The organism is Mesorhizobium sp. USDA 4775, assembly GCF_054062655.1.
In genome coordinates this window covers 2,217,451-2,275,121 of record NZ_JBSSFM010000001.1, presented here as the reverse complement: position 1 = coordinate 2,275,121, position 57,671 = coordinate 2,217,451, and the positions used below count along the sequence as shown (strand labels likewise).

General features: G+C 61.6%; 46 protein-coding genes and 1 pseudogene (2 of these 47 only partly in view). 13 read left to right on the top strand and 34 right to left on the bottom strand.

The genetic code is table 11. The annotated features are described in order from the left end of the window. The 6 genes from ACVILI_RS10910 to ACVILI_RS10885 all read right to left on the bottom strand — a co-directional run. Positions 1-318: the beginning of a putative B6 ABC transporter permease subunit 1 gene (locus tag ACVILI_RS10910; RefSeq protein WP_019860085.1), read on the bottom strand. The gene continues 618 nt to the left of window position 1, outside the view; only the first 318 of its 936 coding nucleotides appear in the window; it begins with the start codon at positions 316-318; its stop codon lies beyond the left edge, outside the window. Positions 319-321: 3 nt separating this feature from the next. After that, positions 322-1,005: an ABC transporter permease gene (locus tag ACVILI_RS10905; protein WP_457102439.1), complete on the bottom strand. Its 684-nt coding sequence runs from the start codon at positions 1,003-1,005 to the stop codon at positions 322-324. Between the two features lie 93 nt (positions 1,006-1,098). Next, positions 1,099-2,727 carry an IS1634 family transposase gene (locus ACVILI_RS10900; RefSeq protein ID WP_038655116.1) on the bottom strand — a complete coding sequence of 543 codons (1,629 nt, stop codon included), beginning with the start codon at positions 2,725-2,727 and terminating at the stop codon, positions 1,099-1,101. A gap of 140 nt (positions 2,728-2,867) precedes the next feature. Beyond that, positions 2,868-3,308 (bottom strand): hypothetical protein, encoded by a 441-nt coding sequence (locus ACVILI_RS10895; protein ID WP_457102438.1) that lies wholly within the window; start codon positions 3,306-3,308, stop codon positions 2,868-2,870. Continuing rightward, positions 3,305-4,873 carry a putative B6 ABC transporter ATP-binding protein gene (locus tag ACVILI_RS10890; RefSeq protein ID WP_020628974.1) on the bottom strand — a complete coding sequence of 523 codons (1,569 nt, stop codon included), beginning with the start codon at positions 4,871-4,873 and terminating at the stop codon, positions 3,305-3,307. Before ACVILI_RS10890 ends, ACVILI_RS10895 begins: the two co-directional genes overlap by 4 nt. 78 nt (positions 4,874-4,951) lie before the next feature. Further along, positions 4,952-5,926, bottom strand: coding sequence for a BMP family protein (locus ACVILI_RS10885; RefSeq protein ID WP_457102437.1), 975 nt, complete (start codon positions 5,924-5,926; stop codon positions 4,952-4,954). Positions 5,927-6,079: 153 nt separating this feature from the next. Here ACVILI_RS10885 and ACVILI_RS10880 point away from each other — a divergent pair, with 153 nt between their 5' ends. Continuing rightward, positions 6,080-6,505, top strand: a complete 426-nt coding sequence (locus ACVILI_RS10880; RefSeq protein WP_027047190.1) for a hypothetical protein — start codon at positions 6,080-6,082, stop codon at positions 6,503-6,505. Between the two features lie 37 nt (positions 6,506-6,542). Here ACVILI_RS10880 and ACVILI_RS10875 read toward each other — a convergent pair whose 3' ends face one another. The 10 genes from ACVILI_RS10875 to ACVILI_RS10830 form a co-directional block, all read right to left on the bottom strand. After that, the gene (locus tag ACVILI_RS10875; protein WP_027047191.1) at positions 6,543-7,553 is read right to left on the bottom strand and encodes an ABC transporter substrate-binding protein; all 1,011 of its coding nucleotides are present in this window, start codon (positions 7,551-7,553) and stop codon (positions 6,543-6,545) included. Between the two features lie 33 nt (positions 7,554-7,586). Next, positions 7,587-8,414: an ABC transporter permease gene (locus tag ACVILI_RS10870; protein ID WP_038644827.1), complete on the bottom strand. Its 828-nt coding sequence runs from the start codon at positions 8,412-8,414 to the stop codon at positions 7,587-7,589. Next, positions 8,411-9,241: an ABC transporter ATP-binding protein gene (locus ACVILI_RS10865; protein WP_019860092.1), complete on the bottom strand. Its 831-nt coding sequence runs from the start codon at positions 9,239-9,241 to the stop codon at positions 8,411-8,413. Before ACVILI_RS10865 ends, ACVILI_RS10870 begins: the two co-directional genes overlap by 4 nt. A 91-nt stretch (positions 9,242-9,332) precedes the next feature. Then, a complete protein-coding gene (gene fhmpcd1 / locus ACVILI_RS10860; protein WP_019860093.1) occupies positions 9,333-10,262 on the bottom strand; it encodes a 5-formyl-3-hydroxy-2-methylpyridine 4-carboxylate 5-dehydrogenase in 930 nt (309 codons plus the stop codon). Further along, positions 10,259-11,890, bottom strand: coding sequence for a GMC family oxidoreductase (locus ACVILI_RS10855; RefSeq protein WP_038644825.1), 1,632 nt, complete (start codon positions 11,888-11,890; stop codon positions 10,259-10,261). Before ACVILI_RS10855 ends, fhmpcd1 begins: the two co-directional genes overlap by 4 nt. Before the next feature lie 111 nt (positions 11,891-12,001). After that, complete coding sequence (locus ACVILI_RS10850) at positions 12,002-12,658, bottom strand: class II aldolase/adducin family protein (protein ID WP_457102436.1); 657 nt, start codon at positions 12,656-12,658, stop codon at positions 12,002-12,004. Positions 12,659-12,794: 136 nt separating this feature from the next. Then, entirely contained in the window at positions 12,795-13,253 is a 459-nt protein-coding gene (locus ACVILI_RS10845) for a YbhB/YbcL family Raf kinase inhibitor-like protein (RefSeq protein ID WP_019860098.1), read from the bottom strand. A 30-nt stretch (positions 13,254-13,283) separates the two neighbouring features. Further along, a complete protein-coding gene (locus tag ACVILI_RS10840; RefSeq protein WP_019860099.1) occupies positions 13,284-13,874 on the bottom strand; it encodes an amino acid synthesis family protein in 591 nt (196 codons plus the stop codon). 69 nt (positions 13,875-13,943) lie between these two features. Next, a complete protein-coding gene (locus ACVILI_RS10835; RefSeq protein WP_019860100.1) occupies positions 13,944-15,083 on the bottom strand; it encodes an FAD-dependent oxidoreductase in 1,140 nt (379 codons plus the stop codon). 42 nt (positions 15,084-15,125) lie between these two features. Then, on the bottom strand, positions 15,126-15,962 hold the full coding sequence (locus ACVILI_RS10830) for a 2-(acetamidomethylene)succinate hydrolase (protein ID WP_038644823.1): 837 nt from the start codon (positions 15,960-15,962) through the stop codon (positions 15,126-15,128). 181 nt (positions 15,963-16,143) lie between these two features. On the opposite strand from ACVILI_RS10830, the gene ACVILI_RS10825 reads away from it, so the two are divergent. Beyond that, positions 16,144-16,815, top strand: a complete 672-nt coding sequence (locus ACVILI_RS10825; protein WP_010914325.1) for a GntR family transcriptional regulator — start codon at positions 16,144-16,146, stop codon at positions 16,813-16,815. A 131-nt stretch (positions 16,816-16,946) separates the two neighbouring features. Then, the gene (locus tag ACVILI_RS10820) at positions 16,947-18,509 is read left to right on the top strand and encodes a GMC family oxidoreductase (protein WP_051726732.1); all 1,563 of its coding nucleotides are present in this window, start codon (positions 16,947-16,949) and stop codon (positions 18,507-18,509) included. On the opposite strand, the gene ACVILI_RS10815 is transcribed toward ACVILI_RS10820, so the two are convergent. Next, positions 18,506-19,549 carry a bile acid:sodium symporter family protein gene (locus ACVILI_RS10815; protein ID WP_202360589.1) on the bottom strand — a complete coding sequence of 348 codons (1,044 nt, stop codon included), beginning with the start codon at positions 19,547-19,549 and terminating at the stop codon, positions 18,506-18,508. The genes ACVILI_RS10820 and ACVILI_RS10815 overlap by 4 nt on opposite strands. A gap of 48 nt (positions 19,550-19,597) precedes the next feature. Between ACVILI_RS10815 and ACVILI_RS10810 the strand changes: the two genes are divergently transcribed. Next, complete coding sequence (locus ACVILI_RS10810; protein ID WP_019860105.1) at positions 19,598-20,446, top strand: LysR substrate-binding domain-containing protein; 849 nt, start codon at positions 19,598-19,600, stop codon at positions 20,444-20,446. Between the two features lie 177 nt (positions 20,447-20,623). Further along, positions 20,624-21,298: a GntR family transcriptional regulator gene (locus tag ACVILI_RS10805; RefSeq protein WP_019860106.1), complete on the top strand. Its 675-nt coding sequence runs from the start codon at positions 20,624-20,626 to the stop codon at positions 21,296-21,298. Between the two features lie 213 nt (positions 21,299-21,511). On the opposite strand, the gene ACVILI_RS10800 is transcribed toward ACVILI_RS10805, so the two are convergent. Beyond that, on the bottom strand, positions 21,512-21,952 hold the full coding sequence (locus ACVILI_RS10800) for an Lrp/AsnC family transcriptional regulator (RefSeq protein WP_038644816.1): 441 nt from the start codon (positions 21,950-21,952) through the stop codon (positions 21,512-21,514). A gap of 134 nt (positions 21,953-22,086) precedes the next feature. Here ACVILI_RS10800 and rocF point away from each other — a divergent pair, with 134 nt between their 5' ends. Further along, positions 22,087-23,019, top strand: coding sequence for an arginase (gene rocF, locus ACVILI_RS10795; protein WP_019860107.1), 933 nt, complete (start codon positions 22,087-22,089; stop codon positions 23,017-23,019). Between the two features lie 2 nt (positions 23,020-23,021). Continuing rightward, a complete protein-coding gene (locus tag ACVILI_RS10790) occupies positions 23,022-24,077 on the top strand; it encodes an ornithine cyclodeaminase (protein ID WP_038644814.1) in 1,056 nt (351 codons plus the stop codon). 103 nt (positions 24,078-24,180) lie between these two features. Here the strand turns inward: ACVILI_RS10790 and glmS are convergent, their stop codons facing one another. After that, positions 24,181-26,004: a glutamine--fructose-6-phosphate transaminase (isomerizing) gene (gene glmS, locus ACVILI_RS10785; RefSeq protein ID WP_064986347.1), complete on the bottom strand. Its 1,824-nt coding sequence runs from the start codon at positions 26,002-26,004 to the stop codon at positions 24,181-24,183. A 573-nt stretch (positions 26,005-26,577) separates the two neighbouring features. Here glmS and ACVILI_RS10780 point away from each other — a divergent pair. Next, positions 26,578-28,131 (top strand): hypothetical protein, encoded by a 1,554-nt coding sequence (locus tag ACVILI_RS10780; RefSeq protein ID WP_457102435.1) that lies wholly within the window; start codon positions 26,578-26,580, stop codon positions 28,129-28,131. A gap of 53 nt (positions 28,132-28,184) precedes the next feature. Here ACVILI_RS10780 and ACVILI_RS10775 read toward each other — a convergent pair whose 3' ends face one another. From ACVILI_RS10775 to ACVILI_RS10735, 9 genes and pseudogenes are all read right to left on the bottom strand, one after another. Further along, entirely contained in the window at positions 28,185-29,528 is a 1,344-nt protein-coding gene (locus ACVILI_RS10775; protein ID WP_019860110.1) for an HlyD family type I secretion periplasmic adaptor subunit, read from the bottom strand. Positions 29,529-29,554: 26 nt separating this feature from the next. Then, positions 29,555-31,309 (bottom strand): type I secretion system permease/ATPase, encoded by a 1,755-nt coding sequence (locus tag ACVILI_RS10770; protein ID WP_038644812.1) that lies wholly within the window; start codon positions 31,307-31,309, stop codon positions 29,555-29,557. A gap of 349 nt (positions 31,310-31,658) precedes the next feature. Next, the gene (locus ACVILI_RS10765; protein WP_038644810.1) at positions 31,659-32,420 is read right to left on the bottom strand and encodes a class I SAM-dependent methyltransferase; all 762 of its coding nucleotides are present in this window, start codon (positions 32,418-32,420) and stop codon (positions 31,659-31,661) included. A 237-nt stretch (positions 32,421-32,657) separates the two neighbouring features. After that, positions 32,658-33,917: a polysaccharide biosynthesis/export family protein gene (locus ACVILI_RS10760; RefSeq protein ID WP_038644808.1), complete on the bottom strand. Its 1,260-nt coding sequence runs from the start codon at positions 33,915-33,917 to the stop codon at positions 32,658-32,660. Further along, positions 33,904-35,336: pseudogene (locus tag ACVILI_RS10755) on the bottom strand (hypothetical protein). Before ACVILI_RS10755 ends, ACVILI_RS10760 begins: the two are co-directional and overlap by 14 nt. Next, complete coding sequence (locus tag ACVILI_RS10750; protein WP_019860115.1) at positions 35,333-36,337, bottom strand: NAD-dependent epimerase/dehydratase family protein; 1,005 nt, start codon at positions 36,335-36,337, stop codon at positions 35,333-35,335. Before ACVILI_RS10750 ends, ACVILI_RS10755 begins: the two are co-directional and overlap by 4 nt. 46 nt (positions 36,338-36,383) lie before the next feature. Further along, positions 36,384-37,058 (bottom strand): sugar transferase, encoded by a 675-nt coding sequence (locus ACVILI_RS10745; RefSeq protein WP_027047197.1) that lies wholly within the window; start codon positions 37,056-37,058, stop codon positions 36,384-36,386. Further along, positions 37,055-38,191 carry a DegT/DnrJ/EryC1/StrS family aminotransferase gene (locus ACVILI_RS10740; protein ID WP_038644803.1) on the bottom strand — a complete coding sequence of 379 codons (1,137 nt, stop codon included), beginning with the start codon at positions 38,189-38,191 and terminating at the stop codon, positions 37,055-37,057. Before ACVILI_RS10740 ends, ACVILI_RS10745 begins: the two co-directional genes overlap by 4 nt. A 50-nt stretch (positions 38,192-38,241) precedes the next feature. Further along, positions 38,242-38,964 carry a nucleotidyltransferase family protein gene (locus tag ACVILI_RS10735; protein ID WP_019860119.1) on the bottom strand — a complete coding sequence of 241 codons (723 nt, stop codon included), beginning with the start codon at positions 38,962-38,964 and terminating at the stop codon, positions 38,242-38,244. A 623-nt stretch (positions 38,965-39,587) separates the two neighbouring features. Here ACVILI_RS10735 and ACVILI_RS10730 point away from each other — a divergent pair. After that, on the top strand, positions 39,588-40,265 hold the full coding sequence (locus ACVILI_RS10730; protein WP_019860122.1) for a LuxR C-terminal-related transcriptional regulator: 678 nt from the start codon (positions 39,588-39,590) through the stop codon (positions 40,263-40,265). Positions 40,266-40,403: 138 nt separating this feature from the next. Here the strand turns inward: ACVILI_RS10730 and ACVILI_RS10725 are convergent, their stop codons facing one another. Continuing rightward, positions 40,404-42,146 (bottom strand): sensor histidine kinase, encoded by a 1,743-nt coding sequence (locus ACVILI_RS10725; protein ID WP_038644798.1) that lies wholly within the window; start codon positions 42,144-42,146, stop codon positions 40,404-40,406. Between the two features lie 289 nt (positions 42,147-42,435). Between ACVILI_RS10725 and ACVILI_RS10720 the strand changes: the two genes are divergently transcribed. Beyond that, positions 42,436-43,113 (top strand): helix-turn-helix transcriptional regulator, encoded by a 678-nt coding sequence (locus ACVILI_RS10720; protein ID WP_019860125.1) that lies wholly within the window; start codon positions 42,436-42,438, stop codon positions 43,111-43,113. 258 nt (positions 43,114-43,371) lie between these two features. Further along, positions 43,372-44,433, top strand: a complete 1,062-nt coding sequence (locus ACVILI_RS10715) for an NAD-dependent epimerase/dehydratase family protein (RefSeq protein ID WP_038652178.1) — start codon at positions 43,372-43,374, stop codon at positions 44,431-44,433. 274 nt (positions 44,434-44,707) lie between these two features. Here the strand turns inward: ACVILI_RS10715 and ACVILI_RS10710 are convergent, their stop codons facing one another. The 5 genes from ACVILI_RS10710 to ACVILI_RS10690 form a co-directional block, all read right to left on the bottom strand. Next, complete coding sequence (locus ACVILI_RS10710; RefSeq protein ID WP_051726731.1) at positions 44,708-46,942, bottom strand: oligosaccharide flippase family protein; 2,235 nt, start codon at positions 46,940-46,942, stop codon at positions 44,708-44,710. Between the two features lie 76 nt (positions 46,943-47,018). Continuing rightward, positions 47,019-49,223, bottom strand: a complete 2,205-nt coding sequence (locus ACVILI_RS10705) for a GumC family protein (protein ID WP_019860128.1) — start codon at positions 49,221-49,223, stop codon at positions 47,019-47,021. A gap of 1 nt (position 49,224) precedes the next feature. Then, complete coding sequence (gene asnB, locus ACVILI_RS10700) at positions 49,225-51,222, bottom strand: asparagine synthase (glutamine-hydrolyzing) (RefSeq protein ID WP_038644795.1); 1,998 nt, start codon at positions 51,220-51,222, stop codon at positions 49,225-49,227. 1 nt (position 51,223) lies between these two features. Then, complete coding sequence (locus ACVILI_RS10695) at positions 51,224-52,483, bottom strand: O-antigen ligase family protein (RefSeq protein WP_038644793.1); 1,260 nt, start codon at positions 52,481-52,483, stop codon at positions 51,224-51,226. Continuing rightward, positions 52,480-53,703: a glycosyltransferase gene (locus ACVILI_RS10690; RefSeq protein WP_038644791.1), complete on the bottom strand. Its 1,224-nt coding sequence runs from the start codon at positions 53,701-53,703 to the stop codon at positions 52,480-52,482. The genes ACVILI_RS10695 and ACVILI_RS10690 overlap by 4 nt, the downstream gene beginning before the upstream one ends. A gap of 294 nt (positions 53,704-53,997) precedes the next feature. Here ACVILI_RS10690 and ACVILI_RS10685 point away from each other — a divergent pair, with 294 nt between their 5' ends. Further along, positions 53,998-56,769, top strand: a complete 2,772-nt coding sequence (locus ACVILI_RS10685; protein WP_240565083.1) for an AMP-binding protein — start codon at positions 53,998-54,000, stop codon at positions 56,767-56,769. Positions 56,770-57,072: 303 nt separating this feature from the next. Beyond that, positions 57,073-57,671, top strand: the start of a protein-coding gene (locus tag ACVILI_RS10680) for a calcium-binding protein (RefSeq protein ID WP_240565085.1). Its footprint extends 889 nt past the window's final position; only the first 599 of its 1,488 coding nucleotides appear in the window; the start codon lies at positions 57,073-57,075; the stop codon falls past the right edge of the window.

Genomic DNA, 57,671 nt, shown 5'->3' with positions numbered 1-57,671 from the left:
TTCGAGACCGAGCGTCAACGCGATGCCGATGACGATCTGGTTCAGCCCGATGCGCACGCACAGCAGCGCCATGATCATCGCCACGGCGACACCGCCGGCGGCACCGGTAAGGAACCCCAGCCACAGCGACCCGGAATAGAAGGCGCCGACAAAGCCGAGATAGGCGCCGGCCAGCATCATGCCTTCGATGCCGATGTTGAGCACGCCGGCTTTTTCCGACATCTGCTCGCCGAGGCCGGCCAGCAGCAGCGGGATGGCGGCGGTGACGGCGCCGAACAGCAGCGCGCTGAGAAAGACTTCGCTGAAGAGCCCGGTCATGCCCTAAGCCTTTCTCGACTGGTTGTAGCGATGGTCGACATATTCGGCGAGCGCGAGCACGATCAGCACGATGGAGACCAGCACCAGCGTGAAATGGTTGGGCACGCCAAGCCGCCGCGCCGCGCTTTCGCCGCCGATCGACAGCACCGAAAGCAGGAACACGAAACCGATAGCGGCAAAGCCGTTCATGCGGGCGAGGAACACGGCTGGAATGACGGCAAGCCCGTAAGCGGGATTCCAGTCGGCGCGGACATTGCCCTGGACGCCGATGATGTCGACAGCGCCGGCAAGGCCGGCCAGCCCGGCCGAAATGGCGAAGACGGTGACGGTTAGGCCAGACACGCCGAGCCCCGCGTGGACCGCGGCGCGCGGATTGGCGCCGACGATCCGCAATTTCAGCCCGAACGCCGTGCGCGTCATCACCAGATGCACGATGATGATTGCCGCCAGGCCGAGCAGCAGGCCGCTGGTGATGGTCGTTTCGAACAGGCGCGGCAGCCTGTCGTCCACCGGCAGCGTACGCGTCTGCGGCACGGTCGTGCTGGGGTCGCGAAACATGAGCTTGACCAGCACATTTGCGAGCGAGGTGCCCAGGAACGTCATCATCAGCGTGGTGATGATCTCGTTGACGCCCTGATAGGCACGCAGCAGAGCTGGGATCAGCGACCAGATCATCGCCACCGCCATGGCCCGACTTAAACACCGCCTGTGAGAATATGTCATTAAGTCAGCATGTTAGGCGCGCGCCGGCGCGTGTTACCACTACATCTGGGGGGGATCTCAGGCGAGTTGTTCGTCGAGGTTGTGTGGCAGAGCGATGCCAGCTGCCTTGAAGACGTTGCCCACTTGGCCGGTGACGTGAGTTCTGGTTGTGACGATGCGACCATCCTTTTCGATGGTGGCTTCCTGGAGGCGATCGAGATCGCGTAGGAGCGGCTGCCATTCGGGCGTCAGGCCTTTGGCCCGGCAGAGGCGGCGCAGTTCCTTGCTGAGCACGAGCGCCAGGAACGAGCAGAACACATGCCCGCGGATGGCGGCATCGGATTGGTGGAAGATCGGCCGGGTATTGAAGGTTGCCTTGGCGGCGCGGAACAGGCTCTCGACCTCGAGCAAATCGCGATACCGCAGCACGGCCTGGAGCGGGGTCACCTTCGCGTTGGTCCGCACCACGGTGATACCGTCGTAGCGGGCTTCCTCGGCAAGCTTGCCGACATCGATCTTGAAGTTCTTGCCGCCGGCCTTGAGGTAACGCCGGTAGGCCGAGTTGCCGACCAGTGCCTTGTCGCCCTTCTTGAGCTGTGCCTCGAGGCCGGCGATGATCGCCTGGCGGTCGGCCTTGTCCTTCTCGGCCTCGGCGTCATTGCGGCTGACGATGTAGCGGTCTTTACCGAACTTGACCTCTTTGACCCACAACTGAGTTTCACCGCGCTGGCGCTCGAGAACGAGCGGAACCATCGGCGCCGTGTCATTGAGCACGACGTTGTGGATCACGCTGCTCGAGCGTTCGCGGGCCCCCAGAATGTATTCCATGCCCAGCTTTTCGAGCGCGGCGATGGTATCGGCGCTGATCATGCCGCGATCGGCGACAACGCAGGCGCGTGTGACGCCGAAGCGCGTTCGCAGCCGATCGACCACCGGCAACAGGACGGTCACGTCAGCGGTGTTGCCAGGCACCATCTCGGTGCAGATCGGCCGGCCCTCGCCATCAACGACCAGCGCCAGGATCATTTGCGCCAGATCGGGGCGGAAGTCCTTGGAATGCCCGCGCTTGCCCAGCGTCTCGCCGCCCGCGCCGTAGAAGGATAACGAGGTTGTGTCCATGAACACAAGGCTGAGGTCGGTGAACAGGTCCTGCCGGCGCGCGAAGAGCTTTTCCTCGATCACGTCTTTCACGCAGCGCGCCACCAGCGCGCCTTGCGCCTTTTCGCCGCGTTCCTCGCCCAGCCACGCCATGGCCCGGTAAAAGTGATGGAGCGCCAGACCCTCGGCGCCCTCGATACCATAATCGGCCATCCAGTTCGCGCAGTCGCGGTCCGAGCCCGACACGAACAGCCGATGCAACGTGCCAATGAACACCGCCCGTTCCACCGCAAAGCCGAACTGGCGCCCTTCCAGCACCTCTTCCAGCACATCGCCAATCCCGAGCCGCTGCCACAGCCGCCCGAACAACAGCGGACCGCCAATGCGGCGAGAGGCAATCCGCCCCGCGTCAATGTCGGACAGGATGAGGCTGCGTTCGCCATGGCGCGCAATCGAGGCCGCCAATCTGTCAAGTTCGCCGCTGGCAACCAGCGCATCCTTGCGGCCCAGTGCCTTTATCGTGCGCTGGCGAACGGTTTTGCCGTCGCGGACACTTTCCACGAGGTAGAGATAGCGATGGCCGCGCGCGACTCTCTCAACGACAAACATGCCAGCGTTGTTAGCGAATAAATGCCATAAAATCCATACAACATGCGGCTAGCAGATCAAATGTTGTTACCACACATTTTCGCGCCCGAAATTCAAGGCAAATGATTTCAATGGCTTAACGGACAGTGTTCGCTATCCGTTCACGTCCAACTGTTCAAGTTGGGCATGGCGATGAGGAACGAAAAGGTCAGCGCCAGCCAGGATGGCATGATCTGAACGAGTACGGGCGCGCTGGCCGCCGCCGTCACCGCGCCAAGCAGGAACTGGCCGTCGCCACCGAGATTCCACATGCCCGCGCGAAAGGCGACGATGAGGCCGGCGGCAAGAAACAGCAGCGGCGCCATCCGCGTCAGCGTCTGCTGGATACCGAGCGGGGAGAACAGTCCTTTCTCCAGCACGAAACCGTAATAGGCGAGCGGGTCGACGCCGACGGCAAGCAGGATGAAGCCGGCTATGATGAGGGCGATGAGGATCGGGCCGAGCGTCATCAGCAGCCGATGCAGGATGTCGCGGCGCGTCGCCGTCCCGCTCGTGGCATCGAGCGCGGTGGCACTGGCCGTGGGGGCGGTGTCGATGCTCATGCTGCAAGTCCGATCATCAGGCGGCCGATCCTGGTGCGGGCATCGTCGGTGTTCTCGACCGTGCCGACGAGCGCTCCGTTGGCGATGACGGCGACGCGGTCGCACATAGCAAGCAACTCCTCGAGGTCGGTGGAAATGAGCAGCACGGCAAGGCCGCGGGCCGCCGTATCGCGGATGCGCTGGCGCGATGCCAAAGTATTGGCGAGATCGAGTCCATAGGTCGGCTTGTTGAAGATCACCACCTTGGCGCCCTCTGCCAGTTCGCGTGCCAGAAGCACTTTCTGGATGTTGCCGCCCGACAGCCGGGCGACCGGCGTCTTCAGGCTTGGCGTGCGCACGTCGTATTCGCGCACGAGCTGGGCGGCGCGCTCGTCGATCTCGCCACGCTGCTCGACGCCGTGGCGCCAGAACGGGGCAGCGCCGACCTGCTTGAGGAAAAAGTTGATCGAGACCGGGAAGGTGCCGACAGTGCCTTCGCCGAGCCGGTCGTCGGTCAGGTAGCGCAGACCGCGCCGGCGGCGTTCGCCGACGCTCAGCGCCTCGATGGCGACGCCCTCCAGCCGCACCGAACCGCCTGTCGCGGCGCGCTGGCCGGCCAGCGCTTCGGCAAGCTGCTTCTGACCGTTGCCGTCGATGCCGGCGATGCCGAGGATCTCGCCCGGGCGGATGTCGAAGGAGATCGACGACAGGCCGGGCGCATTGTCCGTCGGCGCGACCGCCAGATCCGCGACCTGGAGCAGCGGCGCCGCTTCGGCCTGGACTGTACGGACCGGACGCTCGACGGCTTCCGGATCGTCCTTCTGCTTGCCGAACATCAATTCCACGATCTCCGAGATGATCGCCTGCTCGCCCAGCGCGCGAAACCGCTCGGGTGGGATCTCGCCGACCTTGCGGCCGAGCTTCAGCACCGAGATGCGGTCGCCGAAGGCCGCCGCCTCCTTGAGCTTGTGGGTGATGAAGACGATGGCCAGACCCTGCTCGACAAGGCGGCGCATCAGTGCGCCCAGTTCGTCGATGCCTTTCGGCGTCAGCATGGAGGTGGACTCGTCCAGGATCAGCAGCCGGCTGTTGCGCACCATGGCGCGCAGGATTTCGACCTGCTGCTGCTCGCCGAGCGAAAGCTCCGACACCTTGGCATGCAGCTTCACCGTGATGCCGAGACTGCGGGTGATCTCGGCGACGCGCGCCTCAAGCTCCTCGGTCCTGGGGCGTTGCCACCAGGGCCCGCCAAGCAACAGGTTTTCCGCCACCGTCAGCGTCGGCACCAGCATCATGTGCTGGAAGACAGTGCCGATGCCCAGCGCCAGCGCATGGCGCGGCGATGTGATCGGCGTTGGCTTGCCGTCGACCAATATGCGCCCTTCGTCCGGCTGCTGCAGGCCAGACAGCATGCCGATCAACGTCGATTTTCCAGCGCCGTTCTCGCCGAGCAGCACATGCACCTCGCCGGGACGGATCGACAGGTCGACGCTGTCATTGGCGACAATGCCGGGAAACCGCTTGGTCACGCCCTCAAGCGCGACGATGTCGCGGCCGGCAACGGACGATGAAAAAGAACCGCTCATGAAAGCCTGCACCAAGAAAATGGTAATCGGCCGGAGAGGCTAACGGATCACCCCTCCGGCAGCTAACCCGTGATCGCCTTACTGGGCGACGCTGGTCATCAGCGCCCTTACAGCGGCCGCGTCATAGACCGGATCGACCTTGATCTTGCCGGAAATGACGTCTTCGCGCAGCGTCTGGATTTCCGCCCAGACATTGTCCGGAATGGCGGCGGTTTTCAGCAGCTTCACCGAGTCGTCCTTGAGGCCGATCGTATAGTGCTTGGTACCGAACGTGTCGGCCTTGATGTCGGCGATCATCGCCGCATAGACCGGTTCGATGTTCCACACCACCGACGACAGCAGGAAGCCCTTGTCGATCGGCGATTTGTCACCGATGACGTCGATGAAATAGACCTTGCCGCCATCTGCTGCCTTGGTCGTCTCGACCGCCTGCAGCATGCCGAAGCTCGAACCGTTGCCCTGGCCGAAGATGATGTCGGCGCCCGACGCGATCACGCTTTCGGTGACCCGCTTGCCGCCGGCCGCATCGCTGTAGGCGGCCGGTCCGATCACCGCATAGGTGATCTTGACGTCCGGGTTTTCCGCCTTCACGCCTTGCGCGAACGCCGCCGACTGCGAATTCCATGATGGCGGTTCGCCCGAGACGACGATGCCGACCGACTTGGAACGCGACATCATGGCGGCGAGACGGCCGGCGAGATAGGCGCCCTGGTGGCCACTCAGCGTGTAGTCGGCGACGAGGCCCTTCTCCAGGCCGTTCGGCGTGTCGACGATCGCCACCGGAACCTTCAACTCCTTGGCGATTTCAGGCGCCGAGGTGTTGTAGCCGCTGGCGTGGGCGATCAGCAGGCTGGCACCGTCTGACGCAAGTTCCCGCAGGGTCGGACGAACGTCGCCATAGCCGAGGCCCTGGGCCACGACCACTTCGACGCCGGCGGCCTTGCCAGCCGCCTTGGCGGCGTCGATGCCTTGCTGGTTCCAGCCGTAATCAGTGCCTTCTTCGGGTGTCAGGATGGCGATCGACTTGACTTCGCCAGCAAGCGCGCCACCCATCAAGATGCCGCTCAGTATAACTGCACTTACACTGCTTTTAAGAATCTTTAACATGTTACCCTCTCTGTTGATTTGCCAATCAATATTCTTATTGTTATTGCGCAGAAGCGAGGTAGACTGCCTGATAAAGTTTACCATTGGAGTTCAGGCAAAGTGAAGATTCGTTATGTTCTCCCTGTCGCGCTGGCGTTCACATCCTTCGCCAACGCGGTCGAGTTGCACCATGTCATCGTCCGCAAGGGCACCGACGGGCTCGACATGGTGCCGTTGACGATTTCGAATGCGAGCAAGGAAGGGCTGTCCTGCAATGCCGACTTCGCCCACTGGTATTCGGCCGGGATCGCGACGGTCGAGCCGGGCAAGAGCGCCCGCGTCGAGCTCTGGTTCGACGCCAAGACCGGCACGTTCACGATCCTCAACGACAAGCGCGAGAACCTGCCGGTCGAGCGGCTGTGGTGCGGCCTGTCGGGCCGCGCATATGCCACACGGGTGCAGATCACGCTTGACCGCAACGACGCGGCCAAGGGAGCGCGCGCCGTGTCCTGCGGCGTGGAGCGGGACACGCTGGCGTGCCGGTAGGCGCTCATCGATCCGTTGGCCCGCGACATAGCGCGGCCTACTCCTTGGCCAGGAATTTGTCGGTGAAGACGTCGTCCGCCGACAGGGCCGCCTTGAGCACGCCCTGATCGGTGAGCGTCTTCAACGTTTCCTCCCACTGCGTCTTCGTCATCCAGCCAAGGCCGTGTTCCTTGGTGTCCGGGCTGGTGAAGGTCGACGCGATGTCGGCGTTGATCTGCGCCAGAAGCACGTCTTTCTTGTCGGCGTAGCCGGGTGCGGCCTTGGCGGTGATCTCGGCTGCCTCTTCGGGGTGTGCCACGACATAGTCGAAGGCCTCCCTGTACGCCTTGACGAAGCGGGCGACGATTTCGGGCTTGTCCTTGATCATCTTCTGCGAGGTGAACAGGCCTGAGCCATAGGCCTTCCAGCCATGGTCCGAACCCATCATGATGCTGAGCGAACCGGGACCGCCGGCCTTGGCCTCAAGTTCGGGAACCTCGGCGTCGACATAGCCGACCACCGTCTGGACCCGTCCCAGAAGCAGGTAGCTTTCATAGGGCGGCGAGACGCTGTTCAGCGTCATGTCCTTCTCGGTCAGGCCATTGGCCGCCAGGAAGCCCTTGAAGAAGATGTAGGTCGAACCGGCCGGATGAATGCCGATGGTGAGACCCTTCAGATCCGCCGGCTTGGTGAGCTTCATCGTCTTCGCCAGCGAGATGATCGCCAGGGGCGAGTGCTGGTTGACGGCCGCCAGCGCCACGACGGGAACATTCTGCGACCGCGCGACGGCGAGCGTGGGAAGATCGCCGAAACCGAAATCCGCGTTCTCATTGCCCACCAGCCGCATGGCGTCCGGCGAGCCCGACCCCTTGCGGATCTCGGCGACGTCGATGTCGTTCTTGGCGAAGAAGCCTTTCTCCTTGCCGACGAAGAACATGGCGTGGTTGCCGCGCACCACCCAGTCGAGCTGGACGTTGACCTTGTCGGCCGCCAGGGCCACGCTGGAGAAGCCGAGTGTCCCGACACACGCCGCAAGCGCGGCTGCCTTGATGAGTGAGCGTCTGAGCATTTTTGTTCCCTTTTTCGTTTGTTGAGAGCGGACCTAGGACTGGCTGAATTTCGGCGCCCATGGCACCACGATGCGTTCGAGAATTTCGGCCGCGTAGTAGAAGGCGATGCCCAGCACCGAAACGAGGAGCAGGGCAGCGAAGACCAGCGCGGTATCGAGCTGGGTCGAGGCGAACTGGATGACGTAGCCGAGCCCGTCCGAGGCGCCGGCGAATTCGCCGACGATGGCGCCGATGACGCTGAGCGTCGCGGCGATCTTGGTGCCGGCCATCAGGTTGGGCAGCGAATGCGGAACGCGGATCCTGAACAGGATCTGCGTGCGGCTGGCGCCGACCGAATTCATCAGCGACAGCAGCGAACGATCGACCGACTGCATTCCCGCCAGCATCGACAAGGTCACCGGGAAGAAGGCGATGACCAGGATCAGGCCGATCTTGGGCGCGAGCCCATAGCCGAACCAGAGGATGAAGATCGGTGCCAGCGCCACCTTGGGCACATTCTGGAACAGCACCACCAGCGGATAGAGCGCTCGCCCCAGCCAGTCGAAGCGTACGATGACCAAGGCGATGGCAATGCCGACCACGACAGAGACAAGGAATCCGAACAGGATCTCGCCCGCCGTCACCAGCGTCGCCTGCATCAGCGTTCCCCATTGCGCGGCCAGCGATTGCGCGATCTCGGACGGAGCGGGAATGATGAAGGCGGATATCGCGAAAATCCGCACCACGGCTTCCCACACCACGATCGTCGCCAGCAGAAGGATGACCGCGGGAAGCCAGCTGCCGGTCGCTGCGCCCCAGCTTGAGGCAAACCGCGACTCGGGCCTCGACTCGGAGAAATTGGTGACGGGTTGATCGCTCATGATGCGTCTCCCGGTTGATGGCTGGCGCGCAGCATGGTGCGCAGTTGAACCACGAGCCTGACGAACTCCGGATCCTCGGTGACCGTCAGGTCGCGCGGATAGGGCAGACCAATGTCGAGGCTTTCGGTGATCCGCCCAGGCTTGATCCCCAGCACGTGGACATGGCGCGACAGGTGAATGGCCTCATCTATCGAATGGGTGACGAGCACGATGGTCTTGCCGGTGCGCTGCCAGATCTCCAGCAGCGACTGGCCCATCGCATCGCGGGTAATGGCGTCGAGCGCGCCGAACGGCTCGTCCATCAGCAGCACCGCCGGATCGAGCGCCAGGGCCCGCGCGATGGCGACGCGCTGGCGCATGCCGCCGGACAATTCATGGGGGCGCTTGTGGGCACTGTCGCCCAACCCCACCAGTTCCAGCATCTCCTGGCCGCGCCCGCGCAACTCAGCGCGCGAGAGCGACTTATCGGCGATACTGAGCAGCATCGATGCGTTGTCGACGGCGTTCTTCCAGGGAAGCAAATTGGCGTCCTGGAAGACGAGGCCGATCATGCGCTTGCGCGCCGCTTCGACCGGCGAAAGCCCAGCGATCGAAACGCTGCCGCTCGTCGGATTGACAAGCCCGGCCAGGACCTTGAGCAAGGTGCTCTTGCCGCAGCCGGACGGACCAATAAGGGACACAAACGACCCCTTCGGCACCGAAAGATCGATATTCTGCAGAACCAGCTGCTTGGCCATGACCACCGACACACCCTTGGCGGAGATCAGGTCGTCATGGCGGATATGGGCCGGCCGGCCGCCGGCCGCTCGAATGGTTTCAACGCGCATGGCTTGCCACCTCATGCACTGCCGTCAGCCTCGACCGCACCGTCCAGTCCCCGACGGCGTGCCTGTCTTTGTGAGCTCGATAAACCATTGGCTACTCCCGGCCTTCCAGGATGCGTCGCACCGCGACGAGTTTGCGCGCCCTTTCGCCTTGCAGCGCCTTGGTCTGCTCGGGCGTATAGGAGAACATGCCCTCGCCCGACTTGATGCCGAACTTCGACGCGTTGGTCTTTTCCAGCACCATGGGCGCGACATCGCCGCGATTGGAGAGATCGGCGTTGAGGAAGGACGAGACGGACTTGTAGATATCCAGCCCCGCCATATCGAGCAGAGCCATCGGCCCGATCACGGCGATCTTGTAGCCGATGCCCCAGGACACGCAGGTGTCGAGATCTTCCGGATCGATGACGCCTCGCTCGACGAGGTCGACCGCCTCGCGCAGCAGCGCATAGAGCACGCGGTTTTCGACGAAGCCTGGAACATCCTTCTTCACCACCACCGGCAGCAAACCTATCGAGCGGATGAGGTCGCGGATCGTCGCCACGGTTTGCGGCGCGGTCTTCTCGCCGGCGATCACCTCGATCATCGGGATGATGTGCGGCGGGTTCGACCAGTGCATGCCGACCATCCGCTCGGGATGCGAGATATGCGCCTGCAGCTTGGTGATCGGGATACCCGACGTGTCGGACGCGACGATCGTATCCGGGCCGATCAGGCCGTCGACGGTGCGATAGACATCGGCCTTGACCGAAATGTTTTCAGGAACGTTCTCGATGACGAGGTCGGCGCCGGATATCGCATCGCCGATATCGTCGGTGAAGCGAACCGTCCCGACGCCGGCCGACGGTGGCGCGATGCCCAAGGCGTCCAGAACGGTCTCGGCCACGCTCAGCATGGATCGCGCGCGCTCGATCGCTGCCGGGGCAACATCGTAGGCGACCACCTGCAGGCCGCCTCTGGCGAGCCGGGCGGCCATGCCCGGCCCCATCGTACCCAGGCCGATGATGGCGATATTTCGGATCATTGCACTGCCCTGCTTTCTTTTGAGCTCGCGATGAGGTCGGCGGCCTTTTCGGCAATCATGATCACTGCGGCGTTGATGTTTCCGCAGACCAGGTCGGGCATGACGGAAGCGTCCACCACTCTAAGCCCGTCGACGCCGCGAACCCGCAATTGCGGGTCGACGACCGAGGCCGCATCGGCCCCCATCCGGCAGGTCCCGGCCGGGTGATGCACGGTGATGGAGGTCTTGCGGATATGCTCGTCGATCTCGTCGTCGCTCTGGCACTTCGGACCGGGAAAGAACTCCGCCTCGATGAAGGGCTGCATGGAGGGCTGCGCGGCCAGATCCCTTGCCACCCGGAAACCGGCCCGCAGCGACTCCCAATCCTTCGGCGAGGCGAGGAAATTCTGGTGGATCAGGGGCGCCGCGGAAGGATCGGCCGAGGCCAGTTTCACGGCTCCGCGGCTTTCTGGCTGCGTCGCCACGATGCGCGTTGCGAAGCCGTCCGCAAACGGCGCCTTGAACGGCTTGAAGTATGGCCATGCCGCAAGCGGCGCCGCCGTGAAGAGCAGTTGCACATCCGGCAAGGGTCGCGCCGGGCCGCTCTTGAGGAAGGCGACGACACCGCCGGGCACGTCGCCGGAAAAACCGCGTCCCGTGAGGTAGGTCTTGACGAAATCGAAGCCGATGCGATCGGCACGCATGTTGCGCAGGAAAGGGCCGCCCGGAGCCCGGCGCCGGTACATGAGGATGACCGAGACGTGATCCTGCAGGTTCTTGCCGACCGCCGGCAGATTGACCCGCGTCTGGATACCGTGCGCGGCAAGCTCATCCTGCGCCCCGATACCCGACAGCATCATCAGTTGCGGCGTGTTGATCACGCCGCCGGCAAGCAGCACTTCCTTGCGGGCGAGAACCGTACGTTCGCCGCCGCGATGGTTGATGGTGACGCCGGTGGCGCGCGCACCCTCCAGCACGATCCTGGTTGCGCTCGCTTCCGTCAGAACGGTCAGATTGGGCCGCTTCAGCACCGGCCGCAGATAGGCTGACGCGGTCGAGGCGCGCCGACCTTTCGAAATCGTCATCTGGAGGCGGCCGAACCCTTCCTGCCGCTCGCCATTGTAGTCCTTCGTCTGCGCATAGCCTGCTTGCACGCTGGCTTGCGCGAAGGCGTCGATCAGCGTGTCCTTGTAGCGGCAGAACTGGGTGCTGACCGGGCCGGCGCCGCCGCGATACTGGTCCTCGCCCCCTTCCCAGCTTTCCTGCTTGCGGAAATACGGCAGCACCTTGTCGTACGACCAGTCGCTGAGACCTGTCGCCGCCCAACGATCGTAGTCCCCGCGATTGCCGCGCACATAGGCCATGGCGTTGGTCGACGATGATCCGCCAATGACCTTTCCGCGCGCACACTCGACCCTGCGCCCGCCTACATTGTCTTCCGGCTCGCAGAAATACATCCAGTCATGGCGGCGCTCGGTCAGGATCTTGCCCCATCCAAGCGGAATGTGGATCATCGGATCGCGGTCCCAGCCGCCGGCCTCCAGCAGCAGCACCGAACATCTCGGATCGGCGCTCAGCCGGTTGGCGAGCACGCAACCGGCCGATCCGGCTCCAACGATGATGTAATCGTAACTTTCCGCGTGCGGCATGGTTTCATTGCTTTCGTCCGACGCCCCGGCGCCATAGAACTAGTGCGATTGAGGCTGGAAAATCCTGGCCGACGCCAGGCTTCCCAGCTGATGTTCAAAGCCTGATGGACATCAGGCGAGGCCTGCTTGCCTGAGGCGCTGCGACCAGTGGTTCCATCCTCGATCGATCTGGGCGCCGACGAGTTTTCCTGCCGTCTTGATCTCGCCCGGCGACAGGTATTTGACATTGCCGATCTTCAAGCCGGCGGTGAGCGCTGCTGCTTCCTGCTCGAGATAGAAGGCCCGGAAGACGACCTCCCGCACGGAGTTGCCTACATTGACGACGCCATGCCGCGCCATGAGAACCACGGTCTGGCTGCCGAGACTCTCGGCGATATCAGCGCAAACGTCTGGGCTGCCGCCGAAGAGATCCGTTTCGTCGCCGTGCTTGTCGCGAATCTCGGAGACCGGGACCGACTCGCCGATAAAAGCTCCCATGTGGGTGACCGGCCGAAGCGGCGTGTCGACGAAGCAGTACGGCAGGACAGCCGGAGAATGGGTGTGGAGTACACACTGAACGTCGGGCCGCGTTTTGTAGATCTCGCTGTGGATGTACCGCTCGAGATAGGACGGCCGGTTGTCCGAGGTCTCGCCATCCAGATTGAAGCGTTGGATGTCGTCGACGGTGATCAAGCTCGGGGCCAGTTTCTGCGCCAGGAAGAAACTAGCGGGATCCTCGGGGTCACGGGCACTGATATGCCCGAACGTATCCATGATGCCTTCGTTCAAAAGGATCTTGGTCGCTGTGACCAGCTCTTCGAAGACCTTCCGACGCACTGGGCTGTTGTCTGTCATTTCCAAATTCTCCCATTGCGGCGATGGCGACCATTCTTGTTGTTGTTATCGGTCGCCAGGGCCGCGGATTTCACTTGTTTTCGTAGATGCCGACGATCCGGTTCTGCTCGATGATGTTGCCGGCGTATTTCTGCAGGAACTCCTCCCTGGTAGGCGTCCCGTCGACCTTCGTGTCCAGGGCATAGACCCAGAAATAGTAGTGATGCTCTCCATGGCCCGCGGGCGGCTGGGGTCCGTAATATTGCTTGCCGCCGGCGCCGTTGGGTCCCACGCGGAACTTTTCCTGTGCTCCAGAAAGATCCGTCGTCGACGGATCGATGCCGTAGACTACCCAATGCGTGAAGCCATTGGGCAGGGGCGCGTCGGGATCGTGGCAGATGACCGCAAGCTCTTTCGTCCCTGCCGGGACGCCGCTGACCCTAAGCTTGGGCAATACGTTGCCCTTGTCGCCGGCATGCTCGTCGCGCATTTTCCCGAGCGGCTGGAAATCCGCTGACGTAATCTTGAGGTCCTTGATGTTCAGGGGCATGGAATTCGTCCTTCAGTAACTTCGATCGAGCTAGGCGCCGGCCTTGAGGTCGGCGACGGATTTGCCGCCGACGCGCTGGTGCACGCGCGGACCCGATGCGACGGCGACGCAGATCAGAAGTTCGTCCGGGCGCGGGGCATCCGGCACGCAAAAGGTGACGGCATCGTAGTGGGAACGGATGTAGAGCTCGTCCTTGTGGGCAAGCGGGATATCGATGGTCGTGCCGGCGACAGCGACCTTGCTGACCGAGGAGATCCAGGCCTTGCCGCCCCCCACCTGCTGGCGCAGCGGATCTCCGAACACCGTGGTGATGCAGGCGACGACATGTTCCTGTTCGCCTGATGTACCCGCGATACCGCCCTTGCCATAGCTTTCGACCGGCCTGTTGCCGAGCAGCGCCACCGCCCTCTCGCCGAGCGCATGACCGATCGCTGCACTCGGATTGGTCAGATCGGACAGTTCGGCGACGAACTTTCCGGCGAAGGGATTGCGTATGACAACGCCAGTCGCGACTTTGACGAGGGTTTCGCCAGGCGTGCCACCGTCATGCCGGCTTTCCTGGACCGAGGAATACCATCCCCTGACATCATAATCTCTTTCGACTTCACTGGAATAGTTCATCTTTATCTCCTGAAAGGCGCGCGCTGTGTCCGCACGCACCGATTAATTCGTTGACCGGCTCGCCCGACGCTACTGCGGCCACGAGTAGACACGGCGCAGCGGGTCGTAGCGGGCGGCTTCCAGCGCCGCCGGCGTGAACATGTTTCCCTTCGAGAGCGAGCGGTTCGCCGCATAGTCGCCAGACAGGGCCTGGCAGCGATCGGTGATCGGGCGAATGCGCGTCTCCCAAGCGACCAGCGCATCCTCGACCGAAGCGCCCTCCTCCAGGTCCTGCGACAGGCTGAAGGCGTTGACCATCGCGCAACCGGCGCCCTGGGCAAGAGCCGGGCACATGGCATGCGCGGCATCCCCGACAAGGGCGACCTTGCCTCTTGTCCAGCTATCCAGCTTGGTCGTTTCGTACTTGTCGTACCTGGCGGTTTTCAGCTTGGCCGCCTCGACCAGGCATGGCTCCAGGAAAGGAAACATCTCGACCCAGACTTCGAGATCGATCGGAACGCTCGATCCACGAGGATCGGCGGCCGGAGCCATCAAGCCGAGGTAGAGCTCATTCTCATTGCAGGGCGAATAGAGAATCCGCTGAACACGCGGCCAGAAGTTCCACATGTCGATGGTATTGTCCCACTCGCCATGACCGAGCTCTTTCTTCATGCGCGGGACAATCAGCCGGATGAGGCCATCTTTCGAAACCCAGCGATCCTGTTTGAAGCCGATGGAATCCCTGACCTTGGAACCAACGCCATCGGCGCCAACGATCAGGTCGGCTTCGAGAACCTCGCCGGTCTGGAGGGTCAGGCGCCCTTCCGGGTCGGCGGCGACCGCCTCGGAATTGACGCGGATGTCGACGCCCAAGGCGCGGGCCCGGTTGACCAGGGCATCGTGCAGGTGGCTGCGGGTCATGATGCGCCAGGGGAGACCGTTGAACGTCTCCTTGGAAACCGACTTGTTGTGCATCCAGGTCTCGTAGGTCGGAGGCGTGTGCGAGCCCTGGAGAACATCGTCCAAGGCGCCCAGCCCTTCGAGCACGCGAAGGCCATTGTGCCAGAGATAGATGCCCGCGCCGAATGCCCGCAGTTCCGAGCTCTTTTCGTGCAGCCTGACATCCCAACCCTTCTGCTTGAGAGCGATGGCGGCCGTCAGCCCGGCAAAGCCGCCGCCGGCTACCTCGGCACGACGCGTTTTACCCGGAGTTTTGTTTAGATTGGCCATTTTCTATCCTGATGCTGCGTACAAGAAGACGGCGCTTGGCCGTCAGGCGTCTATGAAGTTGGTGATGGCTTTCAACGTGATCTCGGGAGATACCTCGTTGACGTAGTGGTCGGCGCCCGGAACGACGACGACAGGCAGATCGGGCCGCAGTCGGCTTGTCTTCGCCAGCGCCGCCGCCGAAACCAGCTTGCTCGCCTCACCCCGAACGATGAGGACGGGCTTCGCCACGTCTCGGTAGGCGGGCACCAGATCCGATCGCAGGCCCTTGGCGGTCTGCGCCATGGCCGCGGGCGATGCCAATGGACGCAATCCGCCGTCGACCGGCTGATAGCCGCTTTCAGCCCTGATCCTGATGGCGTCGGCGGGAATGTTCGGATAGCGGCCGGCTAGGTATGCTTCGACGGCCTTCACATCCTCGAAAAGCTGGCTCCCCGCGTTCACGCGCGCTTCCAAGGCGTCCAAGGCGTCGGTCTCGATGTAGGGCGTAAAGTCGATCGCAACGACCGACCGCACCAGATCCGGGTATTTCGTCGCGGCCGTGACGGAGTTTCGAGCACCAAGCGAATGTCCGACGAGGATGGCACGGCCGCGATCGAGCGTGCGTATCAGGCCGGCGATGTCGTCCGCGTAGTCATTCGCCTCGTAGCCGGTTTCCGGCTTGTCGCTGAGGCCATGCCCCCTCTGATCAACCGCAATCGTCGTAAACCGGTCCGAAAGCCGGATCATCAACGGTTCGAAGACGGCGGAGTTGGAGGTGATGCCGTGGAAGAACAGCATCAAGGGACCGCTGCCCTTCTCGCGCACGTTCAAGGTGACGCGGCCAATGTCGACGCGTCGCGAGATGAAGTGGTCGGAAGCTATGTCTGCCGCCATGTCCATGATCCCTGGATCCTCGCCTCGCTGCGCGTCTCCTGCAAAAGGATCATACAGACCGGGGTCACGTCAAGCCGATTGTCTGACAATCTTCATATTTGACAATCTGGCTATCCTGCTGTCAAATTTACGCGGCGTGGCGTATGCTGCTTCAGTTTTGCGACTCAAAGGCCATGAGACGTTACCGATGCCCCCAGATTTGAATTTGCGAATTTCGCCACGGACCGTGCAACGGGAAACCGTCGACAAGTTACGGCTGGCCATCTTCTCCGGTTTGTTCCAGCCGGGAAGCCGCCTCATCGAAAGTCAACTGTGCACACAACTCGGCATCAGCCGCCCCTCGCTGAGGGAGGCTTTGCGCAGTCTTGAGGCGGAACGCCTGATCGAGATCGTGCCCAACCGCGGGCCGTCGATACCGGCGCTTTCGTGGGAGGTGGCAACCGCCATCTACGAGGTTCGAGAGTTGCTGGAAGTCGAGGCAGCAGGACGATGCGCGTTAAGGATTTCCCCGGAACAGTTGCGTGAACTCGAGAAATCGCTTTCCGCATTCGAAGAGGCGGCATCCAGCAATGACAGCCTGGCGCAGGTCATGACCGCCGCGGATTTCTATTCGATCATACTGGCGAATTGCGGCAACCCGATCCTGGAGGAAGTCCATCGCGGTCTGGTGGCCAGGATCAGCTTCTTTCGAGGACGATCGATGTCCCTGGAGGGCAGAGCACAAAGCAGCCTGGCGGAGATGAGGGAGATATTCGAATCCATCGCCGCCGGCGACGAGAAGGCCGCCCGCAAAGCCTCCAAACAGCATGTCTTGAGGGCGAAAGCGGCAGCGAAGATATCCATGGACAACGGGATTTGAGGTCTTCGATGGACTGTCGTTCCGCCTGAAGACTCGAAGTCCTTCATGACGTTTCGGATCGGCCGAACGCGGATTCGTGCGCGGGCCTTCTCCGTGTCGGTGTCAGACATGACGGCTATCGCAACCGGCAAATGGCAGATGGAGTGAGGATGACCAGGGCCAATGTTGAGCACGCACCGAATTGCGATATCGTCATCGTCGGCGGCGGGTCGGCCGGGTCGTTGCTCGCCGCGCGGCTGAGCGAAGATCCGGGCAGCCGCGTTCTGCTGATCGAGGCAGGCGAGGAGGCGACAGATCCCGATATCTGGAACCCCGCCGCCTGGCCGGCACTTCAGGGCCGCAGCTACGATTGGGACTATCGCACGGAGCCGCAAGCCGGCACCGCGGGCCGGGTGCATCATTGGGCGCGCGGGCGGTTGATCGGCGGATCGAGCTGCCTGCACGCGATGGGCTACATGCGCGGTCATCCCTCAGACTTCCAGGCCTGGGTCGACGCAACCGGGGATCGCCGATGGAGTTGGGATGAACTTCTGCCCGTTTTCCAGGCTATCGAAGACCATCCGCTTGGTGGCGACGGCATTCACGGCAAGGGTGGGCCGTTGCCGATCCATTTGCCGGCGGACGAAGTCAGTCCACTTGCTCGCGCCTTCATCGAGGCAGGCGCATCGTTGGGTCTGCCTCGCCTTGAAGGCCACAACAGCGGAGAGATGATCGGCGTCACCCCGAACTCCATGAACATTCGCGACGGGCGCCGGGTTACGGCGGCGGACGCCTGGCTCACAAAGGCGGTTCGAGGCCGCGAGAACCTGACCATCCTCACGGGCTCCCGAGTGCAGCGGCTCAAGCTGGAGGGCAATCAGGTCCGCAGCCTCGAGGTCGTGGGGCGACAGGGTTCGGCCGAAGTGTTTGCGGACAAGATTGTGCTTTGTGCCGGAGCGTTGGAAAGCCCGGCCTTGCTGATGCGTACGGGCATCGGTCCGCGCGATGTGCTCGATGCGGCGGGCGTCGGCTGCCTGATCGATATGCCTGACATCGGTCGAAACCTTCAGGATCACCTGCTTGGCGCCGGCAACCTTTACGCGACCCGCCAGCCGGTGCCGCCATCGCGCCTCCAACATTCGGAATCGATGGCCTATATGCGGGCTGACAGCTTCACCGCTGGCGGGCAGCCTGAAATTGTCGTTGGCTGCGGTGTCGCGCCGATCGTGTCGGAACGCTTTAAGGCACCCGCCGCCGGCACCGCCTACTCGCTGCTGTTCGGCATCACCCATCCGACGAGCCGCGGCAGCGTGCGCATCAGCGGGCCTGAGCTCGGTGACCGGTTGATCATCGACCCGGGATACCTGCAAACTGATCGGGACCGCGAACGGTTTCGCAGAGCACTTGAGGCAGCACGGACCATCGGGCACAGAGAGGAACTCGCCGGCTGGCGAGAGCGCGAACTCCTGCCAGGAACGCTGAACAGTGAGGCCGAGATGGACGACTTCATCGCGCGATCGGTCATCACGCACCACCATCCCTGCGGCACCTGCAGAATGGGCAGGGACCCGGACGCCGTCGTCGATGCAAATCTGCGGCTCAAGGCGCTCGACAATCTTTTTGTCGTGGACGCGTCGATCATGCCCAACCTCACCGCGGGACCGATTCATGCCGCGGTCCTCGCGATCGCCGAAACTTTCGCCCGACGGCGCTAAGCCACCGAGGCCGTCGGCTCGGCTGGCAGAACCGTCGGCCGGCGCGCCGCCTTGGCATATTTCTGGGCGATCATGGCGCAGACCATGAGCTGTATCTGGTGGAAGAGCATCAGCGGCAGAACGATCGCGCCGACACCCTGGCCGGCAAAGATCACATTGGCCATCGGCACGCCGCTCGCCAGGCTCTTCTTCGAACCGCAGAAGGTGATCGTGATCTGATCGGCCCTGTCGAAGCCGAGAAGCCGGCTGCCATAGGTCGTCAGCACAAGCACCAGGCCGAGCAGCAGCATGTCGGCGACAACGACCACGGCAATGTCGCGCAGCGAGAACATGTGCCAAAGCCCCTCGGCGACCGCCGTGCTGAAGGCCAGATAGACGACCATCAGGATCGAACCGCGATCGACAGGCATCAGCAGTGTCTTGCGGGAGCGTATCCAGTTGCCGATCCGCGGTTCCAGCAGCTGTCCGAGCGCAAAAGGCAGGAGCAGCTGCACCAGGATCTGGCTCACCGCATCCCACGAAAATCCGCCATGGCCACCTATGGAGAAGAGCAGGCCGACGAGCAAGGGTGTCAGGAACATGCCGAAGATGTTGGAGGCGGAAGCCGAACAGATGGCCGCGGGGACGTTTCCGCCGGCGATCGAGGTGAAGGCGATCGATGACTGCACCGTCGACGGCAAGACACAGAGAAACAGAATGCCAAGGTAAAGCGGCTTGGGCAGGATCGAAGCCGGCAGGTAGCCAAGCGCCAGACCCAGCAGCGGGAACAGGCCAAAGGTCGTCAGAAGGATCACCAGGTGCAGGCGCCAATGCATCAGGCCGGCGACAACGACATCGCGCGAGAGCCTCGCACCATGCAGGAAAAACAGCAGCGCCACGGCAAGATTGGTCGCGATCGCGAACCATCCCGCGAACGTCCCGGTCGCCGGTGCGACCGACGCGAGCGCGACGGTGCACAACAGGAGGATCAGAAAGGTGTCCGGCAGAAAGCGGCGCATGACATGTTCGCTCCAGAGTGGCGACGCCGTCTTTTTACGCATTGCAAAACAAGATACAATGAATAACAGTTATCGTGATTTGGGATACAAATGCTCGATCTGGTCCAACTTCGCAGCTTCGTCACCGTCCAGCAGATGGGAAGCTTTACCTTCGCGGCGGAGAGGCTGGGGCTCGGGCAATCCACCGTCAGCCAGCACATCGGCAAGCTCGAGGCCGCGCTTGGCAGGCAGTTGCTGGCCCGCGATACGCACAAGGTTGTGCTGACGCCAGACGGCGAAGCCCTGCTCGGCCATGCCCGGACCCTGTTGTCGATAGAGGGACAGGTGCAGGCGCTTTTCACCGCGCAGAGGCTGCGGGGCACTTTGAGGCTCGGCGTATCCGAGGACCTGGTGACGAGCCGGCTGCCGCTGGTGCTGGAGGATTTCGTCCGGTCCCACCCATCCGTTGATCTTGAACTGACCGTGGCGTTGAGCGGCGTGCTCTACCAGATGCAGGACAATGGCGAGCTCGATCTCGTTCTGGCAAAGCGCCGGCTGGGCGACAGCCGTGGCCGGCTCGTCTATCGCGAGCCGCTTGTCTGGCTCGCCCGCGATCCGGAACACGTCCTGTCGCTCGCGGCCTTGCCGTTGATTGCCTTCCCCGCGCCGAGCGTCACGCGCAGCATTGCGCTGGAAGTGCTCGAACGGCACCGCATGCCGTGGCGCATTGTCTGCACATGCGGCAGCCTGAGCGGGCTGACGGCCGCCGCGCGTGCCGGCATGGGGGTTCTGGTGCAACCGCAAAGCATGTCGCCCCCGGGTTTGAAGGAGATCCCATCCGGGCGCCTGCCGCCGTTGGAGGATGTGGAATTTGTCCTTATCCCCAGCAAGGGCGCCGACAGGGCGCTCGTCTCGGCGCTGTCGGAAGATATTCTGACCAAGGTGAGAGGTCTGCGCTGACCTATTGCGTTGGGGATGCCGGCGGCGAATTTGACGTTGGACAGAAGCCTTCACGCCCGGAAGCGTCTGGCTGATGCCTCATAGCTGTTCGGGAGGCCCTGGGCCCCTTGTCCCTGGTGCGTTGTATTTGACATTCTAATATTGACCATCTCAGGCGAACGAAGATACGGATTTGCCATGGACCTGGATCCTTCGACGCTCAATCGGGCGCTGCCGCTGCGCGATCAAATCTATCACAAGATCCGCAATCTGATTGTCGTCGGCCAGTTGAAGCCGGGGGAAGTCATCAACGAGGTGGCTATCGCCGAGGCGCTCGGCGTTTCGCGCACTCCGGTGCGGGAAGCGGTCAAGCGCATCAGCGACGAAGGCCTGGTGACAATCCTGGCACAGACCGGCACCTATGTCGCGCCGATCAGCCGCGCCGACCTGGAAGAGGCCTATGTCATCCGCCGGGCGCTCGAGATGGAAAGCGCCAGGCGCGCCGCCGCCAAGATGACCCCGGCGTCCGCCGAACTGCTGGAGGACAATATGGCGGCGCACAAGCTCGCCATAGCGCGCGGCCGGTATGCCACCGCGATCCAGCTCGACGACATCTTCCATCGCACCATTGCGGAGATCTGCGGCCTGCCGATGATCTGGCGGGCGGTCGATATCTCCAAGGCACAGATGGACCGTGGCCGCTATCTCGCCATTCCCAAGCCCGGCTACGGCGAACAGACGATCGAACAGCACGAGGCCATTCTCGACTCGCTAAAGCGCCACGATGCCGAGGGCGCCGCGCAGGCGATGGAGAACCATCTCGAGACGTCGCTCCGCAACACACTCGAAGTCGCCGCCGAGCTTCTCGGCTGACGCTCGCCATCGATCGCAACGGATCAACACATGCGAAGAATGGGACTGTGTATCGGATTGAAGGGCTGAGGCGATCGCTGAATACAAGCGCGTCCATGCGCGATCTGGCCCGAGGAGCTCGCCGTCATCAGCCGTGCCAAAATCCGCACGATTTGCCCTCGGCTTCGTCGGGGAGAACTTCCTCGGCCACCAGCGTCTTCATTGAACGCGTACCTACGTCAGTCGTGCTCGCGTCGTGCGCGGCGTGGCCAGGAGCAGGCTCGTTTCACTGCCCGTTATGCCGGCAATCAGTCGGATGCGCCGTAGCACGGCATCGAAATCGGTCAATGATGCCGTCCCGAGCTCGACCACCAGATCCCAGCGACCGTTGGTGGTATGAATGGTCGAGACTTCCGGGAAGCCGCCCAATGCCCGGACCACGCGGTCGGCGGCATGGCCCTCGATCTCGATGAGCATGATGCCGCGGATGCGCTGATCGACGGCGTCGGCGCGCAGCACCACCGTGTAGCCGATGATGTCGCCGGACCGTTCCAGCCGCTCCATGCGTGCCCGAACCGTGGCGCGCGAGACGCCGAGATCGATGGCGAGGTCCGACACGCTGCGCCGGGCGTCATGTCGCAGCAAGGTCACGAGCCGTTCGTCCAAAGCATCCATCAGATTACCATTTCGATAAATTCTGCCGCCATTATGATAGGTTATGCTTCGCGGACTGCCAATTGTCTCTGTTCATATTGCCGGCTCGCCATGATCTCCTGTCGACCATTCGAACTTTGGCCGCGGGAAAAACAATGCGTTGCAGGATCGTCGGGGCGCCGGTGCAGGACGGCGCCGGCAGAATGGGCTGCGAAATGGGGCCGAGTGCGCTGAGGACGGCGGGGCTTGCCGAGGTGCTGTCCGGCCTCGGCCACGCTGTCGAGGATATGGGCGCCGTCCAGCCAATGCCAGCGAGGCGCGTCGTGCACGGCAACCTCGCCCTGAAGGCCCTGCCCGAAATATCGGCCTGGACATCCGCCATCGCAGCGGCAGCCTACGCGGCGAGCGAGGACGCCATGCCGATCTTTCTCGGCGGCGACCATTCGATCTCGGCCGGCACCGTGTCTGGCCTCGCCCGCCGCGCCGCCGAGGCCGGGCGCCCGCTGTTCGTGCTGTGGCTCGACGCGCATCCGGACTTCCACACGCTGGACACCACCGCCAGCGGCAATCTGCATGGTGTTCCGCTCGCGTACGCCAGCGGCCAGCCAGGTTTCAGTGGCTATTTCCCGGATCTGCCGGCGGCGGTCGATCCCAAGCGTATCTGCACCATGGGCCTGCGCAGTGTCGACCCGGCCGAGCGCAGCGCGCTCAACCAGGCGGGCGTGACCGTGCACGACATGCGCGCCATCGATGAACATGGCATCGCGCCGCTGCTGCGCGCTTTCCTGGCGCGCGTGTCTGATGAAGACGGGCTGCTGCATGTCAGTCTCGACGTTGACTTTCTCGACCCGTCGATTGCGCCGGCTGTCGGCACCACGGTTCCTGGCGGCGCGACGTTCCGAGAAGCGCATCTGGTGATGGAGATGCTGTCCGACACCGGCCTGGTCTCCAGCCTCGACCTGGTCGAGCTGAATCCTTTTCTGGACGAGCGTGGCCGAACCGCGACGCTTATGGTCGACCTGACGGCGAGCCTGATGGGCCGCCGCATCATGGATCGCCCGACCCGCAGCCATTCCGGGAGCTTTTGATCATGACCACGGCAAAGCTGAACATCGTCCCCTTCGTCAGCGTCGACCGTATGATGAAGCTGGTGCTTGCCATCGGCGTCGAGCGCTTCCTGACCGAGCTCGCCAGCTACATCGAAGAAGATTTCCGGCGCTGGGAGCTTTTCGACAAAACGCCCCGCATCGCATCACACAGCCATGACGGCGTCATCGAGCTGATGCCGACAAGCGACGGGCGGCTCTATGGCTTCAAATATGTCAACGGCCATCCCAAGAACATGCGCCAGGGCTTGCAGACGGTCACCGCTTTCGGCGTGCTTGCCGATGTCGGCAGCGGCTACCCGATGCTGCTCACCGAGATGACCATTCTCACGGCGCTGCGCACCGCCGCGACTTCCGCCGTCGCGGCCAAGTATCTGGCACCACGCGGCGCGCGCACCATGGCCATCATCGGCAATGGCGCACAGTCGGAATTCCAGGCGATCGCCTTCAAGGCGCTGACCGGCGTCGACCGGCTCAGGCTCTACGACATCGACCGATCCGCCTCGCTGAAATGCGCCAAGAACCTGGCTGGCATGGGATTTGACATCACCATCTGCGAAACCGGGCAGGAAGCGGTCGAAGGAGCCGGGATCATCACGACCGTCACCGCCGACAAGCAATGCGCCACCATCCTCACCGACAACATGGTCGGCTCCGGCGTCCACATCAACGCCGTCGGCGGCGATTGCCCCGGCAAGACCGAACTGCACAGGGATATCCTGCTGCGCTCCGACATTTTCGTCGAGTTCCCGCCGCAGACACGCATCGAGGGTGAAATCCAACAGCTTGATCCCGACCATCAGGTGACCGAGCTCTGGCAAGTGATCGCCGCCAAGGTGCCAGGCCGCCGGGACGCCAAGCAGATCACGCTGTTCGATTCCGTCGGCTTCGCCATCGAGGACTTTTCGGCGCTGCGCTATGTGCGCGACCAGCTGCAGGCAACGGGCCTCTACGAGGAGCTCGATCTGCTGGCCGATCCGGACGAACCGCGCGACCTCTATGGCATGCTGCTGAGAGCGGCCATGCAGACCGCGGCATAACAAGAACCGATGAGATGCCGCGAGCGATCCCGCAGGCATTGATAGTGACTGCGGGTCTTGTCGAACGTCCCCTCGACGAGATGAAGGGCCATCGACGTTGCCGTCACTCCACCGTCACCGATTTCGCCAGGTTGCGCGGCTGGTCGACGTCGGTGCCCATGAACACGGCGGCGAAGTAGGCCAGCATCTGGATCGGCAGCGCATAGATGATCGGCGAGATGATTTCAGGTACGTCGGGCAGGATGATCGTCTCCATCGTCTTGACGCTCACCTGCGCCGCCCCTTTGCTGTCGGTGATCAGGATGATCTTGCCGCCACGCGCCGCCACTTCCTGCATGTTCGACACGGTCTTTTCGAAAATGCGGTCATGCGGCGCAATGACGATGACCGGCATGTTCTCGTCGATCAGCGCGATCGGCCCATGCTTCAATTCGCCCGCCGCATAGCCCTCGGCATGGATGTAGGAGATTTCCTTGAGTTTCAGCGCGCCTTCCATGGCCAGCGGGAAATTGGTGTCGCGGCCGAGATAGAGCACGTCCTTGTAGCGCGACAGCTCGCGCGCGATCCGCTCGATCTGCTCTTCGAGCTTGAGCACCTGGTTGGCATAGCGCGGCGCTTCCGAAAGCGCGCGCACCAGGGTCTTTTCCTGCTCCTTCGAAATCACCCCGCGCGCCACGCCGGCGCGCACCGCAAGCGAGGCCAGCACCGACAGCTGGCAGGTGAAAGCCTTGGTCGAGGCGACGCCGATCTCGGGGCCGGCCAGTGTCGGCAGCACGACGTCGGATTCGCGCGCCATGGTCGATTCGCGAACATTGACGACGGCGCCGATCTTCATGCCGGCCTTGCGGCAATAACGCAGCGAGGCCAGCGTGTCGGCGGTCTCGCCCGACTGCGAGATGAAGAAGGCGGCGTCATTGGCCGACAGCGGCATCTCGCGGTAGCGGAACTCCGAGGCGACATCGATGTCGACCGGCAGCCGCGCATAGCGCTCGAACCAGTATTTGCCGATCAGGCCGGCGAGATAGGCGGTGCCGCAGGCCGAAATCGCCAGCCGGCCAATCTTGGCGAAGTCGAATGGCAGGTCGAGTGGCTTGGAGACGCCGGAGACGAAGTCGACATAATGCGCCAGCGTGTGCGAGATCACCTCGGGCTGTTCATGGATTTCCTTCTCCATGAAATGCCGGCGGTTGCCCTTGTCGACCATGAAGGAGGTCGACAGCGACTGCTGGCGCTTGCGCTCGACTTGTCTGCCGTCGATGTCGAAGATGGCGACGCTGTCGCGGCGCACCACCGCCCAGTCGCCGTCCTCGAGATAGGTGATCGAATTGGTGAATGGCGCCAGCGCAATGGCATCGGAGCCCAGGAACATCTCGCCGTCGCCATGGCCGACGGCCAGCGGCGGGCCGTTGCGGGCGCCGACGATCAGGTCCTCATCGCCCTTGAACATGATGGCCAGCGCAAAGGCGCCTTCCAGCCGCTTCAGCGCCTGATGCGCCGCCTCGACCGGCTTCAGCCCCTTGGCCAGCTCCCGCGCCACCAGATGCGCCACGACCTCGGTGTCGGTCTGCGAGGAGAAGGCATAGCCATCGCGGACCAGTTCGTCGCGCAGCTCGGCAAAGTTCTCGATGATGCCGTTGTGGACGATGGCGACGCCGTCGGAAAAATGCGGATGCGCATTGGTCTCGTTGGGCACGCCATGGGTGGCCCAGCGTGTGTGACCGATGCCGATCGTGCCGTCGAGTGGCTCCTCCTTGAGCCGGCGTTCGAGGTTGATCAGCTTGCCTTCGGCGCGGCGGCGGGCGAGCTTGCCATGTTCGATAGTGGCCACACCAGCCGAGTCATAACCACGATATTCGAGCCGCTTCAGCGTTGTGAGGATGAGCGGCGTAACCTGCGAATGGCCGACGATTCCAACGATGCCGCACATGGTTTTGCCCCCCTGATCTGCAGAATTCCGGCCTTATCGCCGTAGAAGGCAAAGATATCCCTCCTTGATTACGGACTGATCGTTCATTCGAAGGAGCCTACGGCCTTAATCGCGACCAGAAACCGCCATGCTGTGAAGTGGTTCGAGAGGGGGCAGGGTCAGGTAGCGGAGTTTGCGTCGTCGGCCGCGTGAAGCCGCCCGACGAACAGTTCGTTCGAATGATGCGCTTCCGTTGGCCCAGGCGCATGTTGAGGCAGCCGGCAAACCAAAACACACCCAACAGCCGGTTAGGCCCGGCCGCCTGATGCCCCCCTACAAGAGGCTGTCGGGCCGCTTGATCAATCTGGGGCTTGCACGCGAAAGCGCTCCCGACTGCCTCGCGTGCCGGAAAGCGAGCGGCGCTGGGGTCCACGCGACGAAAAACGTCAAGATGAACACGAGAAGGGTCATCCCGGCACAGGTTAAAAAGGTTGGTGGGGAATGACCGACGACCTCCGAACCTTAGGGCTGTCGCTTACAATTCTCGACGACTCTTCGCCGTTAAAGCGATGAATCGCCGGCACCCGGCATCGTTTGATTGAACGAAGACACCGAACTGATCTCTCGATACAGAAGAAAGCTCAGTCCGCGCCTTGCTGGGTCCAGGCATGCGGAAGGGGGATGCAGGGCATGAAGTTCAGAGATCTGATCAGACGTGCCGACAACAATGTGGAGAAGTCATTCGAGGATCTCGAAGCTGACTTGGCTGATGCCGTCGACGAGTGCCTTGGCTTGGATGACCTGTCGGCGCTGGCAATGGACGATGTCGCGGACCAGCCGCCCATGCCAAACGACAACAGCGAACAGGACGAGAGCGCGCAAACCAAGGATGATGCCGGCAGCGGCGATGCCGGCACTCCCGAACCCGTGCGACGGCTGACCTCTCATACGCAGAGCCGTATGGCTGCCTTGAGTTCCTTTGACGGGCTGTTTCGCGATGCGAAGCTCCATTTCGAGGAGATCAACGCGAAACTGTCCGAGATCGCAAGCACACATCAGCTGACCTTTGAATTCTTTCACATCCTTCATGCCGACATTCTCCGCGCCAACGAATTGGAGCTGGCCAATCAAAGCCTGACCGCAGAGCAAAAGAGCCTGTCGGACAAGCTCAATGACCTGACCCGAAGGCATCACGAGCGTGAAAGCATGGTGGAGGCCCTGCAGCAGCGCGAGGCAAGCCTGGTTCAGGACGCCGAGGCGCTTCGTGGCGCATTGGCAGCGGCAAGGCTGGAACTCGTGGAAGCCGCGAACACCAACGCAAGAAGCCAAGCGGAATTCGGAGACCTCACAAACACGCTTGCCGCCGCGACCGTCGAGGCCGACAGGCGCGCGCGAGAAAACAAACTGCTGCGTGAAAAGAACGTCAGCCTGTCGATCGACCTGGAAAAGGCGCTGAAGCGGGAGGACGAGGCGCGGCACAGGCTGGACGCCTTCTCCACGATCCATGCCAACGAAGCCGCGCGAAATTCCGAAGTGCTTGGTGCGCTCGGCAAGAGCGAAAAGGAAGCGGCACGGCTCCACACCGCGCTCGAGGCCGCCCAGGCGAAATTGTCGGAAGTGACGGAAACCGCCAGGATCATGGAGGCGGACAAGGGTGCCGAGCTCGAACGCAGCCGTGCCGAGATCCGAGGATTGCGTTCCGAAATTCAGAATCTCCACTCGCGACTAGAGGTCGCGTCGAACGCAAGCAGCGAGGCCTCGGCCGAGATCGCCAGGCTCAAGCTTCAATGGAGCGACGCGGTGGCGGAAAAACAGGTGGCGGACGAAAGGTTGGCGGCCCTCACCAAAGAGGCCGAGACCGACAAGCTGAACCTTTCGAAGATGACCGCGAATTTCTCACAGCTTTCGCTGCAGCAGGCATCCGATCAGCTACAACTCGATATCCGCCGGCAGGAATGCGAAGACCTGCGAGCCGAAATTGCATCGGTCAACGCCCGGATCAGGGAATTGCTGCCCTATGAGAGGTTCCGTGGCGCCGCGAACGCCTTGCCGCATACGAACGATGTGGCCAAGACGCTTCCGGTGGCGGCGGAGCGAGCGGTGCGCACCGCTCGCCGTGTTCGTCGGAGGGCGCTCACCGCGTCGTAGGAGGACGAGCCAGCTGATCATATTTTGCAGCTCGCTTCCAACAGTTCGTCACGTCATTGGCGGAAAGCCCTGGACATCTGATCCGTGAGCGGCTTCAGCAGATAAGACCAGACGCTGCGTTCGTCGGTGCTGATGTGAACCTCCGCCGGCATGCCAGGTTTGAGCACCTTGGCATCGGTCAGGCAGGCCGCCTTGTTCTCGACATTGATGCGCGCCGAGAAATACGAAAGCTGTTTTTGCTGATCCTTGATCAGATCCGCCGAGATGCGCTTGACCGATCCCTGGCAAGCAGGCGTGGTGCCGGCATCGAAGGCCGGAAACCGGATGGAGACGTGCTGGCCCGGACGAACGTCATCTATGCGCGACGGGGGGATCAGCGCGTCGACGACGAGATTGTCGGTGTCGGGGACGATCATCATGATCACCTCCCCCGGAGCGATCACACCGCCGATTGTGTGGATAGCCGATTCCTGCACCGTTCCCGATTGCGGAGCGCGGATGTTGGTTTTGGTCAGTTCGTCTTGCGCCACGACCTTGCGCTCGCTGAGTTCGGTCTGCTTGGCTTCGGTTTCACGAAGTTCGCTCGTTACTTCACTGCGCCTTTGCTCATCCAGCTGAAGAACCTGCAATTCGGTCTCGCTGACCTTGGCCTGTGCCTCAGCCACCGCCGCCGCCAGGCGTCCTGATTCTCCGTGCGCTCGGGTCGCATCCAATCGGATGTTGCTCAGTCGCTCCTTGGACACCAATTTCTTTGTATAGAGCGCCTGGACATCGCCAAGGTCTCCGTCCAACAGGACCACGGACTGGTCTTCCGCGGCCTGCTGCGCCTTGAGGCCATCGATCTGGCGTTCGAGTTGCTTCGAGCGGCTTTCCAACTGCGCCTTCTGCCCCGTCAACGCCGTTGCGCGGCTTTCGAAGAGGGTGCGCTCTCCTCTGACCAGTGCAGCCAGCTCCGGGTCGCCCATGCGTTCTTGAAGGCTGGACGGAAGCTGCATTTCCGGCAGGCCTTGTCGCTCGGCCTCCAGCCGTGCAAGCCGCACGGTTGCGCGATCAAGATCCTCGCTGATTATCTGCAGATTGGCCCGTGTCAGCGTGTCATCCAGCCTGGCCACCACATCGCCAGCCCGCACATGATCCCCATCTTGCGCGAAGATGCCCCCGATCGTGCCGCCCGTCAGATGCTGGACTTTCTTGATGTTGCTTTCGACCACCACGGTGGCAGGCGCGATCACGGCGCCGGCGATCTTGGTCAACCCAAGCCAAAGCCCGCCGCCGACAACCAACATGGCCGTGACCGCCGCACCGAGGATCAGGTTGGACCTGATATCATCGCGCGCCTCGACCGAATTCGCCTCGACCCTTCGGCTCCCGTTATCGAACGGAGCATACGAGACCATCGTCGCGTCAGACATGAAACAGCACCTCACGCATGACCGCTCACCCCTTTCTGCATCGGAACAACCGATGCCTGCCGTTCGGCAGGCGTCGGGAAGGGCCGGATGACATTGGCCAGGACCTCCTCGCGCGAGCCGAAGGAGTGAAGCATCCCATTCGACATGACGAGTACCTTGTCGATATTGGTGAGGGCAGAAGGACGATGCGCAACAATGATGACGATGCCTCCACGTCGGCGCACCCCCAGGATCGCGCCGGCCAGGGCGGCATCGCCATCGACGTCCAGGTTTGAATTCGGCTCGTCCAGGACGACCAGAAACGGGTCGCCATAAAGTGCCCGGGCAAGCCCAACCAGTTGCCTCTGTCCGGCCGACAAGGCTGCGCCTCCCTCGCCTACGCGTGTTTGAAAACCATTCGGCAACCGCATGATCATCTTGTCGATGCCGGCGGCCCTGGCAGCCGCCAGCACGCCCTTGGCGTCGTCCTTGCCACCAAATCGCGAAATGTTATCGGCAACCGTCCCGTCAAACAGTTCGACGTCCTGCGGCAGATAGCCGACATGAGCGCCAAGCTCTTCCGAATTCCATTGGTCGAGCGAGGCTTCGTCCAGCCTTACCCTCCCGCGAAGTGGCTGCCACACTCCAACCAGCGCGCGCACAAGTGTCGTTTTCCCAGAACCGCTCGGGCCGACAATGGCCATTCCCGCGCCCCCGGGCAGGCTAAAGCTGACATTGGCGACCGTCGGTTTTTGCTGGCCCGGCGGCGCTATTGTCAGGTCCTCGACCGCAAGCGCCGCCTGCGGGCGCGGCAGTTCCATGACTTCTTCATGCCCACCGACGACAGCCAGCACCTTGGCCAGCTGGGAATAGCTTTGCCGGAAAGCCGCGAAGCCTCGCCAGTTTGCGAGCGCAGCGTCAACCGGAGCCAACGAGCGGCCCAGCAGTATCGACGATGCTATGATCACACCTGGCGATGCTTCCCCCCCGATCACGAGATAGGCGCCCAGTCCCAGAACAGAGGACTGCAAGGCCATCCGCAGCGCCCTCGAGAGGGCACCTGTGGCGCCGACAATGTCGGAAAGCCGTTCCTGGTGCGTGAGATAGGCGTGGTTGATCTCGCTCCAGCGGCGGGCAAGCCGCCCGGAAAGGCCCATCGCGCGCACAACCTCCGCGTTGCGGCGGCCGGAATCGGCAAGATTGCGTTGCGACACCATCGTCTCGGACGCGCGTGCCGCGGATGCGCGGCCAAGGACTTCCGCTATCACCGTGAGCAGAACGACAATAATCGCGCCGCTTGTTGCCAGCAGACCGAGCGCAGGATGCAGAAGATAGATGATCAGCAGATAAAACGGTATCCACGGCGCGTCGAAGATGACGGTCGGCCCCAATCCCGAAAGGAAGCCGCGGATCTGATCCAGATCACGCAGCGGCTGTATCCGGTTCGCGTCCTGCCCGCCGATGAGCGGTAAGGACAGCGACAGGCCGAACACCCTTTGCTGCAGATTCTTATGGAGACGATTGCCTATTCGAACCAGGAGGCGAAGCCGTACGAAATCCAGCAATCCATAGACCGCGTAAAGGCCCAGCATTCCGACCGTAAATCCGACAAGGGTCGGAACGCTCTGCGAAGGCAGAACGCGGTCGTAGATCTGCAGCATATAGACGGAGCCAGTCAGGGCGAGAAGGTTTATCACCGCCGAGAAGACGCCGACGCCTACCAGCCCGGGCACGGCACCAAGCATGGCGCCACGCAGATCGGGCGAACGTATCCCTCCGGAGCTCATCGCTTGCGACCTCCGGTGAGAAATCGTTGCGCAAGCTCACTGGCCCCGTTGGCCACGGACAATTTTTGGGTTTTCAGGAGCGTATCCCTCTTTGCCTTCTAATTTACGCCCCACTAACGTACGTGGCCTTCGGTCAAAATGTAGCGAAATCGTGGCGCCGAGCCGAGAAACCCGAATCTGACGCATTAAATCAGGGGAAAACTACCGTTTTAAGGAGTACCGGAAGGCTGTGGAGGTCGCGTTCCCGGCAACGCGAGCGACACCGCGCCGTCCTTTTCGGAGGGTGAGTCGCCCCTCAGGCAAACGGCTCCCGGCCGTTTTCACGTGGCCATTTGAGTGTCCGATTCCGCTAGCGCTTCTTCGCGATAACCAGGAAATGTTGCGCCAGTTGTCCAGGAACGTGAAGAGTTCTGGACGCCTTTTCGAAGGGCTCCATCAACGCTTCACAGACTCCGGGCAAGAGGTTTCCCGGCCGGGGCAGATAGCCGTAAGGTATCATCTCCTCGACAAGGAATCCCGACGCCGTCAGGAGCTCCTTGAACTTCGCCACGCTCAGCGTGTTGCGAATTGTGCGTCCAAACAGCCGATTGAGCAGCCGGCAAACCAGGCCGATTGGTGAAGTCGCATTCATGTGAACGTTGCACACAAGACGCCCGCCGTCCTTCAAATGTTCATTTATCGCCTTCAACGCATCCCGCTTCAGCTGATCCTCGGCGTTCAGGAAGAAGCGAAATGCCGTTACGACATCAAAGGTTTCGCCGAGAGGTTCTGTTGTCATGTCGACGTGGCGCAGTCTCACATTGGGCGGAACTTGCGCGCTGCCCAGCATGGATCTCGAAATGTCGGCGCCGACCACCTCGCCAAACACGCCGGCTGCCACGCTGGTGATGCGACCTGTTCCGCATGCGAAATCGAGGCAGTTCCGGCCGGCTCCGCCCATTGGGCGAAGAACGTCCAGGATCAAGGGTTTTTCGATTTTCTCCCAAAGCGCGCCGTAGTAGCCGGACTCGTGCGTCTTGTTGTAATGCGCGCCGTAGCCCGGTGCGCAATGGCTGGCCCTGTAGTCGTCCGACACCCGGTCGCCCGGCGTGTGGACCTGCTGGTTGGACATCAGCTCCTGCCAAATTCCGGGCTCACCGGTCCGCGGCTTGACCCGGGGAACTCGCGATGCCGAAGGCGTATCGAAAGCGTAACTTGCTGACTGAGCCATCCGAGCCGCGTTCGTCGGCGGCACCCCTTGCCTGGAATTGAGCCTCACCTGTATCTCCCGTTCGGTTGTGTTCGACGCCCTGATCGAACAGTAAGTTCCCCCAACTCATTTCTTTTTTCGGACTGCGACTAAAGCGGCCTATTGGATTGCCGCGCTTTGCAGATCGCTGCTGAACCTGGCTTCGACAGTATCTCCCGGCATCACGATCGTGTCTTCGTCAGCCGACAGCTTGCGCCACTCATCGCCGACCTTGCGGACGATCGTGACCTGAGCCCGGATTGTTTCGCCGGCAATCGGCAATGGCTGGGCGGACGCTCCGGTCGGTTGCAGCTTCTCGCTGGCGGCGTGCAGCCTGGCGGTGACATCACCCAGCCGCGCGTTGGTGTCCTTCAGATCCGTCAGCAAGGCAATCCTCCTTTGATTGTCATTGCGTTCGTGCTGCCTGACATAGTCCTCCTGCTGGCGCCGCGCTCTCATGAGCTCGACCGAGGTTTGCAGCGCACCGCTCGACGACAGAAGCAAGGCGCGCCTGACATCGGCGAGCCGAGTGTTGGTCAGATTGCCTGCATCAAACGCCTTGGTTACTTTCGCCAGGTCTTCCTGATCCGCCTTCACGCTCTCGGCCTCGACCTGTTCGCGCTTCTGCAAAACCTCGATTTGATCAGCCGCATCCTTCTCGCCCCTCTCAAGAAAAGTCTGCTCCTGCTGGAAATCGCTCAGCGCAATCTTCAGCCCGTCCGTTTCAGCCTGGGCGATCGCAGCTCCGACGCTGGGCGACAGAGGTGACCCCTGCGGCGTCTGCTTGTCGAAATCCGCCTGGCCCTGAAGTTCGGCGCGGACACGGGCGGCGTGAAAATAGTCTTTGGTGTACTCCCCCCAAAGTGTTTCGTAATCGCGCCTGAGATCAACCGGATCGGGACCCGTTTGGCCCGCCCGTGACCGCAAAAGGCTGAAGCCGCCGGAGACGGCAAGCGCCTGCCGTACGGTCATGAGCGGACGGTAGGCCTGTTGTCCAGGGGTGAGCACGTCGCCCATCACGTAGATTGGACGATACTCCACGATGATGGCGGTCACGTCGTCCGGTTTGACGACAACCATCTGCTCCCGTCCATCGGCCAGACGCACGTGAAAGATCTTGGTCGGCAAAAGCGCTTGCATGCGCGTCTGCAATTGAGACGCCGTCAGGCCTGCGACCATGATCATCCCGACCTCGGGAAGGGCGATATTGCCATCCATCTGGACCACAGCGCGCTGCGCTCGATCCGGGATCGGCGCTATCCCTATCTCGACGGTATCGCCAGGTGACAGTTGATATTGCTCGGCTTCGCCTGCGGCGGCCATCGATGCCAGGGACATCACCGCAACCGCGGCAAGAACGGTTCGTTTATTGAAGGCCATTTGCGACAATCTCCTTCTGGTTCGGGACCGGCTCCGAAGGCCACTCAACACGGGTAACGAAATCGTATACCGGGCCACCGGGCACACCCCAATTGCTCGACCAGATTACCTGTGAGCCGTCCGGCGAGGGCGAGGCATGCGTCTCGCTCCAGTAGTCGAAGTGGGTGTTCTGCGTTTCCACGATACGGCGGACTTCTCCGCTGCCGTCCGTGCGCACCGCAATGACCTGCTGCGCGTAAGGCGCCCAGTCCGGGTGCTGCGATACTTCGGCTGGCGTTCCGCCATAGCTCAGAAACACCCAGCCGGGCCTGTCCAGGGACCTGAGCGACGCATGCATGGCCTCGCCATATTTCATCAGCGACGTGACCTTGCCGTCGGCCAATCGGCGCTTGATCACCTGATATATGTCGGGATTCGATTTGCTGATCCCGACATAGATTTCGCTGCCGTCGGCATCGACCGTCATGTCGCCGTGACCGGGCCGGTGGTGCTCCATCCACTTCTGTTGCAAGACGCCGTCGATGGAAAAGACGAAGGTCGGTTCATGGTCTTCCGACAATGCCTGTGAACGTCCGTGCGCACATAGATTTCGCTGCCGTCGGCATCGACCGTCATGTCGCCGTGACCGGGCCGGTGGTGCTCCATCCACTTCTGTTGCAAGACGCCGTCGATGGAAAAGACGAAGGTCGGTTCATGGTCTTCCGACAATGCCTGTGAGCACACAATATTGATCCCCAGCGGAGAGATCGAGCAGGAGCCGGTGGTCCCCGGAAGCTGGGTAAGATCGATATCCGGGAATTTCCGCCGCTGCTTGAGGTCGTAGCCAAAGACCACCGATTTGCCGTCATTGCGCGTTGCACGCACCGCAATACGGTTGCCGTCGCGGCTCGGATTGCCTTTGTAAGGTCCGAACTGAAGTTTGCTGTAGGCTGCCGTGTCGAACACGACATCCTCATGATTTGTGCGCGGCGCCCAGGTGTAAATCTGCCTGCCTGCGACGCAGATCATCAGCTGGGGATCCCTGGGATGCCACTCGCATTCAGTTTCATTCGAGCGGTCGCGATGGAACAATGGCACGTAACTGTGCCCGTCGAGGAAGCACATGCCACCACAACCATTGACGATCACGAGAAGGCTCTGGTCAGCATTCCAGGCCTGTGCACTCGAGTAACGGTGGGTGCAGTATTTCTTCCCGCAGACACCCGCCAGGCCGAGAATTCCAGGCTGGGTGATCCGTACGAAAGTCGTGCCGGACCAGGGATCCGTTGCTTCGCCAAGATAGTCCGGCAGGTTTTTCACCGGTGGTGTGGCCGACGTTTGCGATGCGCTGCTTTCGCGACCACCGAGCATATAAATATTCGCGAACATGGCACCGGCAATCAGCAGCAGTACCAACATGTGCCGGCGGAGCAGGGTCATGTCATGTAACCCATTTCGCGCCGTACCCGGCCTTCACTAAGGCGCGCGCGCCACCATGCGATCGTTCGCTCCAGCCCGTCGCGCAGGCTGGTCTGCGCCTGCCACCCAGTCTCGCCTTCAAAACGCGAGGAATCGGCGAGCAAGGCGCGAACCTCCGAATTTTGCGGCCGCAAACGCCTTTCGTCACGATGGACCGGTTTCTTGGAACCGCTTAGTTCCAGGACAAGATCCAATACGTCGGAGATGGTCACGGCGCGTTGGCTGCCGGCATTGTAGGCGTGGCCGAATTCGAGCCCGGCCAGGCCCGCGGTCTGGAAGGCCGCCGCAGTGTCTTCGACAAAGGTCAGGTCACGGATCGGGCTCGTATCGCCGACCATGATCGCCGGGCAATTCGGATCGAGAGCCTGCCGGATGATGGTCGGCACGATGGCGCGTTCGCTCTGGCGCGGACCATAAGTGTTGAAGGGCCGCATGATGACCACAGGGACATCGAACGACCTGGCGTAGGACTCCGCCATCATGTCGGCGCCTATCTTGGATGCCGAATAGGGCGACTGTCCCTGCAGCGGATGCGTTTCGCTGATGGGCATGGTCTGGGCGGTTCCATAGACCTCGCTCGTGGAGGTATGCACCACCCGCTCCGTCTCCCATTGACGCGCCGCTTCAAGAACGTTCACCGTGCCCAGGATGTTGGTTTCCACATAGGACTGGGCAGCCGCGTAGGAATATGGAATCGCAATGAGCGCAGCCAGGTGAAACACGACGGCCTGACCGCGCACGATCCGGTTCAGGAACGCGCTGTCGCGGACGTCACCGCGGACGAGCTTCAGCTGGCTGCGGATCTTGTCCGGCAAATCGTCCAGCCATCCATGGCTGTCGAAGGAATTGTAAAGCGCCAGAGCAGTGACATCCGCGCCGTTGCGGACGAGCGCCTCAGTGAGATGCGAACCGATAAATCCATCCGCGCCTGTCACCAGAACTTTCTTGCCGTTGTAGCTCATGACTGCGCATTCCCTTGGCTGACTGGAGCGCTTTTCCTTTTGGGGTTCATACGTCGATCGGCTGTGATGGAACCCAGCCGACAACCGCCAGGACGCCACGCGCCATCCACACGATGTCGGAGACGATGGTGCGCTGCGGATAATAGGAGAGGTCGAGTCTGGCCTTGGCGGGGAACATAACCTCCCGATAGAACAGGATCGGATCCGCGGATCGGGGGAAGAAATGCGCCTCGTGCCGGAAGACAACCTGGGTTGGCCCCAGCAGGCCGGGCTTGTATTGCAGGACCGCCTCGAGGCCGCCTCGGAAACAATCGGCGAAAGCCATGCTCTCGGGTCGTGGCCCGACGATCGCCATTTCGCCTTTGAGGACGTTCCACAGCTGCGGCAGTTCGTCGAACTTTGTTGCCGCGAGGAACCGGCCCACCGTCGTCATGCGGCTGTCGCCCACGACGGTCAGTGCGAGGCCTTGGGAACCGCAGTTCACACCGAACTTGCGAAATTTGTACATGCGGAAGGGTCGGCCACCGGCGCCCATGCGGGTCTGTGCGAACAAGATCGAGCCACCGCCTTCGAGCAGAAGCGCTCCGGCGATCAAAAGCATCAGCGGTGCAAATACGATGAGCGCGGCGCCCGCGACCGCGAGATCGATCGAGCGTCGCGCCAAACCATGAGCGGGGTTTGAGACGAAGCGCCGATGAAGGGAACGGTCCGACGCATTCATGCCGCAGTTCCTGTTTGGGCACCGCCGTTGAGTGCGCTTGCAAGTGCAGCCACAACCGCCTCGGCGAGAGTTGAGGTGATTTGAGGGTGCAGCGGGATTGTCAGCTCTCGCTGAGCAAAGTCCTCTGTACGCGGCAGAGTGATGTCGGGATAACGCTCGCGATAGAACGTCATCTGGTGCACTGGCGGATAATGGATCGTGGTCTGTATCCCCTGCGTCCGCAGTTCGTCGATCACGTCCTGCCGCCTTGCGTAGCGCGGCAGGAGGATCGGCATGATGTGGTGAGCCGACGTCCGGGGTTCGCTGAATGGAATGGTCACGGCCGGGCAATGTTCCGCGATGAGGCGCCGATACAGGACGGCCAGGATACGCCTGATCTCGTTCCACTCTTGCAGGTTCTGCAGTTGAACGAGCCCGATTGCCGCACGCATTTCGTCCATGCGGTAGTTGAACCCGAGCATCGTGACATCATATTGCGGGGTACGGCTGTTCAGCCGCTGGTGCGTCCCGCTGGTCATCCCGTGCCCGCGGGCTTGGCGAACCCTGTCGAGCAGATCGGAATCACGGGCGATCACGGCACCGCCTTCCGCCGTCGTCATGTTCTTGTTGCCATAGAAGCTGAAGGCCGCCGCAGTGCCGAACGTTCCCACTTCCCTCAGGCCAGGGGCATGCGCGGCGTCCTCGATGATATGGAGCCCTCGAACCCGGGCGAACCGCTGCCATTGTTCCCTATTGGCGAGATAGCCCGCGAAGTGAACGAGGATGACCGCCTTCGTGCGTGAGGTGCACCGCGCTTCGGCTTCCGCGAGAGACATCAACGGCACGTCGACCGACTCGATATCGACGAAGACCGGAGTCGCTCCGACATAAAGCACTGCATTCGCGGTCGCCACGAAAGTCAGCGACGGGACCAATACTTCGTCGCCGGGTCCTATTCCCAGTGCATGCAGGATGAGATGAAGCGCTGCGGTGCAGGAACCAACCGCCACGCAATCTCGCGCGCCATGCATATCGGCAAAGGCCAGTTCGAATGCGCGCACCTGCTCCCCCATGGTAAGCCAGCCGCTGTCAATCACCTTTGACAAGGCTGCCTTCTCCGGCTCGCCTAGAATTGGGGCGCTCACCAAGAGCATCTTGACCTCCTAAAGATCCTTGTGATGGGTTCGGCCTCTACATCCGGATTTCATGCGGCCGCGGCGGCTACCTCGATCGAGGTCGACTGCTCTTCCCAGGCAATCGCCTGCGCATTTTGGAAGTCATCGACGCGACCGATATCGAGCCAGAGACCGTCATGCTTGTACACGTGCACGGTCGTGCCACCCTGCATCATCTGCAACATCAGGTCATCGAACCCGAATGGGATGCCCGAAGGTATGAACCGCAGGACATCCGGGTTCATGCAGTAAATCCCCATGCTGACAAGGTGGGAAAGCGTCGGCTTTTCCCGGAAGAGCTGAACGGCATTGTCGACCTCGTCGATGACGCCGAAATCCATCTTGATGAGGCGGCAGGCAGTGGCGATCGTAACCGGATCCTTATGCATGCGGTGCGCCGCCACAAACCGGCTGAGGCTCAGGTCGGTAAGAACATCGCCGTTGAGCACGACAAAGGTGTCGTTCAGTTCATCCCTGATCAGAGAGAGAGGCCCAATGGTGCCCAATGGCTCCATTTCCTGCGTGTATTTGATCTTCAGATTCCATTGCGATCCGTCGCCGCAGACGCTGCGGATCAGGTGCCCGAGATACCCGGTCGTGATATAGACCTCCTCGATGCCGTTGCGCCGCAGCCACTTCAGAAGCAGCTCAAGAACGGGCCTGGCTCCTATCGGCATCAAGGGTTTCGGTAGGACCGACGTGAAGGGCCGAAGGCGCGTACCCATCCCACCACATTGAATCACCGCTTTCATCCGATCCTCCTGATTTGCAATTGCCTGTGTCCGGGCATTTCGTGTTCGAGCTCATTCGGACCTGGCATTCCGTCAAATCCGGCTCGACCCTCGGCGGCAATCCGAACATCATACTTGAAGGGTATGTGACAGCCGGGGCGGCTGTCGTCGTGCATTCGAATGGTACCGATCCGAAGCGTTTCCGGTATTAGATAACCGTGAGATCAAGGACGGACCCAAGCATCTGGACCTGGCCATGAGACCAATGAAGCCGAACGAGTCCTGCGATCAAAAAGCAGCGATCCGCCAAGTGCCGGAACCATCCCGCGCACCCTCGGTGAAGGCAAGTGCCGCCATCAAAATGCCCTGCCGCACACCGAACATTGGAGGCGGGCACTCGATATCGCTCGGTAGGCAGGCACGGGACGCCAGCGTTAAAAAAAATAACGACGGCTCTCACAAATTAGTATTATATTAGCCATGTGTGATGTGCGTGGGTTGGGACGCTGCGACCATCACAGTGATGTGATGACCAGCGGTTGGCTACGACTTTTAGACTCACCGCGGTTCCGACCATCACAGAGGACTGGGAGGTTCCAGCGAGTGTTCTCGTCGGGAACCGGGTAACGCGTTGGGGTAGTTCAATGTATCGGATCGTCATCGCCGACGATCACGGCTTGTATCGGCGCGGCCTTCGGCTGGCACTTTTGGCTGGAATTCCAAACGCCGAAATATTCGAGGCCTCGTGTTTCGATGCTGTGGTCAATCTTCTAGAGGAGCAGGCATCCATCGATCTTGCGATCCTCGACCTGAACATGCCGGGGCTGGTTAACCAGGAGGTGCTCAGCGACGTTCTCTCTGCGTATCCTGACACACGTTTTGCGATCGTTTCCGGGGACGATTCTCGCTCGGAGATCCTGACCGCTCTTTCGATCGGGCTTCACGGTTACATCGTCAAATCGCAAAAAGACGAAGAAGTCGTTTTGGCAGTAAATGAGATCCTTGCAGGCCGGATCTATGTACCATCACTCTTGTCTCGAACGTCTGCCGACCAGAGAGCGTATGCCGCCCTCCCCTCGGTGAAAAATCCAATCCGTCAGCGCATGGGCTCAAGCGATCTTGGCAGACTGACATCGAGGCAAAGGGACGTCCTCAAGCTGATGGCGGAAGGGTACTCGAACAAGGAGATCGCCCGCAATCTGGATATTGCCGAAGCGACAACGAAAATCCATGCCGCCGCCATTCTGCGCGAGCTCGGGGTGCGAAACCGGACTGAAGCAGCCGTTTTGCTGCAAACGTGGATGTCGAGAAATATGAACTGATGTTTGCCACCCGAAGCGGGAAGCGGTTCGGACCGGCATGCATGGGATAGACTTAGGCGCGTCCCATGAACCGGCGCGCTTTTGATCGTCTTACTGTGCATGTGCCCAAATCCGAAGTCGCTTTCGGAGCGGCAGGCACTACAACTCAATCTCCTTCCGCGATAATCGCAACGAATATCGCAATCCATACTCCGATATTTCCAATTTCGGCGAATGCCCGACAAGCGGCGTGCCGTCCACGCCGATTATCATGGACCCGAACCCATGGCGCACGACGTTTGAGTTCTTCCGACCTCCCGATTCCACCCAATCGAAAACCAGATCGTCCCCTGCCCCGTCGGATGCGAATTGCCACTTAACTCCGACCTTGCCTTGTGAGTCACCCAACGCGCCGTGTTTCACGGAGTTTGTCGTCAGCTCGTGAAGGATCATCGCAAAGCTCTCTGCGACGCCACTTGGCACTGTGAGCGAGGGGCCACTGATCGTTATGTCCCGTGTCTCCTTGAAGGGCTGCAACTCCCGAGCCACGAGATCGTGGAGCATCCCCGACAGGCTCTTATGACGAGACAGGATGAGATGCGTCGCTTCCAGCGTTCTGATCCGATCGATCAGCATCTCCTTGTATTTGGCAACGTCGTTCTCGGGAACATTGATCATTTTTACCAGGGCCGTGATCACCGGGAACAAATTGCTGAACCGATGGCGGTCTTCGAGCATGATGCGCTCGTGCTTCTTTACGGCGGCGCGAAGAAGCGTGGTCTGTCGACGTTCTGTCAGATCGGCCGCCACCCCGATGCGCATTGCGCGGTCGCCATGTTCTTCCTGCCGTCCGCGCAGAGCAACCCAGCGTATGTGCCCGTCCATCCGCCTGACACGAATCTCGACGTCGTAGTTCACTGCCTGCGAGGGTTTTGCCGAGGCAGCCAATTTCGGCCAGTCGGCCGGATGGACCACGGCCGAGAGTTCTTCCAAGGGGCGGACGGGCTTGGAGGGCAGGCCGAGAATGTCCCAGAACTTGCCGGAGCCCGCGACTGTCCCCTCCTTGATATCTATTCGCCACGTGCCCAGGCGTCCGGCAGACAGAGCGAGATCGAGCCATTCCTTCTGAGCCCGGAGGGCCTCGCGTGCGGCTCGTCGCTCGGAAATATCGTCGACCACCACGAACACGCTTTCGGTGGATGCCTCGTCAGGCCGCGACGAGGACAGGGCCAGACGAGCCCAGAATGCCTTGCCGTCCTTGCGCAACACGCGAATATCGGCCGCGGACGACGCGGCGCCATTATCCAGATCCTTCAACAAGGCCCGCACGGCATCTCGATCGTCGGGAAGAACGAGCCCTTCCAGCTTCAGCTGGGCAAGCTCCTTTTCTCCGTAGCCGGTCATCTCAAAAAAACGTCTGTTCGATTGCAACAGTTCGCCACGTCGATTGGCATTTGCAAAACCCAAGGCAGCGCGCTCGAAGGCCCAACGATAGCGGCTCTCGGCTGCATCGATGGCAGCGAGCCTCGCCTCTGCAACCTCGAGCGCCCCGCGCAAATCCTGTCGCAGGCGATGGAACACGGATGCGATCAGGCCACCCGAGACCAGAAGGAAGATAGCGCTCGTCCAGTCTTCAGCTGAGAGTTGGGCGTTCAGGACGCGTCGCATCCACAAGCCGGCGGCGGCCATGAGAAGCGTTACGGCGATGGCAACCAACCGCCCTTCGAGGTACACGATAACAATAATTACGGGGATAAACGCAATAAACGTAACCCCCTGGCCGATGTATATCGTATTTATCGCTTCGAGTATTATCGATCCGGCAAGCACCAATAGCGAAGCTACATGAGCCAACGGGGTGCTTGACACGTTCGATTTAAGCCAGCGCAGATACGAACCCATGCGCCCAGACTACATCCTTATGTCTAGTTCGTCGAGACTAGGCCACGAGGAGGCAGCCTAATACCACTGCCGGATTGCCATGCCTTTGCCTGCGAATAGAATCAGGATCGGCAGGGTTCTTCAGGAAGCCATATTCAAGGAACGCTGCGGAAAAACCTTCCGCAGATTTCTACAATTGTGTCGAAATTCGAGTCGAAGGAGCAAGTTCCCGCCAGCAGGCGGAATTCGAATCAAGTAAATCACACAAGATTTACTTGAGTGGGCAGCAACTAGGGTTGGGGTAGAAGCGATGACACTGATTGAGAGGCGCAACGAAACCGTTGCAGTCAGCCAATACATTGTATTGAAAGATTCTCGTCACGCACGTCCGATACATCTTTCGGATCGGCCAGACGCCAGACCTGGCGGGCCGCAGCGACGCAGTTTGGAATCCATAACCGGCATGCTTGAGCGTATCGGCTGCGGCTATATCGTGCTGGACCGCGACAGGAAAGTAATCGAATGGAACGCAGCCGCGCAGGAGACGCTTGAGCGCCAGGGCGAAGCGGCTGACACGGCCGTCGAGCTGTCCGCGGGGCTAAGGCGGCTGGTCGCGAATGTTCCGGTCCATTTCCAGCCGGGATTACTCTCATGGGTGGTGATCCGCAGCAGAGGCGACAGGCCTGTGATCCTGAATGAGGCGGGCGTCGTCACACCCGACGGGACAAGCATCGTCGCATTGCTGGACCGGGAGAACACATCGGCGGCCAACCCTCAGACCTTGCAAAGGATGTTCGGTCTGACCAGCGCGGAGACGCAGCTGGCATTGCGCCTGGCGCAAGGCGATGCGCCCCTGGAGATTGCTCGCAGTTGGCATCTCAGTCGCACGACGATCCGCTCCCAGCTTGCCTCGCTGTTCGCCAAGACCGAAACAAGGCGTCAGGCTGAACTGGTTGCTCTTCTGGGACGCATTTCGGTCCTGCCATGAAATAGCGATTTCGGCGGGCGTCAGCACCCGCTCGAATTCAGCAAACCGAGATATGTGCCATGGCAACGCGGCCGCAAATTCTGCGGCCGCGGTTGCGCAGATTGCAAAGCTGGCGGTGCCATCTCCAGCCTGTCCACGCGCTATCGAACGCGGGCGGAGCGCGGAATCTCACAATTGGAGTGACTTGCCATGGTCGAACCAAATTCGACGGTCCACAAGCTGGCTGATGCCGCTCGTACGCGGTCGGATGGTGCTGTACTGAAACTTGCACGCGCGGGACCGATCGTCGTCACAGGTGCCGCCGGTTTCATCGGGTTTCATGTCGCGTTGCGGCTTTTGCGGCGCGGCCTTGTCGTTATCGGCGTCGACAATTTTACGCCCTACTACGACGTCGGGCTGAAGGAGGCGCGATTTGCGCAGCTCTGTGCCGAGCCGAGGTTCACTCCCATGCGGATGGACCTGGCGGACCAGGCGCGGGTGAAGGCGCTGTTTTCCGACTTCCAGCCATCGCACTTCGTGCACCTCGCCGCCCAGGCTGGGGTGCGTTATTCGCTCGCCGACCCGCATGCCTATGTGCAGTCGAATGTAGTGGCGTTTCTCAATGTTCTGGAGGGCTGCCGGCACGCCGGCGTCAGCCATCTCGTTTATGCCTCGTCGAGTTCCGTTTACGGCGCCAATCGAAGCATACCTTTTTCCGAGCACCATGGCGCCAGTCATCCGGTCAGCTTCTATGCCGCGACCAAAAGCGCAAACGAATGCATGGCGCATTCCTACAGCCACCTGTTCGGCTTGCCGGTGACAGGATTGCGCTTCTTCACCGTCTATGGTCCCTGGGGCAGGCCTGACATGGCAGTCTATACGTTCACCCATGCCATCGCCGAGGGGCGCACGATCGAGATTGCCAATGCCGGCCGCGTATGGCGAGATTTCACCTATATCGACGACATCGTAGAAGGGGTGGTTCGCGTGCTCGCCGCGCCGCCTCGTCCGGATCCGGACTGGGACAGCCGCGCGGCTGACCCCGCCACCAGTTCGGCGCCATATCGGATCTACAATATCGGCAATGACCGGCCCGAAGAAATCAACCGTCTGATCGCAATCATCGAAACTGCCCTTGGCCGCCGCGCCCTTCGCGTCAACGTGCCTTTACCTCCAGGTGACGTCCTGAAAACCCGCGCCGACGTAAGCGATCTTCGCCGCGCTGTCGGCTTCGCACCGGCGACGGCACTGGAGGACGGCGTGCAACGTTTCGTGGAATGGTACCGGGATTTCCATGCAAGCCCCGTCGGCCGAGAACGACAAGCGTTCATTCAGGCATAGGGCGAGACCACGGGAGGCCGGACGGCGAGCACACCGCCGGTTCGGCTGACGAGGCGCGCCTCCCACCAATACTCCTTCAAATGACGCATGAGGGCCATAAGATGCAAAGGCCGCGTCGGCGGGGTGCGATTGTGTCGCGAGGCAGATGACCATCGATGCGTCTTTGGGGCCGCCACTGACCTGCTCCTTCAACCATGTTGGAGGCATGGGCTAGCGGTCGCACGCCGATCGATCCGGCGCTGTCGTGAGGGACATCATCGATGGATCGGCCACTTCATTTGCCGGCTCTCAATAACCAGTTCCATTGTAGGCCGCCAATCGCGCTTGGCTTGATCGAGAGCAGGGCAGACACCAAGCCAGGCAGCATCTTCAGTCGCTTGCCGATATAGACCGCCATGGCAACGTTCCAGATGGCCAGGGCAAGCGCGACACCGACAGCCGCGCCAATTGGGCCGTATATCTCGACGCCCACGGCACAGGCTATGACGTTGGCCGCCGCGCCGGCGATCATGGTCGTTGCCGCGGCCCATTCGTTTCCGGTCATCGCCAGCAGATTCTGCTGAGGCCCGCACAGCGCAACAAAAACATAGCCCAAAATGAGAACCCGCGCGATTGGCGCTCCCGCAGCAAAGCCCTCCCCGAAGAAGCTCAAGAACGGCTCGGCAATCACCATCATTGGGATGGCCACCGCGATGGCGCCGCCCGCAGACAGCAAGGTGGCCCGCGCGAACAGCTGCTGCAGGCCTTTATGATCGCCTCTGGCATGCAGGTCGGCCGCTGTAGGCGAAAACATGGTAGCGACAGCGATGCGGGAAAGCCCCACAAGCATCGCCACGTTCAACGCCAGGGCGAAAATACCGGCCTCACGGATATGGTTGGTCCAGCCCAACACCAGCACGCCGGCACGACTGACGAAAACATCGAGGCCGGTGATGAGCATGAGCGGGGGGACGGCAAGCCACCATCCCCTCGGTTCGTAAGCGGGCTGAGCCTGCCGCAGGCCAGGTGGTTCAAACTTCCTGGCGGTGATGAACACCAGCGCAACCGTGATGGCCGAACTTGTCAGCACCGCCAGCATCACTTGCGGTGCGTGCACCGCCCACAATCCGGACCCGGCCATGATCGCCACCAATACCAGCAGCAGCCCGTCTCGCACGATGCGCTCCGGCAACAATGCCGAAACCACGCCGCCGAAAGCACGCACAAGCGTAGCGCCAATGGCATAAGCGGTAATCAAGGGTACGGCCGCCATGCCAAGCATGGTGCTTATCTCAAGTCCTCTTTGCGTATGATCCGGTTGCGCCTGCTCTGAAAAGAAAAGGACCAAGGCAGCACCCGCCATCCCGAACAGTGTCGCCGCGAGCAGCGATCTCCGCAGGGCGAATCTTATCACCCCTCGCGCCAGATCAAGCCTGCCGTTGGCTCTATAGGCGGGCACAAAACGCAACAGGGACACATTGAAACCAAGCGTTGCCAGATAGGCGAGCACGGAGGTCCAGGCTAGAACGTAGGCATAGATCCCGTAGTCGCGAGGCCCGATGAGGCGCGCAATGGCCAGCTGTGCAAGGCTGGTCAGCCCAGCACCTCCGATATAGATCAAGAGGGCGAAGACGCTCGCCCTCGCGAGCCGCGAGCCGACGTCCCTATTTCGCCGGGGTGTGGCTATTGGAAGAGCACCGGCGGGATGGCCCGGAGACTTTCGAGACACGCGACTATCGATTGCCGCAGCATGCGCAAGTGGTGCGCTTTCTTTTTGGTCTCGATTTGCGAATCCTTTATCCATCCGTGACAGCGCGGAAATGATTTGCTTCTCGACCTTACAAATACTTTTGAGCCCTGATTGACTGTCGGCGTTCTCAACGGAAACGACACTTCGGCCGGAAATCGCGAGGAGATCGTTTATCGATTCGAACACGCCAAAGGCGCTCATATTCACGTCCAAGTCGGCCTCGAAAATCCGCTCCGCCGGCGGCTCGTGCTCCATCCGATGTCTGAGACGGCTCTCAACGATCGCAGATGGCACCACCAGCCTGATGGTGAGATCGGCCGGCGGCGCGAGGCTGAGCGCCTTTTCGAGCGCTTCGCGGTCGTTGCCCCCATTGAACATCGCCAGCGATCCAATCGCTTGAACGTATCCTTGATCGAATATGACAATTTCGGGCGATTGCTTCGCGGCGCTCCAGCAACGCGAAAGGTGCAAGATATATCGCCAGATCCGGGCGCGCCACATTCGTTTCTTTGGCGGTATCAACCTCACCATCGACACCGAACTTGAAATATCGTCCAGTCGCCCGATCGACGATAGAAATATTCCAGCAGTCGAGAATATCGCCGATACTATTCTGGAGACGAACAGAATGATCCCAAGGTCGAAGCTTCCGGCCCTGGTGCTGGGCTTATAGCTGAGAGCGACCTTGGCGTGATAGCCTTTCCCGCGCAACTGCTGCGCGAGCGCATGCGCAAATGTTGTTTTGCCGGATCCTGGCGGTCCGAAAAATTCAATGATCATTCTGGGGCAGGTCCGATTGCTGGAACGCAGTTGGTTCCCTGTGGCATTTTTTGAAGAGCGGAGACGACGGTTCTCATCAAACCCTCTCCAACAGCAGGTCGGCGTTGTCCTCGAGCCTGGAGCCGGCGTACCGCTTTAAATTCACCTGGGTGAGCACACTCCCGACTGGAACTGCGACGGATCCACCGGCCCGGAGCGACTCCAGAACGCCACGGGCGATGCTGCGCCTCGTCTTGGCCCATCGAACGGCAAAAAGCACTGCGTCGGCCCAGCGCTTCAGGAGCCTGGTTTCGGGGCCTCCGAGTCCCAACGGCCCGTTGATGATGACGACGTCGTAGACCGAGAGAAGTTCTTCGGTGAACTGGGATTTGTCGACCGTGGACAGAAGCGTCAGCAGATCATCCGAAGGTGCTGGAGCGGCCATGAGATCGATGCCGACTTCTGGCATTCTCGTGATCGCATCCTGGAGCACGCAGCGTTCACTCACATAGTCTCCAAAGGAGTTGTGAGCCTTGATGGTGCCGAATTCGCCACGAAACTCGTTCGTGAGGCGCGCGTCCTTGCGGTCGAGGTCGAGGAAAAGCACCCTTCCTCCCAATCGCGTTGCCGCCAGCGCCAGGCTCCACGCCAACTCTGTCTTGCCATCGTCCAGGATGCTGGACGTCACGAGGACGATGTGCGGCGGCTGCCCCCTTCCCTGAGTTGGCGCCGCAGTGACCAGAAGGGATGTCGCCGCGCGACTGAACGGCGAGTTCTGCTGGCCCAGAACCAGATGCCGCAATTGTTTGGCATGGAGTCCCGAAACCTTGGGAAGCAGTCCTACGCACGGGATCCCAAGCTCGGCCTCGGCTTCAGCTTCGCTGCGCAAGGTCTGGTTGAACATGTTACGGATCAGGACGAAGACCGCCGCCATCAGACCAAATACGATCATGCCGGGTGGAACCAGGAAAATTCTCGACAGGGTGCTGGGATTTGACGGCGGCCATGCCGTCGACAGGACCGCTACACCTGGCGAGGGAGCGGCGATGCGCCGTATCAGGTCCTGCTGCCGGCTAAGGAGCTCGTTGTAGTGCTGTGTCACGATAGTGACCTGCGGCTCAAGGGCACGCAAGCCGGAAAGCTGGCTCGCAGTGTCGGCCACGGCCGCGTCGCGCACCCTCTTGCGGTCCTCGAGAGCCGCAACCTGGGCGCGGTAGACGTTTGCCTCGGCGGCAATGCGCGCGATGCCCTGCTCTATCTCACGGTTGATCGCACTGCCCAGATCGCCGTCCGCAGCGGCACCCGACTGACGTGTCAGGAGGTCGGCCAACACAGGCGATCCGATTTCTTCAGCGATGGCCGATACAGGGGCGCCCGCCTTTCGCAGGTCCTCGATATGGTGAAGGCGCGATTCCGAGGCGGAAAGATTGGCTTTCGACAAGAAGATCTGTCGGCCGAGCTCCGCTGTCTCATTGGCCGCGTTGTTGGCCGCGCTTTGATCAACGGCGCCATGCGTCAGCCGGTACGTCTCCAGCCGATCGGTCGCGTCGACCAGGTCCCTTTGTACTTGCGGCAGGCTGGCGACCAGCGATTCCAGTTCGCGCTGATCCGATGCACGCCGTTTCTGTACGAGATCTTCGATATACACCTGAGCGAATGTGTTCGCGACAAGCGCGGCACGTACCGGACTGGTATCGGTGAAGCCGATGGTGATGACGCGCGAGCGCAGCTCTTGTCCGACCCTCATTCCGCCCCGCAGCGTCTTCAGCGCGGCCGCATCCGCAGCTTCCGGACTTTCGGCGGCAGGTCCACCCTTCGACCAGACCCGGCTCAGCAGGTTGCCCACGAACGAGCCTGAGGTGGGCGGGACGGCACTGATGCCGCTTTTTCCGGCGGCGTCGGCTGCCTGCGGTTGGCGCAGTGCCGTCAGAACTCGGCGCAGGTGGGCTTGCGACGAGAGCATCGTCAGATGGTCATCGATGCTCGAATCCAGCGAGTCCTGGGCGGTCGCCGTAGGGTTCGAAGTGCCGGTGCTCGGGGCGTCTATGATGATCTGGGTCGTCGCCTCGAACAGCACCGGACGAGCAAAGCCCGCGAGGCCGGCCAGTATGCCGCCCAGAAGGGCCACGGCAAGCAAGAGCCATTTTCCCGTCGCCAGAGTGACGACGAGCTGATGGAAGGGAGACGGCGGTTGCACGGGCTCGCGCGGCGGTCGCCTCATCCGCGGATTGGTGTCGAGCGTAGCGACGGCCATCTGCGTGGCACGCGGAAGCCTGGCGCGGCTGGCTATGGAACCTTCCATCTCAATCCCCTGTCAGTTCGATATCGTAAGAAGCGTGCGTTGCCGGCGCCGATGGCCGCATGGCTTCGTTGCGCCATGCCTGGAACATCAGCAGCGGCCACAAGTCACGGAAATGATCCTGGTTTCCATGCAGATGATCGCGCCAACATGCGTCGACCTTCGCACAGTCGATGACCCCATCTCCGGACAGGCGTGTCGTGGCAATGATATCCGTTGCCCAGTCGCGCAGGGGTCCTCTCAGCCAGGCTCCGATCGGAACGTCGAAACCCTGCTTGGGCCGATCGACCAGTCGGCGCGGTACATAACGATCAAGGAGCTGGCGCAGTATCCATTTGCCCTTGCCACTTCGCACCTTGGCATCGGTTGGCAGGCGCCAGGCGAATTCAACGACGCGATGGTCCAGGATCGGGCATCGCCCCTCGAGGCTGTTGGCCATGGTGGCGCGATCGAGCTTCACCAGGATGTCGCCGGGGAGATAGCCGGTCATGTCGTCGAACAGGAGGCGCGACAGCAGGCCGTCGAGCTGTGTGGCGCTGGCATTGGATGCCGCTGGCTTGTGATGAAGAAGCTTGTTGGTCGAAGATTCCGTCAGCCGCTGAAGCAGTTGGTCCTCATTTGCCGCCGCGAACAGGCGGGCGAGGCGGTTCAACCGGTCACCGCGCAATCCGTGCCGCATGTTCGCCGAAAGCGGCAGGCTGCCGAACATGTCTTTCTGGGAGGCCTGGGCGAGCAATCCTGCCCCCGCCGCCAACATCCGCCGAAATGATGATGGCAGCTCATGCTGCCTTCTGAGGCGGGTTGCCAGGAAGTGTCGAGAGTAGCCCGCGAAGCACTCGTCGCCGCCATCGCCCGACAGAGCCACGGTGACGTGCCGCCGGGCGAGGCGCGACACCAGCAGCGTCGGTATCTGCGACTCGTCGGCGAACGGCTCGTCCCAGATCCTCGGCAACTCCGGGATGACCTCAAGCGCCGCGGCCGGTGAAAGATGAAGTTCCGTATGGTCGGTGCCCAGATGCCGCGCAACCGCGGCCGCATGAGGGGCCTCGTCGAACCCGCTCTCGCCGAACGCTATGGTGAACGTGCGAACGGGCGTCGGGGACTGCGCCTGCATCAGGGCGACGACCGCCGAGCTGTCAATTCCACCCGACAGAAAGGCGCCAAGCGGCACATCGGCAACCATTCGTTCTTTGACGGCAAGGCGAAGCAGGCTGTCGAGTTCGGTCGTAAGGTCCTCGTCGCTGCCGGCGATCGGATTCCGCTGCGCCTTGCAGGCGACATCGGCCAGCGACCACCAGCGGCGAATGCGATGCGCAAGCGAGCCGGCGCCACGGGCATTGGCGAAATCCGCCGCCGTCACCGACAGGACTGAACCGGGCGGCAGCTTGAACACGCCCTGCCAGATGCAACGGTCATCCGGCACCCACCCTTTCGAAAGCATCGTCGCCGCCGCATCGACATCGAGTTCAGGGGCGAAGCCCGGGAAGCAGGTGATCGCCTTCAGCTCCGAGGCGAAGACAAGCGCTTCAGGTGTCGAGGCGACGTAGAGCGGCTTTTTGCCCATCCGGTCGCGGGCGAGGTGGAGAGTCCGGTTCTTCAGATCCCATAGCCCGAAAGCAAACATGCCGGCGAAGCGCGCAAGTGCCGCCTCGAGACCCCAACTCTCGATCGCGCACAGCATCACTTCCGTGTCGCTGGTGCCGCGGAAATGGTGGCCCGCCCCTTCCAGTTCGCGGCGCAGATCGCGAAAATTGTATATTTCGCCATTGAAGGTAATGACATACCGGCCGCTCGCGGAGTGCATCGGCTGGCGACCGGCCTCCGACAGGTCGACGATGGCCAGACGCCGGTGCCCGAAGGCGATCCCGGCTTCACGGCTCGTCCAGAATGCCTCGCCATCGGGCCCGCGATGACGAAGGGCCATCATCATCGGCCCGATCGCCCTGAGCGAGTTGGTATTGGCTGCATCGGGCGCCAAGAGGATTCCGGCGATCCCACACATTCTAATATCTCCTCTGGCGAACGATCGCGGGGACCGCCTGCGGCGTTCCGGCGACAAGGCAGAGGGTCACACAGAACCACACGATCGGATGGCGGATGATCAGGTGCGGAGCACTGAAGACAGCGATCGAAGCCACGAGCGCCACGAGCGTGTCCTGTCTCGCGCCCCAGGCGGACAAGGCGGCCGAGCCGAGGATCCACAGCAAGGCCAGGACTGAAATCAGGCCACCCTGAGTGTAGAGATCGAGGATCGTGCTATGGGCCTCGAAAGGCCGCGGCAGAAACTGCTGATCGACTGTGGAGGGACGATCAAGGTGCGGGCCTGGTCCGAGACCCAGCGATCCGGATCTTGCTCCCTTGTCCAATGCCTCGTCCCAAAGCTGGAGGCGAAGTGTCGCGGTTTCCGCGGTTGCTTCCCCGCCCTTGTCCTTGGTGAGGCTCTTGGCGAAGTTTTCGGCGTTGGCGGCCTCGCTGAGGGCGTAAGGCGCGATGGAGACCGCCAATGGAAGGAATGCAACGGTGAACAGGAGGGCAAGTTGCCGTGAAAGGCTGACCTTGCCGCCGTCGCTAGTAAGCCATGCCCGAACCCTCAGCCCAAGAAGGATCAGGCAGGCCAGGATCGTCGTATAGAGATAGGTATCGCTCTTTGTCAGCCTTCCGACATAGAAGGTGAGGATCAGGCTGGACAGCCCGAGACATCTTCCCCATGGATTGCTGGTGGTTGTGGCAAGATGCAGGGCCAGTGGACCGAGGAGCGCGCAGTAGAGCGCAAGCTGGTTCGGATTGTCAGACCAACCGCTGAAGCGGTCCCAGAACCAGGGGTGGACGCCAGACTGATGGATCCAGCCGAAACCAAGCCCCACCTGGATGACAAAGCCTGCATTCGCGACAGCGATCATCCACCAGGCGATACGGCGTAAACGGGAAGCAGCGTTGGGTTCCGCGGCTGCCAGGCAGGTAACGCAGACCAACAGCACGTACGCCATCGTGTCATGCAACAACGGATCGAGGAACAGCGTGGTGGTCAGAAAGCCGATGATGGACCCCACGCCCAGGGCAAGCGTCAGGATCACCCAGAAACATGCAAGTTTGGTGAGGGCCGGCGTAACCTCCAGTCGGCCGCCGGCAAGGATGCGGGTGATCGACAGCAATATCCAGAGCGTGAGGAACAGTTCGCTGTAGCCGAACGGCAGCCCGGGGATGCTGAGCTGCACCGCGTAGGACATTGCGATGCCGAAGGCCAGGATCGCATCACGGATCATTGCCGCGCCTCACCCAGTCGGGGGGCCCGCGCACCCTCTTCCCTCGAGATCACGGGCGCGGGCCGAGCAAGACTGCCGCGGTATTTGCCACCGAGGACAGTCTTGTACAGATCGCAATACTGGTCGACGACCCACGACAGCGAAAAGCGCTCCCGCACGAGGCCGACGGAACGGCTGCCCATGACCTTTCCACGGGCGCGGTCGGACAGAAGATCGACTATTCTGGACGCCAGGCCATCGGCATCGCGCGGCGCGACGAGATAGCCATTCCAGCCATCTTCAACCACGTCATTGCAGCCGGGCATTCTCGAGGCGACGATTGGCAACCCGGACAAACCCGCTTCCAGCAGGACGCGCGGAATGCCCTCGCGATACTGTGTTGGAAACGCGAACAGATCCGCCATGCCAAGGAGAGCTGGAACGTCCCGCCTTGGCCCCAAGGCGACGACGTAAGGAGCATATTGCTCGATATCGGACCTGCTGACCGCGAACGGACCTTCAGAGTCCTGCGGACCGACAAGCACGAAACGCGCATTGGGCCTCTCGGAGAGGACGCGGGGAACCGCCTTGATCAGGGTCGGAATCCCTTTCTGGCGAGTCAGCCGACCGACAAAGATTACGACTTCGGCCGACTGAAGCCCAAGCTCCTCGCGCATGGCGGCGGCCGAAGGGCCACGGTACTTTGCTGTCGAGAATGCATTCGGGTCGATGCCAGAACTCCGGATCAGTCGCCCTTTGCCGCGACCCACCAGCCGATAGCGGTCGAAGAAGGCCTGATCGTCACGATTCTGGAAGACCGTCATGGCTGTCCAGAGTGACGCCAGCCCCTGAAGGCCACAAAAGACCGGACGTAGCGCCAGCGCCCGCGGTTCCCGTGATGAGAATGTCCAACCAAGCCCATTGATGGTGCGAATGACCGGAACCTGCCCGCGCACGGCCAGAGGCGTGAGGAGGTTGGGCTTGGTGTCGAAACTTTGAACAATGTCCGGACGCAAATCGGACATCAATTTACGGATCGCGCTGACAGCTCCCCATTCTCCACCGCCACTGGCAAAGCGGTCGAACCCAAAGCTGCGATGCGGAATGCCGTGAGGCGAAAAGGCGTCTCCGGCATCGCTCGAGACGGCAGTGACCCGAAAGCCCCTTTCGCGCAGCGCCAGGAGGAACGGAATTCTAAGCCGGTGATCCTCGCCTCCTATGCAAACCAGATGTGGACTCATCCTGTCCCTCCTGGATGCCGGCAGAATCCCAACCGCGCAAAGCCGCTGGCCCTGTGATCTGTTCACGGCCCGGCTTCATCGCCCCAGTACGCACAACACCCAGCCTCACGCTAGGAGCAGGCTTGCGCGTTGTCCTCGTCTGTTTAAATGAAGCAAGGCATTGGGCGGTGCGGCGATGCAGCGGCAACCGCTGTCGGATCGATGAGTTGAGCGGAAACTCATTCGTTCTAACGATGCCAGGGCCGACATGGTCGCGTAGGACACGGCAAAGCCAATCAGCAAAACAAGGGGGCTGTGTTGGAGACGTCGGGCTACCCGCGTTTAGAAAGCCGTTTTCCACGTGCCTTGCCATCCGTTGGCGGTCCGACAGCGGATCAAGATGTTGTGATAGCTCGCAACAGCAGCCCTCCAGACGGCTTCACATGGAAACAGGCCTCCACCCGCCCTCTGGATATGGGCGGACCAACCACCCGTCTCTTCCCGCGGATGGGCGACGACTTCTCCGAAAAATCGGCGTTCTCGCACCTGGAGCGGGTTGTCGAAAAATACCCGGCCAAGATCGCGATCAGTGACGGCTCTACGTCCCTCAGCTTTTCGGAACTGCTCAACGCAGTCCAAAACCTGGCGGCTGCGATTGCCGGTTCCACCCCACCAGGCAAGGCGGTCGGGATTCTGATCGGAAATACCCTCTGGTATCCGGTGGCCATGCTCGCCGCCATGCGGGCCGGCAGGCCCGCCGTGCCGTTGAACCCCCGGGATCCATTTCAGCGCCTCGTGGCAATTTCCACCAGCGCGCGGCTGGCCGCGATCATCAAGCCAGGGCCAGGTAAACCGGCAGGCTGGCCGGATGCTTCCTCGCTTGAATGGATCGACGCGACAAGTTGCACGGCCGCAACGCCGGATGGCAGCCTATCGGCGTTGCCGCCCGAAGTATCGGTCGATGCTCCGGCAATCGTTCTGTACACGTCAGGCAGTACCGGAGCGCCGAAGGGCGTCGTGAACAGCCAGCGGGCGATCCTCCAACGCGTTCAGCAATATGTGGATGCCTGCCACTTCGGTCCCGACGACGTCTTCATGCCGTTGACCGGGCCGGCGACGATCGCGGGATGCCGCGAGATGATGACCCCGATGCTGTGCGGCGCCACATTGTACCTCTCGGATATAGAGAGCGCCGGCATTCGCGCCGTCCGCGACAATTTCGAGAAATGGCAGGTGACGGTCGTCTATCTTGTGCCGGCGCTGCTGCGCGTGTTGATGAATGGTTCTGCGCCCAACACATTCTCTTCCTTGCGGATCGTGCGGGTCGGCGGAGAAAAGATTCTATGGTCCGATATCGACCGGCTCCGAGACAGCGTCCCCGAGTCCTGCCTTGTCCAGATCAGCTATTCGTCCACGGAAACGACCGGCACGCAATGGTTCCTGCCGAGGGGCTACCAGGAACGCGGCGCAACGGTCCCGGTTGGCTTCGTGCTACCCGGCATCGAATACACCGTCGTGGATGAGAACGCATGCGAGGTCGCCCCGGGCGATGAAGGAGAGTTGCTGATCAGAGGCAACTACTCCACGCTTGGCTACTGGACGGATGGGGAAAACGTCCCTCTCCAGGCGAACTCCGGCAACCCGCTGCTTCGAATCTTCGCAACAGGCGATCTGGTCAGGGTCGACGACACCGGAATGATGTGGATCGTCGGACGAAAGGGACGCCAGATCAAAATAAACGGAAGGCGGGTCGAACCTGCCGAACTGGAACTCGTCCTGCGCCGGGCGCCTCAGGTGGATGATGCCGTTGCGGTGGTGACGGACGCGAACGAACTGGTGGCCTTTGCCGTCCCCGCCAGACCTGGCGGAAGCGAGTTCATTGCTGAATTGCGCGACCTGATCAGGACGGCCCTGCCGCCGGCTGTTCACCCGACGCGCCTGCACAGTGTTGCCGAGATACCGCGGCTCAAAGGCGGCAAGGTCGACGGTGTCAAGCTGCGGGAACTGGATCGCGCACTGAACGCGCAAGGCGCCCAGAACATGCCCATCGCCCGGCAGGCGGCAAACCCGCTTGATATCGAAGGCACCGCGGCGGCCGTATGGGAGAGAATTCTCCCGGGCAAAAGGGCAGCTGGCAGCCGCTGGGACGATGCCGGCGGCGATTCATTGAAATTGCTGCAATTCGTCATGGAACTGGAGACGGCTCTGGGGCGGGAACTCAACCTGGACGCGTTCACGGTCGGGATGAGTTTCGCCGATGTCGTCCGGGCAGCGTCTCCAGGACAAGACACAAGCAGCTCGCTTGTCGAGACTCCCGACCCCAGACCCGTTTTGTTCATCGTGCCCGGATCGATCGGTTACGGTCCAAGCCTGGCTGCCTTCGGCGCCGAGATGGGCAATGTCGCCAGGGTTGTTGCGGTGCGCTACGGGGATCTGAACGATCTGCTGAAGGGAGATGGCACGATACCGCGGATGGTGGATGCGGTTGTCGACCAGATCAACCTGGCCCAGCCCGATGGCAATGTGAAGCTGATCGGTTATTCGCTTGGCGGCGGCGTCGCCTTCGAGGTTGCCGCCAAACTTGCTGCCGCCGGTCGGTCGGTCACGTTCCTGGGAATCCTCGACACCAATATCGGGCCTGGACAGCACAACTATCGCGAAAGACTCGCACGCACCGCCCAGCGCATCCGCACGCATCGCGTGACGGTGGATCGCATGATTTTGCGGGCTCTGGCAAAATTGTTTGCCCAATTTGGCGCCGAGGCTTTGCTTGCGAGGGGTATCGACTGGCTGAAATGGAGGAGCTTCGCCAGAACGCGATTCATCTTGCGCCTTGAGCTCGAAGAAGTCCTGCGGATGCGCGCATTTGGCCAGTGGCTCGCGCAACCGAAGCCCACATTGCCGATCACCGCCACCCTGTTTCGATGCAGGCGCACAGGCGTTCCGTCAGACCTTGGCTGGAGTGCTTTCGTCACAGGCCTGAACATAATCCCGATCGTCGGCGGGCACCTGGACATGCTCGTTGAACCCTATCTCAGCCACAACCGTCCGCTGATAGAAAAAGCCTTTGTAGTGAGCGGCACATAGCGGGTGATTCGCGCACGCGGAGGCTGAATCCAGACCGGATGCCCGTGTATCTTGCTGACGGATCCACAACAAATCCGCTGGCACTGCCGTCGTAGCGAGAACAGCCTGGTGCTGCGTCGCCGCGCTGAAATATCCCTAAATAATCAACAAGTACCAGGACCCGGGCAGCCTTCCCGTCGCATAGGCTCTCCTTGCCATGATCAACGATTCTATCAATGGGCGCCGGTATTTGATTTGGCCCTAATATATCCTTTCCAATAGGCAGGCATGGGGCACCACCGAATCGGACGTAAGGATATTTGCATGACAACCCTCCACTATGCCTCGGGTGGGTCGGCCTCCGAGGTCGCAACCGCCGGGTTCAATCTTGTCGACGTTTCATCCGTGGACGAACTCAACGCCTTGCCGGCTGGCACGAAAGGTCTGGTTTGGCTGGATGAAGCCAATGGCGCAACCTCGTCTTTCATTGACAAAGTCACGCCCTTCATCGGCAACCCGAAGGTGTTCGGCTTCTTCCTCGTCGACGAGCCCGATCCCACGGGCAAATGGGGAACCTATGCCACAGCCGACAATCTGAAGGCGGAATCCGACTGGATCCACACCCACCTGCCCGGCGCCAAGACCTTCATCACCATGATGAACATGGGGTCTTCGGCTGATCCCGATTTTTCAAACACTTTCAATCCCGCCAACACGCATATCGACTATTACGGCGTGGATCCCTACCCGGTGCGCACCGGCACAAGCACCGTCGACTACAATATGATCGACAGGACCGTGGCCGCGGCGGTCGCCTCTGGCGTTCCGCTCAGCCAGATCGTTCCGGTTTATCAGACGTTCGGCGGCGGCAACTACACCACCGATACGGGCGGCCAATATGTCCTTCCCAGCGTCGACCAGGA

Coding starts and splice junctions, on each gene's coding strand:
- ACVILI_RS10905 (WP_457102439.1), bottom strand. CDS start 1,005: ATGGCGGTGGCGATGATCTGGTCGCTGATCCCAGCTCTGCTGCGTGCC.
- ACVILI_RS10900 (WP_038655116.1), bottom strand. CDS start 2,727: ATGTTTGTCGTTGAGAGAGTCGCGCGCGGCCATCGCTATCTCTACCTC.
- ACVILI_RS10895 (WP_457102438.1), bottom strand. CDS start 3,308: ATGAGCATCGACACCGCCCCCACGGCCAGTGCCACCGCGCTCGATGCC.
- ACVILI_RS10890 (WP_020628974.1), bottom strand. CDS start 4,873: ATGAGCGGTTCTTTTTCATCGTCCGTTGCCGGCCGCGACATCGTCGCG.
- ACVILI_RS10885 (WP_457102437.1), bottom strand. CDS start 5,926: ATGGGTGGCGCGCTTGCTGGCGAAGTCAAGTCGATCGCCATCCTGACA.
- ACVILI_RS10875 (WP_027047191.1), bottom strand. CDS start 7,553: ATGCTCAGACGCTCACTCATCAAGGCAGCCGCGCTTGCGGCGTGTGTC.
- ACVILI_RS10870 (WP_038644827.1), bottom strand. CDS start 8,414: ATGAGCGATCAACCCGTCACCAATTTCTCCGAGTCGAGGCCCGAGTCG.
- ACVILI_RS10865 (WP_019860092.1), bottom strand. CDS start 9,241: ATGCGCGTTGAAACCATTCGAGCGGCCGGCGGCCGGCCGGCCCATATC.
- fhmpcd1 (WP_019860093.1), bottom strand. CDS start 10,262: ATGATCCGAAATATCGCCATCATCGGCCTGGGTACGATGGGGCCGGGC.
- ACVILI_RS10855 (WP_038644825.1), bottom strand. CDS start 11,890: ATGCCGCACGCGGAAAGTTACGATTACATCATCGTTGGAGCCGGATCG.
- ACVILI_RS10845 (WP_019860098.1), bottom strand. CDS start 13,253: ATGCCCCTGAACATCAAGGACCTCAAGATTACGTCAGCGGATTTCCAG.
- ACVILI_RS10840 (WP_019860099.1), bottom strand. CDS start 13,874: ATGAACTATTCCAGTGAAGTCGAAAGAGATTATGATGTCAGGGGATGG.
- ACVILI_RS10835 (WP_019860100.1), bottom strand. CDS start 15,083: ATGGCCAATCTAAACAAAACTCCGGGTAAAACGCGTCGTGCCGAGGTA.
- ACVILI_RS10830 (WP_038644823.1), bottom strand. CDS start 15,962: ATGGACATGGCGGCAGACATAGCTTCCGACCACTTCATCTCGCGACGC.
- ACVILI_RS10825 (WP_010914325.1), top strand. CDS start 16,144: ATGCCCCCAGATTTGAATTTGCGAATTTCGCCACGGACCGTGCAACGG.
- ACVILI_RS10820 (WP_051726732.1), top strand. CDS start 16,947: ATGGCAGATGGAGTGAGGATGACCAGGGCCAATGTTGAGCACGCACCG.
- ACVILI_RS10815 (WP_202360589.1), bottom strand. CDS start 19,549: ATGCGTAAAAAGACGGCGTCGCCACTCTGGAGCGAACATGTCATGCGC.
- ACVILI_RS10810 (WP_019860105.1), top strand. CDS start 19,598: ATGCTCGATCTGGTCCAACTTCGCAGCTTCGTCACCGTCCAGCAGATG.
- ACVILI_RS10805 (WP_019860106.1), top strand. CDS start 20,624: ATGGACCTGGATCCTTCGACGCTCAATCGGGCGCTGCCGCTGCGCGAT.
- ACVILI_RS10800 (WP_038644816.1), bottom strand. CDS start 21,952: ATGGATGCTTTGGACGAACGGCTCGTGACCTTGCTGCGACATGACGCC.
- rocF (WP_019860107.1), top strand. CDS start 22,087: ATGCGTTGCAGGATCGTCGGGGCGCCGGTGCAGGACGGCGCCGGCAGA.
- ACVILI_RS10790 (WP_038644814.1), top strand. CDS start 23,022: ATGACCACGGCAAAGCTGAACATCGTCCCCTTCGTCAGCGTCGACCGT.
- glmS (WP_064986347.1), bottom strand. CDS start 26,004: ATGTGCGGCATCGTTGGAATCGTCGGCCATTCGCAGGTTACGCCGCTC.
- ACVILI_RS10775 (WP_019860110.1), bottom strand. CDS start 29,528: ATGGTCTCGTATGCTCCGTTCGATAACGGGAGCCGAAGGGTCGAGGCG.
- ACVILI_RS10770 (WP_038644812.1), bottom strand. CDS start 31,309: ATGAGCTCCGGAGGGATACGTTCGCCCGATCTGCGTGGCGCCATGCTT.
- ACVILI_RS10765 (WP_038644810.1), bottom strand. CDS start 32,420: ATGTCCAACCAGCAGGTCCACACGCCGGGCGACCGGGTGTCGGACGAC.
- ACVILI_RS10760 (WP_038644808.1), bottom strand. CDS start 33,917: ATGGCCTTCAATAAACGAACCGTTCTTGCCGCGGTTGCGGTGATGTCC.
- ACVILI_RS10750 (WP_019860115.1), bottom strand. CDS start 36,337: ATGAGCTACAACGGCAAGAAAGTTCTGGTGACAGGCGCGGATGGATTT.
- ACVILI_RS10745 (WP_027047197.1), bottom strand. CDS start 37,058: ATGAATGCGTCGGACCGTTCCCTTCATCGGCGCTTCGTCTCAAACCCC.
- ACVILI_RS10740 (WP_038644803.1), bottom strand. CDS start 38,191: ATGCTCTTGGTGAGCGCCCCAATTCTAGGCGAGCCGGAGAAGGCAGCC.
- ACVILI_RS10735 (WP_019860119.1), bottom strand. CDS start 38,964: ATGAAAGCGGTGATTCAATGTGGTGGGATGGGTACGCGCCTTCGGCCC.
- ACVILI_RS10730 (WP_019860122.1), top strand. CDS start 39,588: ATGTATCGGATCGTCATCGCCGACGATCACGGCTTGTATCGGCGCGGC.
- ACVILI_RS10725 (WP_038644798.1), bottom strand. CDS start 42,146: ATGGGTTCGTATCTGCGCTGGCTTAAATCGAACGTGTCAAGCACCCCG.
- ACVILI_RS10720 (WP_019860125.1), top strand. CDS start 42,436: ATGACACTGATTGAGAGGCGCAACGAAACCGTTGCAGTCAGCCAATAC.
- ACVILI_RS10710 (WP_051726731.1), bottom strand. CDS start 46,942: ATGATCATTGAATTTTTCGGACCGCCAGGATCCGGCAAAACAACATTT.
- ACVILI_RS10705 (WP_019860128.1), bottom strand. CDS start 49,223: ATGGAAGGTTCCATAGCCAGCCGCGCCAGGCTTCCGCGTGCCACGCAG.
- asnB (WP_038644795.1), bottom strand. CDS start 51,222: ATGTGTGGGATCGCCGGAATCCTCTTGGCGCCCGATGCAGCCAATACC.
- ACVILI_RS10695 (WP_038644793.1), bottom strand. CDS start 52,483: ATGATCCGTGATGCGATCCTGGCCTTCGGCATCGCAATGTCCTACGCG.
- ACVILI_RS10690 (WP_038644791.1), bottom strand. CDS start 53,703: ATGAGTCCACATCTGGTTTGCATAGGAGGCGAGGATCACCGGCTTAGA.